The organism is Nostoc sp. FACHB-888, assembly GCF_014696655.1.
Lineage (GTDB): Bacteria > Cyanobacteriota > Cyanobacteriia > Cyanobacteriales > Nostocaceae > Nostoc.
Genome location: NZ_JACJQM010000009.1, coordinates 1 through 57,671 on the forward strand (window position 1 = coordinate 1; position 57,671 = coordinate 57,671).

Annotated in this window: 51 protein-coding genes, 1 tRNA gene and 7 pseudogenes (1 of these 59 running past the window's edge); 32 read left to right on the forward strand and 27 right to left on the reverse strand. The window is 42.2% G+C overall.

Features of this window, described 5'->3' with window-relative positions:
• Nucleotides 1-342: pseudogene (locus tag H6G26_RS07845) on the forward strand (hypothetical protein); the annotation flags it as partial.
• A 74-nt stretch (nt 343-416) separates the two neighbouring features.
• Here H6G26_RS07845 and H6G26_RS07850 read toward each other — a convergent pair.
• A complete protein-coding gene (locus tag H6G26_RS07850; RefSeq protein WP_190728716.1) occupies nt 417-1,436 on the reverse strand; it encodes a hypothetical protein in 1,020 nt (339 codons plus the stop codon).
• Nucleotides 1,437-1,560: 124 nt separating this feature from the next.
• Between H6G26_RS07850 and H6G26_RS07855 the strand changes: the two genes are divergently transcribed.
• Nucleotides 1,561-2,130 carry a YIP1 family protein gene (locus H6G26_RS07855; protein ID WP_190728717.1) on the forward strand — a complete coding sequence of 190 codons (570 nt, stop codon included), beginning with the start codon at nt 1,561-1,563 and terminating at the stop codon, nt 2,128-2,130.
• A 189-nt stretch (nt 2,131-2,319) separates the two neighbouring features.
• On the opposite strand, the gene H6G26_RS07860 is transcribed toward H6G26_RS07855, so the two are convergent.
• Nucleotides 2,320-3,663 carry a glutamate-cysteine ligase family protein gene (locus tag H6G26_RS07860; RefSeq protein WP_190728718.1) on the reverse strand — a complete coding sequence of 448 codons (1,344 nt, stop codon included), beginning with the start codon at nt 3,661-3,663 and terminating at the stop codon, nt 2,320-2,322.
• A 206-nt stretch (nt 3,664-3,869) separates the two neighbouring features.
• On the opposite strand from H6G26_RS07860, the gene H6G26_RS07865 reads away from it, so the two are divergent.
• The 3 genes and pseudogenes from H6G26_RS07865 to H6G26_RS07875 all read left to right on the forward strand — a co-directional run.
• A complete protein-coding gene (locus H6G26_RS07865) occupies nt 3,870-4,307 on the forward strand; it encodes a hypothetical protein (protein WP_190728719.1) in 438 nt (145 codons plus the stop codon).
• Nucleotides 4,304-4,456: a hypothetical protein gene (locus H6G26_RS07870; RefSeq protein WP_190728720.1), complete on the forward strand. Its 153-nt coding sequence runs from the start codon at nt 4,304-4,306 to the stop codon at nt 4,454-4,456. The genes H6G26_RS07865 and H6G26_RS07870 overlap by 4 nt, the downstream gene beginning before the upstream one ends.
• Nucleotides 4,428-5,666, forward strand: a pseudogene (locus tag H6G26_RS07875) (ATP-binding protein); the annotation flags it as partial. The gene H6G26_RS07870 and the pseudogene H6G26_RS07875, both read left to right, overlap by 29 nt.
• Before the next feature lie 159 nt (nt 5,667-5,825).
• On the opposite strand, the gene H6G26_RS07880 reads toward H6G26_RS07875, so the two are convergent.
• Both H6G26_RS07880 and H6G26_RS07885 read right to left on the reverse strand, forming a co-directional pair.
• Complete coding sequence (locus H6G26_RS07880) at nt 5,826-6,359, reverse strand: GAF domain-containing protein (RefSeq protein WP_190728721.1); 534 nt, start codon at nt 6,357-6,359, stop codon at nt 5,826-5,828.
• A 4-nt stretch (nt 6,360-6,363) separates the two neighbouring features.
• Nucleotides 6,364-7,281 carry a metallophosphoesterase gene (locus tag H6G26_RS07885; protein WP_190728722.1) on the reverse strand — a complete coding sequence of 306 codons (918 nt, stop codon included), beginning with the start codon at nt 7,279-7,281 and terminating at the stop codon, nt 6,364-6,366.
• A gap of 135 nt (nt 7,282-7,416) precedes the next feature.
• Between H6G26_RS07885 and H6G26_RS07890 the strand changes: the two genes are divergently transcribed.
• Nucleotides 7,417-8,316, forward strand: coding sequence for a hypothetical protein (locus tag H6G26_RS07890; protein ID WP_190728723.1), 900 nt, complete (start codon nt 7,417-7,419; stop codon nt 8,314-8,316).
• Nucleotides 8,317-8,365: 49 nt separating this feature from the next.
• A complete protein-coding gene (locus H6G26_RS07895) occupies nt 8,366-9,196 on the forward strand; it encodes a YheC/YheD family protein (protein WP_190728724.1) in 831 nt (276 codons plus the stop codon).
• Nucleotides 9,197-9,225: 29 nt separating this feature from the next.
• Here H6G26_RS07895 and H6G26_RS07900 read toward each other — a convergent pair whose 3' ends face one another.
• Together H6G26_RS07900 and H6G26_RS07905 are read right to left on the reverse strand one after the other, a co-directional pair.
• On the reverse strand, nt 9,226-9,921 hold the full coding sequence (locus H6G26_RS07900; RefSeq protein ID WP_190728725.1) for an N-acetylmannosamine-6-phosphate 2-epimerase: 696 nt from the start codon (nt 9,919-9,921) through the stop codon (nt 9,226-9,228).
• 35 nt (nt 9,922-9,956) lie between these two features.
• Nucleotides 9,957-11,915 carry a GAF domain-containing sensor histidine kinase gene (locus H6G26_RS07905; RefSeq protein ID WP_190728726.1) on the reverse strand — a complete coding sequence of 653 codons (1,959 nt, stop codon included), beginning with the start codon at nt 11,913-11,915 and terminating at the stop codon, nt 9,957-9,959.
• A gap of 90 nt (nt 11,916-12,005) precedes the next feature.
• On the opposite strand from H6G26_RS07905, the gene cobN reads away from it, so the two are divergent.
• Together cobN and H6G26_RS07915 are read left to right on the forward strand one after the other, a co-directional pair.
• Nucleotides 12,006-16,241 (forward strand): cobaltochelatase subunit CobN, encoded by a 4,236-nt coding sequence (gene cobN / locus H6G26_RS07910; protein WP_190728727.1) that lies wholly within the window; start codon nt 12,006-12,008, stop codon nt 16,239-16,241.
• A 9-nt stretch (nt 16,242-16,250) separates the two neighbouring features.
• Nucleotides 16,251-17,387, forward strand: coding sequence for a peptidoglycan-binding protein (locus H6G26_RS07915; protein WP_190728728.1), 1,137 nt, complete (start codon nt 16,251-16,253; stop codon nt 17,385-17,387).
• A gap of 132 nt (nt 17,388-17,519) precedes the next feature.
• Here H6G26_RS07915 and H6G26_RS07920 read toward each other — a convergent pair whose 3' ends face one another.
• The 4 genes from H6G26_RS07920 to lipA form a co-directional block, all read right to left on the reverse strand.
• A complete protein-coding gene (locus H6G26_RS07920; RefSeq protein WP_190728729.1) occupies nt 17,520-17,975 on the reverse strand; it encodes a transcriptional repressor in 456 nt (151 codons plus the stop codon).
• Nucleotides 17,976-18,393: 418 nt separating this feature from the next.
• The gene (gene sigC / locus H6G26_RS07925; protein ID WP_190728730.1) at nt 18,394-19,644 is read right to left on the reverse strand and encodes an RNA polymerase sigma factor SigC; all 1,251 of its coding nucleotides are present in this window, start codon (nt 19,642-19,644) and stop codon (nt 18,394-18,396) included.
• 561 nt (nt 19,645-20,205) lie between these two features.
• Nucleotides 20,206-21,135 (reverse strand): NAD(P)H-dependent glycerol-3-phosphate dehydrogenase, encoded by a 930-nt coding sequence (locus H6G26_RS07930; RefSeq protein ID WP_190728731.1) that lies wholly within the window; start codon nt 21,133-21,135, stop codon nt 20,206-20,208.
• A 54-nt stretch (nt 21,136-21,189) separates the two neighbouring features.
• A complete protein-coding gene (gene lipA / locus H6G26_RS07935; RefSeq protein WP_190728732.1) occupies nt 21,190-22,068 on the reverse strand; it encodes a lipoyl synthase in 879 nt (292 codons plus the stop codon).
• Between the two features lie 136 nt (nt 22,069-22,204).
• Between lipA and H6G26_RS07940 the strand changes: the two genes are divergently transcribed.
• A tRNA-Pro gene (locus H6G26_RS07940) sits at nt 22,205-22,278 on the forward strand.
• Between the two features lie 426 nt (nt 22,279-22,704).
• Here H6G26_RS07940 and H6G26_RS07945 read toward each other — a convergent pair.
• The gene (locus H6G26_RS07945) at nt 22,705-23,487 is read right to left on the reverse strand and encodes an ABC transporter permease (protein ID WP_190728733.1); all 783 of its coding nucleotides are present in this window, start codon (nt 23,485-23,487) and stop codon (nt 22,705-22,707) included.
• On the opposite strand from H6G26_RS07945, the pseudogene H6G26_RS07950 reads away from it, so the two are divergent.
• The 3 genes and pseudogenes from H6G26_RS07950 to H6G26_RS07960 form a co-directional block, all read left to right on the forward strand.
• A pseudogene (locus H6G26_RS07950) lies at nt 23,486-23,698 on the forward strand (exopolysaccharide biosynthesis protein); the annotation flags it as partial. The gene H6G26_RS07945 and the pseudogene H6G26_RS07950 overlap by 2 nt on opposite strands.
• A 179-nt stretch (nt 23,699-23,877) precedes the next feature.
• Nucleotides 23,878-24,039: pseudogene (locus H6G26_RS07955) on the forward strand (exopolysaccharide biosynthesis protein); the annotation flags it as partial.
• A 108-nt stretch (nt 24,040-24,147) separates the two neighbouring features.
• Entirely contained in the window at nt 24,148-24,681 is a 534-nt protein-coding gene (locus H6G26_RS07960; protein ID WP_190728734.1) for a hypothetical protein, read from the forward strand.
• Here H6G26_RS07960 and H6G26_RS07965 read toward each other — a convergent pair.
• On the reverse strand, nt 24,678-25,235 hold the full coding sequence (locus H6G26_RS07965) for a hypothetical protein (RefSeq protein WP_190728735.1): 558 nt from the start codon (nt 25,233-25,235) through the stop codon (nt 24,678-24,680). The two genes, H6G26_RS07960 and H6G26_RS07965, sit on opposite strands and share 4 nt — an antisense overlap.
• A 131-nt stretch (nt 25,236-25,366) precedes the next feature.
• Between H6G26_RS07965 and H6G26_RS07970 the strand changes: the two genes are divergently transcribed.
• The gene (locus H6G26_RS07970; RefSeq protein ID WP_190728736.1) at nt 25,367-25,957 is read left to right on the forward strand and encodes a thioredoxin family protein; all 591 of its coding nucleotides are present in this window, start codon (nt 25,367-25,369) and stop codon (nt 25,955-25,957) included.
• 328 nt (nt 25,958-26,285) lie between these two features.
• Here the strand turns inward: H6G26_RS07970 and H6G26_RS07975 are convergent, their stop codons facing one another.
• Entirely contained in the window at nt 26,286-27,557 is a 1,272-nt protein-coding gene (locus tag H6G26_RS07975) for a sensor domain-containing diguanylate cyclase (RefSeq protein ID WP_190728737.1), read from the reverse strand.
• 233 nt (nt 27,558-27,790) lie between these two features.
• Nucleotides 27,791-27,868 (reverse strand): annotated as a pseudogene (locus H6G26_RS07980) (hypothetical protein); the annotation flags it as partial.
• A 194-nt stretch (nt 27,869-28,062) separates the two neighbouring features.
• On the opposite strand from H6G26_RS07980, the gene H6G26_RS43715 reads away from it, so the two are divergent.
• From H6G26_RS43715 to H6G26_RS07990, 3 genes are all read left to right on the forward strand, one after another.
• Nucleotides 28,063-28,194 carry a hypothetical protein gene (locus tag H6G26_RS43715; protein WP_277883777.1) on the forward strand — a complete coding sequence of 44 codons (132 nt, stop codon included), beginning with the start codon at nt 28,063-28,065 and terminating at the stop codon, nt 28,192-28,194.
• Nucleotides 28,195-28,542: 348 nt separating this feature from the next.
• Nucleotides 28,543-28,896, forward strand: a complete 354-nt coding sequence (locus H6G26_RS07985) for a hypothetical protein (protein ID WP_190728738.1) — start codon at nt 28,543-28,545, stop codon at nt 28,894-28,896.
• A gap of 81 nt (nt 28,897-28,977) precedes the next feature.
• On the forward strand, nt 28,978-29,352 hold the full coding sequence (locus H6G26_RS07990) for a hypothetical protein (RefSeq protein WP_190728739.1): 375 nt from the start codon (nt 28,978-28,980) through the stop codon (nt 29,350-29,352).
• 144 nt (nt 29,353-29,496) lie between these two features.
• On the opposite strand, the gene H6G26_RS07995 is transcribed toward H6G26_RS07990, so the two are convergent.
• The 4 genes from H6G26_RS07995 to H6G26_RS08010 all read right to left on the reverse strand — a co-directional run bounded on the left by H6G26_RS07995 (nt 29,497) and on the right by H6G26_RS08010 (nt 33,463).
• Nucleotides 29,497-29,727, reverse strand: a complete 231-nt coding sequence (locus H6G26_RS07995) for a DUF6737 family protein (RefSeq protein ID WP_190728740.1) — start codon at nt 29,725-29,727, stop codon at nt 29,497-29,499.
• A gap of 62 nt (nt 29,728-29,789) precedes the next feature.
• Nucleotides 29,790-31,826: an NAD-dependent DNA ligase LigA gene (gene ligA / locus H6G26_RS08000; protein WP_190728741.1), complete on the reverse strand. Its 2,037-nt coding sequence runs from the start codon at nt 31,824-31,826 to the stop codon at nt 29,790-29,792.
• Between the two features lie 86 nt (nt 31,827-31,912).
• On the reverse strand, nt 31,913-32,977 hold the full coding sequence (locus tag H6G26_RS08005; RefSeq protein ID WP_190728742.1) for a vWA domain-containing protein: 1,065 nt from the start codon (nt 32,975-32,977) through the stop codon (nt 31,913-31,915).
• A 204-nt stretch (nt 32,978-33,181) separates the two neighbouring features.
• Nucleotides 33,182-33,463: a hypothetical protein gene (locus tag H6G26_RS08010; RefSeq protein ID WP_190728835.1), complete on the reverse strand. Its 282-nt coding sequence runs from the start codon at nt 33,461-33,463 to the stop codon at nt 33,182-33,184.
• A gap of 785 nt (nt 33,464-34,248) precedes the next feature.
• Between H6G26_RS08010 and H6G26_RS08015 the strand changes: the two genes are divergently transcribed.
• The 6 genes and pseudogenes from H6G26_RS08015 (at nt 34,249) to H6G26_RS08035 (ending at nt 41,836) form a co-directional block, all read left to right on the forward strand.
• On the forward strand, nt 34,249-34,611 hold the full coding sequence (locus H6G26_RS08015) for a hypothetical protein (protein ID WP_190728743.1): 363 nt from the start codon (nt 34,249-34,251) through the stop codon (nt 34,609-34,611).
• A 109-nt stretch (nt 34,612-34,720) separates the two neighbouring features.
• Complete coding sequence (locus H6G26_RS08020) at nt 34,721-35,131, forward strand: tetratricopeptide repeat protein (RefSeq protein ID WP_190728744.1); 411 nt, start codon at nt 34,721-34,723, stop codon at nt 35,129-35,131.
• Nucleotides 35,132-35,490: 359 nt separating this feature from the next.
• A complete protein-coding gene (locus tag H6G26_RS08025; RefSeq protein ID WP_190728745.1) occupies nt 35,491-35,772 on the forward strand; it encodes a helix-turn-helix transcriptional regulator in 282 nt (93 codons plus the stop codon).
• A 96-nt stretch (nt 35,773-35,868) separates the two neighbouring features.
• Nucleotides 35,869-37,275: pseudogene (locus tag H6G26_RS44215) on the forward strand (chemotaxis protein CheB); the annotation flags it as partial.
• Nucleotides 37,276-37,470: 195 nt separating this feature from the next.
• Nucleotides 37,471-39,999 carry an ATP-binding protein gene (locus H6G26_RS44220; RefSeq protein ID WP_347242445.1) on the forward strand — a complete coding sequence of 843 codons (2,529 nt, stop codon included), beginning with the start codon at nt 37,471-37,473 and terminating at the stop codon, nt 39,997-39,999.
• Between the two features lie 679 nt (nt 40,000-40,678).
• The gene (locus H6G26_RS08035; protein WP_190728747.1) at nt 40,679-41,836 is read left to right on the forward strand and encodes a DUF3466 family protein; all 1,158 of its coding nucleotides are present in this window, start codon (nt 40,679-40,681) and stop codon (nt 41,834-41,836) included.
• 294 nt (nt 41,837-42,130) lie between these two features.
• Here the strand turns inward: H6G26_RS08035 and H6G26_RS08040 are convergent, their stop codons facing one another.
• The 4 genes from H6G26_RS08040 to H6G26_RS08055 form a co-directional block, all read right to left on the reverse strand.
• The gene (locus tag H6G26_RS08040; protein WP_190728748.1) at nt 42,131-42,826 is read right to left on the reverse strand and encodes an SAM-dependent methyltransferase; all 696 of its coding nucleotides are present in this window, start codon (nt 42,824-42,826) and stop codon (nt 42,131-42,133) included.
• 216 nt (nt 42,827-43,042) lie between these two features.
• Entirely contained in the window at nt 43,043-44,161 is a 1,119-nt protein-coding gene (locus tag H6G26_RS08045; protein WP_190728749.1) for an iron-containing redox enzyme family protein, read from the reverse strand.
• A gap of 234 nt (nt 44,162-44,395) precedes the next feature.
• The gene (locus H6G26_RS08050; protein WP_190728750.1) at nt 44,396-46,234 is read right to left on the reverse strand and encodes a penicillin-binding protein 2; all 1,839 of its coding nucleotides are present in this window, start codon (nt 46,232-46,234) and stop codon (nt 44,396-44,398) included.
• A 62-nt stretch (nt 46,235-46,296) separates the two neighbouring features.
• A complete protein-coding gene (locus H6G26_RS08055) occupies nt 46,297-46,995 on the reverse strand; it encodes a hypothetical protein (RefSeq protein ID WP_190728751.1) in 699 nt (232 codons plus the stop codon).
• Between the two features lie 503 nt (nt 46,996-47,498).
• Here H6G26_RS08055 and H6G26_RS08060 point away from each other — a divergent pair.
• The 3 genes from H6G26_RS08060 to glgB all read left to right on the forward strand — a co-directional run bounded on the left by H6G26_RS08060 (nt 47,499) and on the right by glgB (nt 51,020).
• Nucleotides 47,499-47,684, forward strand: coding sequence for a hypothetical protein (locus H6G26_RS08060; protein ID WP_190728752.1), 186 nt, complete (start codon nt 47,499-47,501; stop codon nt 47,682-47,684).
• Between the two features lie 379 nt (nt 47,685-48,063).
• The gene (locus H6G26_RS08065; RefSeq protein WP_190728753.1) at nt 48,064-48,396 is read left to right on the forward strand and encodes a hypothetical protein; all 333 of its coding nucleotides are present in this window, start codon (nt 48,064-48,066) and stop codon (nt 48,394-48,396) included.
• Between the two features lie 332 nt (nt 48,397-48,728).
• On the forward strand, nt 48,729-51,020 hold the full coding sequence (glgB, locus tag H6G26_RS08070) for a 1,4-alpha-glucan branching enzyme (protein ID WP_190728754.1): 2,292 nt from the start codon (nt 48,729-48,731) through the stop codon (nt 51,018-51,020).
• A 189-nt stretch (nt 51,021-51,209) separates the two neighbouring features.
• On the opposite strand, the pseudogene H6G26_RS08075 reads toward glgB, so the two are convergent.
• From H6G26_RS08075 to H6G26_RS08095, 5 genes and pseudogenes are all read right to left on the reverse strand, one after another.
• Nucleotides 51,210-51,452, reverse strand: a pseudogene (locus H6G26_RS08075) (hypothetical protein); the annotation flags it as partial.
• Between the two features lie 246 nt (nt 51,453-51,698).
• Nucleotides 51,699-52,034: a transposase gene (locus H6G26_RS08080; RefSeq protein ID WP_190728756.1), complete on the reverse strand. Its 336-nt coding sequence runs from the start codon at nt 52,032-52,034 to the stop codon at nt 51,699-51,701.
• A complete protein-coding gene (locus tag H6G26_RS08085; RefSeq protein WP_190728757.1) occupies nt 51,997-52,305 on the reverse strand; it encodes a hypothetical protein in 309 nt (102 codons plus the stop codon). The genes H6G26_RS08080 and H6G26_RS08085 overlap by 38 nt, the downstream gene beginning before the upstream one ends.
• Nucleotides 52,286-52,570: a hypothetical protein gene (locus tag H6G26_RS08090; protein ID WP_190728758.1), complete on the reverse strand. Its 285-nt coding sequence runs from the start codon at nt 52,568-52,570 to the stop codon at nt 52,286-52,288. Before H6G26_RS08090 ends, H6G26_RS08085 begins: the two co-directional genes overlap by 20 nt.
• Nucleotides 52,571-52,679: 109 nt before the next feature.
• A complete protein-coding gene (locus tag H6G26_RS08095) occupies nt 52,680-53,321 on the reverse strand; it encodes a hypothetical protein (protein ID WP_190728759.1) in 642 nt (213 codons plus the stop codon).
• 149 nt (nt 53,322-53,470) lie between these two features.
• Between H6G26_RS08095 and H6G26_RS08100 the strand changes: the two genes are divergently transcribed.
• The 6 genes from H6G26_RS08100 to prmA form a co-directional block, all read left to right on the forward strand.
• The gene (locus H6G26_RS08100; protein WP_190728843.1) at nt 53,471-53,653 is read left to right on the forward strand and encodes a hypothetical protein; all 183 of its coding nucleotides are present in this window, start codon (nt 53,471-53,473) and stop codon (nt 53,651-53,653) included.
• 105 nt (nt 53,654-53,758) lie between these two features.
• Nucleotides 53,759-54,613: an HIT family protein gene (locus H6G26_RS08105; RefSeq protein ID WP_190728760.1), complete on the forward strand. Its 855-nt coding sequence runs from the start codon at nt 53,759-53,761 to the stop codon at nt 54,611-54,613.
• A 138-nt stretch (nt 54,614-54,751) separates the two neighbouring features.
• On the forward strand, nt 54,752-55,009 hold the full coding sequence (locus H6G26_RS44225) for a histidine kinase N-terminal 7TM domain-containing protein (RefSeq protein ID WP_347242443.1): 258 nt from the start codon (nt 54,752-54,754) through the stop codon (nt 55,007-55,009).
• A 220-nt stretch (nt 55,010-55,229) separates the two neighbouring features.
• Nucleotides 55,230-55,382, forward strand: a complete 153-nt coding sequence (locus tag H6G26_RS42425; RefSeq protein ID WP_242053642.1) for a diguanylate cyclase — start codon at nt 55,230-55,232, stop codon at nt 55,380-55,382.
• A gap of 348 nt (nt 55,383-55,730) precedes the next feature.
• Nucleotides 55,731-57,311: a phosphoglycerate dehydrogenase gene (gene serA / locus H6G26_RS08115; RefSeq protein WP_190728761.1), complete on the forward strand. Its 1,581-nt coding sequence runs from the start codon at nt 55,731-55,733 to the stop codon at nt 57,309-57,311.
• Nucleotides 57,312-57,433: 122 nt separating this feature from the next.
• Nucleotides 57,434-57,671: the start of a 50S ribosomal protein L11 methyltransferase gene (gene prmA, locus H6G26_RS08120; RefSeq protein WP_190728762.1), read on the forward strand. It continues 683 nt past the right edge of the window; 238 of the gene's 921 nt are visible here — the first part of the coding sequence; it begins with the start codon at nt 57,434-57,436; its stop codon lies beyond the right edge, outside the window.

The window sequence follows — 57,671 nt, forward strand, 5'->3', positions numbered from 1 at the left end:
CTTTTCAGAGCGGATAATCCCATAGATGTCTTGCACAACACGACCTACAAAAACTCTCAAGTTTTGACAACAGGTGAAATATTCATTAACAAAGCTAATGATGTAGATGTAGAGAACAGTATCTTTGTCGGCAAAGGTGGACAAGCCATTAACCCGATCTCAAAATCCACAGGTTTCTCTTTTGAAGATAACCTTGTTTACAACGGCAGTTTCAAAAATACTGGAAGCGGTAACATTATTGGGAAAGACCCTTTATTTGTTAACCCAGCAAGCGGTAACTTTGATTTGCAAGCCTTAAGCCCTGCAATTATAGGAGCAACAACATTAGGAATTATTGATTAGAGAGTAATTTAGATTTATTGCTCCCCTTAAAATTTATGGCAAAGTACTACATTTTTGGAATTTCTGCAAAATAATTATTGCCGTTGATTTTGATTAGACCAAATTGGCAGGTTATTGACTTTTTCAAATGTTAATTCTACATAAGTTGTTTGGCTTTGTCCAATTGCTGTTGTACCAAAATAGCCTTGAGATCCACTATGAGCATGAGGGCCTGTCTGCATAACTGTATAACGTCCTTGAAGACGAGCTTGATTAAAAGGTGAGCCTACTGTAATTGGCCAGCGTGAAGCAAATACAATTTTGCTAATATCTTCAATCCAGTCTCGACTACCTACGAGTTGGTACACATGGTCAACTTTATCAAAGCCTTTTTCGCCATCAAAATCACCACCTATTGAAACAACAATTAATTGAGCATTTAGCCACTGATCGAGATAAGAAACCGCACCAAGAGCAACTTGCACTCCACCACTGGTTCCAACTAAAATAATTTTCAGCCCTTGTTTAGGACGTTTGGATAAAGAGTATACGGCATTCATGCGATCGACGATCGCATTCGCAATTCCCAAGTTATAAATATGTCCATAACGGTCATCGGCAGAAATAGCAAACCGCCAGAGATTACGGATTTTAATTAAAACATCTGTATTAGAGAACAAACCATCTGCTTTTTCAGCTGCACTCCACAGAGGTGCTAATAACCGTTGCCCTCCTAAACTTTCGTTAGCAGCAGAGTAAGGAAAAACATCCCGCACTGTTACACAATTACGATGAATTTGCTCTAATTTATTTAAAAAAAATTCTTCGCCTGGAGTTAATTGGTTGGCCGAAAAATCTCCTACTCCTGGTAAAAAAACTATATAGCAATCAATATTTCTAGACTTGTCAACTTCGAGTAAAGGGTTATCCCTGGGTAACTTTTTCGTTAGATTTTTCTTAATCCCCAAGCTTTCAGAACTTTGACTCAACCACCATACCAATGTTCCCACAGGGGCAAAAGTTCCCCAGGCAAGAAGTATTATACCTGCTAAAACCAACAGCCTTAATGTTCCACTTTGCAACCATAGCAGTATTTGTCCGCCAATCCTACGCATTTGAGATTATTGTTTTATATAGTTGATAAATAAAATAATTTTGAGCTTAAAGCTTTGATTTTTAATTATTTATTCTATAAAATTCTACTTTTTGTAATTTGTCATCCCTCATTAGTTAGAAAAAATGAGCAGTAATAAATCAAGGCATGGTTTGTGTCATACACTTCGGTATGCTCTAGCTTTGAATGGCGACTTCTATGAAAATGCTCGCAATACACAGCGAAACCAGAGGTTAGCTCTAAGTATTGTAATTCTAGCTGCTATTTCTCATGCCATAGGTAGTGGCGTAATTTTATTAATAAATCGAGCTACAGTTTTTGTACTTTTGACAGGTCTTTTGATTGATGCGATCGCTATTGTTGCAGGATACTATTTTTGGACATTCACAATTTTGAAGATTGGGCAATGGCTCAAACCCATCGATCCTACTTACGGTGACTTACTTATTCCGATAGGCTTTGCCTATGCACCGCAAGTACTGAATTTTTTAACTCTCATTCCCTTACTAGGACGACCAATTGAGCTTATATTGGCGTTGTGGAGTTTATTGGCGGTAATCGTCGCAGTACGCCAAGGCTTAGATATTACTACTCGACGAGCAACATTTATTTGTTTAGTAGGCTGGCCCTTAATTCAAATTGCGATCGGTTTTGTACAAGTTTTGGAGCAACAATTGGTAAGATGGACAAGCTGAGAGGTATCCTACCCGCAGGGAACGTAAGAGAAGCCCATTGCGAGTTGGGTTTATTGTCTGACATTCCATGAGTCTAATGACAGGTGTGGAGTGGGAGCTTACTAAAATTGTTAGTAAATCATTTTGGAAAGATTTTTCCTGATTAGAAATTTACAGCAATTGTGGGGGTTTGTATGAATTAAGATTCGATTAATGCTGTAGCAACAATCCTTCATCAGTATCCAAAGCTGCGAGGGGATTTTCTATATCTATCGATGAAACCTGTGCTTCTAGCTTGTCACAACTTAAGCGCACTAAACGCAAACCGGCATCTAATGAAAGTTGAGTTGTTGTTGGGGTAAAGTCTTGCAAGATGCTGGCTTCTATCGTCTGATACTGATCAAGGTTTCTGTTGAGTTTTGCCAGAAAATTTGCTCCTTCGCCACCAACAGCGCTAGCAAACTGCAAAATAGAATCGACGTAAGTTCTAACTTTGGGGTTTTTAATTCCTTCTGTAGCTGAGGCATGGAGCAATTCCCCTGATAGATATTCAAAATCTGGTACATACAAGCGATTGCCAACTAGTTCAAATATCTGCATTCCTTTAGATGGTCTTACTGTTAACTTCTCATGTCTGACTCGATGAGCTAATTTTTCCAGCAATGTAATTACAATTAAAATTACAGAAGGAAAGTTGCTATCTATACACCTGATTTCTACTGTGCCAAGTTTGTTGAGTCGAACTGGATTCCAAGCTGACTTGAGTAAGCTAACTCCCGCTTCTTTGAACAGGTTCGGTTGAATTTTGGCTTTTTCCATCGCTTGCAGCCAAGCATAATAACGAGCGAACTGCTGCTCAACTAAACCCTCAACACTTTCGGCATAAGGCATGAGTCCACCGACAGGTTGTAAATTAGTATAAACTCCCTCCCAACCGAAGGTTTCGCTACCTCGATAACGAATTGTATGCACGGCTAGCCCGAACGCCTGTCCTTCATAAAAGGGACACGCCCGCGTCAGGGAAATAAGTGCAGAGTCGCAAGCTGTAGCTAAATTATAGATATTTAATAGTTCTTCTCGCTCAATTGATGTCGAGTTATAAGATACTGCAACACGAGGGTCAATTACCCCAGGCGGGACTTCCAAATGCAGGTGTGTACCTGTACATTTTCCGGCGTGCAAGAATTTTGAAATGCCGACAGTTTGCGCTTGGATATGGTAATTAGGGCGATCTCGCATAACTGGCATAGTAGGCAAAGGATAGCTAGACAGAGGGTAAAGGCGTAAACCCATCTGTTGCGCTACAGCGATCGCCAATTTGAGATTTTTGAGATAAACTCTCGCTAGTTCTTTGGCAGTGTCGGCAGGAGGTGTGTTAATTTCTACCATGCTTTTAACGAACTCTGCCACAAAGTAATTTGGGTTTAAACCTTGTGCTTGAGCTTTGAAGTGACAACTCTTTAAAAACTCATCGGCGCGATCGCTCAAGCTACCAGCTTCATCTACCAAAAAAAATTCTTGCTCCAGACCGATACGACGTTTAACTATCGCCATCTAGACCTCCACAAGGGTAATCCGCCATAGCCTCAATATATGTAGCTTAAAGGATAAAGTTACCGCAAGACAAAACCGATTTGAGCCAATTGACTTGAAAAATCATACAGTGAAACACACTCCCACCCCTGGCCATCAGTAATGATTTCCCTTTAATATGTCAAAAATTAATAATAATTTCCAGTTTAAATCACAGTAGGATTTAAATGATAGTGATTGCTATTTCAGCTAGTGTATTTGAATTTAATCAACAAGAAAGTCGCAAAGTAGGGTGTGATAGTTTTCTGCCAAAACCAATCCAAAGAGTAGAACTTTTAGAAAAGTTACAGGTTCACTTAGGGTTAGAATGGGTATATGAAGATCAAGATAAGGCAAAAAATATAAAAGGCGAAAAGAAAAGTTTTACTAATAGTTTAAACTTTACATCTCAGGCTACTATTATACCTCCTTCAGCTAGTGAACTGGCAATTTTGCTAGACTTGGCTATGCGGGGAAATTTAATAAGCATTGCTGAACGATCTGTAGAACTAGAAAAAATAGATGAGAAGTTGCAGCCTTTTGCTAGTCATTTATATCAACTGGCTAAAGGTTTTAAAGGCAAACAAATATTAGAGTTTCTTCAAAAGTATTTTGGGGCTATATGAAAAATGATTCTAATAAATCTAGTGTCATTTTAATCGTTGATGACACTCCTATCAATTTAGAAGTACTTTATGATTTTTTAGGCAAAGCTGGATTTACGGTTTTGATTGCTGAAGATGGCGAAAGTGCGATCGCTAGAGCTAAATACTGATATTACCGAAAAAAAGTATTTAGAAACTCAAGTTCTCCGGGCGCAACGTCTAGAAAGTATTGGTACCCTAGCTAGTGGCATAGCTCATGACCTGAACAATATATTGACTCCAATTTTAACGACAGCACAATTGTTACAGATGAAAATGCCCGATGCTGATGAGCGTAATCAACAGATGTTAAAAACTATAGAAAATAATTCTAAACGTGGGGCTGCTTTAGTCAAGCAAGTCTTGCAGTTTGCTCGAGGAATTGATGGTCAGCGTACCGTTGTGCAAATGAACCATTTATTTTCAGAAATTCAGCAAATTGTCCAAGAGACTTTTCCAAAATCGATTGAATTGACAGAGCATATTCAGCCTGAACTTTGGGCTGTAATTGGCGATGCAACGCACTTACATCAGCTACTGATCAACTTAGTAGTTAATGCTCGTGATGCTATGCCCGAAGGTGGCCATATCGAAATTTCTGCGGAAAATCTTTTGATTGATGAAGATTATGCACGCATGAATCTGGATGCCCATGTTAGTCCTTACATTGCTATTACTGTTGCAGATACAGGAATGGGGATGCGCTCAGAGATTATCAATAGAATCTTCGAGCCGTTTTTTACCACTAAAGAGATTGGCAAAGGTACAGGATTGGGTTTGTCTACCGCCAAAGGTATCATCCAAAGTCATGGTGGTTTTGTAACTGTGACTAGTCAAGTCGGCAAAGGTACGAAATTTAAAGTTTACTTGCCGGCAGTGGAAGTAGCAAAAACGCCCCTAGTAGAAGACCTGGAGTTATTTAAAGGTAATGGAGAATTAATTTTAGTTGTTGATGATGAAACCAGAATTTTAGAAACTACTAAAATATTATTAGAAGTTTACAACTACAAAGTACTGACAGCTAGTAATGGGATTGAAGCGATCGCGCTTTATGTTCAACACGAAGACGAAATAAGCGTAGTGTTGATGGATATGATGATGCCCTTAATGGATGGTGCAACTGCTATCACTACATTGCAAAAAATTAATTCCCAAGTCAAGGCTGTGGCTGTTAGCGGTCTGAACGTGAGTGAGAAACTGGCTAAGATACCTGGAGTTAAAAAGTTTATTGCTAAACCATATACGACCAAGGAGTTATTGCAGACTTTACACAGTATTCTTGTGCAGAAATCTACAAACCCAAACTTATGTACTGCACCTAGTAAAACACTTTTTAAGTAGTCACTAGGCAAGATCAATCAGCCATACCCAACAGCAAAAGCAAGAGCGAGAAATATCACTACAGGAAAATGGGTATGAAGTTATTTTTGAGGATTATCAACTGAGTAAATCTAAACAACCAAATTGTCTGGAGCAAAAGAATTATATCCTAGTCTACAGCTAATCAAAACTAGACTTGACATAATCAACTGCTATAGGTGTAATTTTTTCGACAAGATTATTAATCACCCCTCGTTCATATTCAGTCCAAATTCTGGGATGTCCAAAAATGCATGGTTGTAAAATTCCCCAGAGTTGACCATCCTGGCGAATATGGGCATGAATAAGGGCGCGGTGTCCAAAATTTTTCTCTTCAAATTCCCGATTTAAAACTTGAGGTTCAGCAGTTTCTACATCCTCTACAAAGATTGAAGGTTCGGCACGTAGCGCAGCCGCAAACATCGGATCTTCATCTGTTACAGTTGGGGGTTGTGCTGCCCAGTCTTCATTATAAACAGTAGGTACATCTGGAGTGCGAATCCAACAAAAAGCAACTCTACCGAGGTTTGCCTGTGGATTGTGTAGGTATAAAAAACATCTATCAGATTGTAAAAAATCGCCTACAGCTGGCAATAGCGCAGAAAATATAGCATCTGGTGTTTGAGATGATTCTACAATATTGTTAAGTGCAGGAGGAAGGTTGGGCTGAGTCATAGAACTAAGCTGATTTTAATTGAATAATGCCTTTATCAAAAACACGATTATCAGTAGCGATCGCACTTACTTCTATTCTATCTGGATACACCTCGTAGGCTGCAAAACTCAGCTTTTCAGCAGAATGCTCTGTCCACTCCGAACGCCCTACAGGACGAGTACCTGCACCTGCACCAGTAACTAGATAAGTCGTTCCATTAATAACGCGAGTGCGTTCATAACTATGGTCGTGACCATTGATGTAGAGTTGAGCGCCGTATTTTTGAAACAGAGGAGTGAGGGTTTTAATAAAAGTTTGATTGACTCCGTAGTGACCGGATGAATAAATTGGATGGTGGCCAAATACGACTTTCCAAGGAGCTTTACTAAGGCTTAATTCTTTTTCTAACCAAGGTAGCTGATTTTTCCAATCAGCATTACTGTTAGTATCCAAAGCAAAAAATTGCACAGCACCACGGCGAAATGTGTAATATCGCCTTCCCTTCATATTAAAGCCGGCATACTTGACTTGTGGATCACCATTGGCAGTACGAATATCGTGATTACCTAAACAAGCCTGAAATTTCACACCTTGCTTTAGTAAAGGTTGATAAGGACGCTCAAAAACTGCATTAATTTTTTCGATTTCGCCGTTATTGTAAATATTGTCCCCAGCTAAAACGACTAAATCATAAGGATTTTGTTTGTGATACGCATTCATCGCTCCAGCCACAGCATACTGTCCTTTAGCCCCAGTTCCTGTATCAGCCACAGATACAAAACGTAATAACAAGTCTTTTTTGGCTGAGGTGGCGGCTATGGCGGTTGTTGAATCGCTAATATTAGCACTTTGATGATTTTGACGAAATGTCCAGCCTAAAAATCCTGCACCAATGGCGCTGAGGCTACTTAAAAATAAAAATTGACGGCGTTTTAAGTTCATAAATCACCAAATTTAATAAATAGTCAGTTTAACTGAAGCAATGTGCAATGTAGTGATACATTAAGGCAAAAGAAGGCAACACCAGTAATAATGTACATTGTCTGTCTTTGATTCGCTGCTTTTGGTGAAAGTTCCATGTCACAAGACAATCAGTCAAAACCGACGGATGAGCAGGTAACTCAACCTCCCCAAAAACCTTACCAGAGAGTTCAGCCATTTTGGAAGGTTAAAATTATCCAACTTCTCCAAGGGATAATTGGGGTTTTAGAAGTAACGGTGGAAAAACTTGAGACAGCACCCCCACCTGGTACTAAGGAAACACCCAGTTTTTTCCAGCAACTTCAGTTGCGATGGGGTGGACTGTTAAGGACAATCCGCTTGTTTTTACCATCAAATTTGTCAACAAAGTTATCAGATACAGCTTTGACGGGAATTGTTACTGGAATTGCTGTAATTATCGTTTGGACGACTGCAACTACTGTCTTTAGTGGCAAACCTACTGAAGTAGCAACAGTTCCACCGATTGAAGAAGTTCCTGCACCGACACCAACGATAACTACTCCACCGGAGTCAGTTGCACCAGAACCGCAGCCGCCACAGCCACCAGAGGAAATTACATCACCGCCAGAAGTACAAACTACTCCACCAACGCCGGAACCAGAACCAATCCCCACGCCAACACCAACATTAACACCAACACCAACCATAGAATTAACGCCTGAACAAGCTTTGATAGCGGCTGTTGAAAATCAGGTAGCCGAAATTAGCGATCGCATTGCCTCTGGTCTGATAAAGTCAATTCAAGCCAACTTCCGTAGCAGTAATCTGACTGTCAAAATTAGTGACGATTGGTACACTCTCCCAGAATCTCAGCAGAACAAACTAGCTGCGGAGATATTACAACGTTCTCAAGAACTTGATTTTACTCATTTAGAAATTATCGACTCCCAAGATAAGCTGATAGCGCGTAATCCAGTTGTTGGTACCGAGATGGTGATTTTTAAACGGCAAACAACAAGTTTAAATAATTCGTAATGGCTACGTTAACGTAATTCTTAATTCGTCATTTTAACTTTAATTATTTATGCTAGACAATGTTTTGCTATTGCTAAAAGCTTGTGAAAAGTTAAACATTAACTATGAAATTATTCATCCAACTGAGAACTTAGTAAAAATAAAACTGAATAATAAACAGCATTATTTTTGTAATTATAGTACTCCGTTAATCAATCAAGCAGTAGCACAAATCATAAAAGACAAGGAATACACTTACCATATTTTAAAGCAAAAAGTTAAACTTCCTCAGACAGTAGGTTTTCTTTCACCTTTTTGTGATCTTCAGTATAAAATATACTTAAAATTTCCCAGCTTTCAAGATATTATATTAGAAGTAAAAGATAAATTTGAAATACCTGTTATTATTAAAAGGAATTCTGGCTCTGGTGGCTCTAACGTCTTTTTATGTCATAATATAGATGAGATTGAAACTGCTTTAAAAGAGATTTTTAATATAAATAATAAAAAGTATGATTATGTGGCGATCGCTCAAGAATATATTGATATAAAATCTGAATATAGAGCGGTTTTCTTAAATAAACAATTAGTTTTACTTTATGAAAAAGATATAACTAATGCAAAATTTACAGGTAATCTTAGTCCTCTACATTGGGATGGTGCAAAAGCCAAATATATCAATGATCCACAAATATTGTCAGAGATTGCTAATTTTGCTAAACCAATTTTTCAAGAATTAGACCTTGATTATGGTGGTTTAGATATAGTATTAGATCGAGATAACCAATATTGGTTGATTGAAGTGAATTCTAGTCCAAATTATACTATTTTTACTAGAGATAATGGAGAGGAGCCTGTGTTGAAAGTTTTTGAAAAAATGCTTATTAGCCTAGCTTCATAAAAAATTCAGTACTTCTGTTCGCTAATTCATTACTCTGCATTGAGCGCAGATTTATAAGCTTTAACTTGCAAATCAATTCCAGTAATAGCAGTACCAACTACAACAGCGTAAGCTCCTAAATCTAAAGCTTTACGAGCCATTTGGGGTGAAGAAATACCGCCTTCACAAATCACTGGAATATCTAGCTGTTGCACAATTTGGGTGAGAAGTTCCCATCCAGGAGGAGAAAGATGCTTCGTTGCAGCAGTGTAACCGTAAAGTGTCGTTCCTACAATATCTGCACCAGTATTTGCGGCTGCTTTTGCCGCCTCAATTGTATCAACATCTGCCATTACTGGTTTACCTAATTCCTGATGAATTCGGGCAATGATATCTGCTAATGTTTCATCACCAGGGCGGTTTCTAATAGTTGCATCTATGGCAATAATATCTGCTCCGGCTTTAGCGATCGCAGCAGCATGATGAAACTGTGGTGTAATATACACATCATACCCAGTTATTAATTGCTTCCATAACCCAATAATTGGTACTTGAACCTTTTCACGCACGGCTATAATATGATTTAGCGTATCGATACGCACACCAACTGCACCATTATTTACCGCAGCTTGTGCGATCGCAGCAATTACTCTTGGTTCATGCAACGGTGAATCAACAGGCGCTTGACAAGACACTATCAGTCCGTAACGCAGGAGTTTTATTAAATTAAGAAAATCAGTCGGCATGGAGAAAATGCAAAAACAACCAAACAAGCAGACTCCTAACTCCTAACTCCTAACTCCCCATTCACGGCTCTCGTTATTTGAGTTGGTATCCATACAGTAAAAATTGAACCAATACTTACAGTTGATTCTACTTCAATGCGACCGCGATGGAGTTCTACAAGTTGTTTCGTTAAAGCCAGTCCAAGCCCAGTACCTTCATAGCGGCGGCGATAGGGTGTATCGAGTTGCTGAAATTTATCAAAAATTAATGGTAATTGTTCTTCGGGAATACCGATCCCAGTGTCTTCCACTTGAAAAATAGCGGTATCATCTTCCACCCAAAGACGTAAAGTTACGCTGCCACTTTCAGGGGTGAATTTAATAGCATTAGTTAACAGATTCCAAAGAATTTGTTCTACTCGTTCTGCATCGGCGGTAAAGCGATCGCGATTGGGATCGATTTGCAAATCAAGGTTGAGATTAATTTGTTCACTGATTGCTTTTTTTCGCAGTGACTCTACAGCATTTTCAGCAACATTCACTAAAGAAAATTCCGAAATATTTAAAGCTGTCTTACCAGCCTCGATTTGCGATAAATCAAGGATGTCATTAATCATTTCTAATAAATGTTCTCCACTGTCGTGGATTGTTTGCAGATAACCCCGTTGTCGTTGACTCAATTCACCCAAAGGCCAACGTAATAATGTAGATGACATCCCAATCACATAAGTTAAAGGCGTGAGCAATTCGTGACTGATAGTAGCGAGAAACTCACTTCTGAGACGGTTAGCAGCTTCAGCGGCGAGGAGAGCATCACGCAGAGCCATTGTGCGTTCAATAACTCGTTGTTCGAGAGTTTGTTTTTCTTGGGTAAGCGTTTGCATTAACTCAGCTTGGTGAATTGCGATCGCTAATTGTTCTGCGATCGAACTCAGCAAGTTTTTTTCACTCTCAGTCCACTGGTGTGGATTATCGCACTGGTGAGCAATCAGCAATCCCCAAAGTTTATCCTCAAATATAATTGGTGCTGCCAACTTTGCCCTAACTTGGCTTTCCCTCAAAAAATTCAGCAAACACTCTTCTAGAGCATAAGTTTTTTCGACATCATCCACAGCTAAGGTAAAGCCTTGGCGATACTTTTTCCAACATTGAGAGGTTCTCCTAAAACAATTTCTTTCGGTGTAATTTAACACCGATGTAATAGCATCTGTAGCACGAGCTTCATAGACAATATAACCTCCATAGTTTTGGCAGTCTTCTAATAATGGCTGATTATTGACTAACACAGAAGGCGAGTGTTTACCGTTCTTCTCGTGTATAGAAGACTGATATTGTTGGGTTTTGACTTTGGAAGTTTCAAATTTATAGATTACTAATCTGTCTAATTCCAGAAACTCACGCACCTGTGTAATAGCTGTTGCCATAATTACTGACAAATCCAGGCTTCTGCGGATCTGCGTTGTTACCTGATTCAATAACCGCTCTTGGGAAATCTGTTTTTTTAAAGCATCTTCCACTGGCTGACAGATATAAACTGCCGGCGCAGTTGGGCTTGGAGGTGCTATTATTTGTTGGTTTGGCTGAGTTAAAAAATATTCTAATAACAACAGCGAAAATTGACTTTGGAGTGTGGCATCATTGGGCCGAATAATTTGGTGATAGCGTTCGAGATTTTGGTGAGTATAGGAATCGCACTCAAACAAGTCTTTTAATTCGTAGACAAATGTTGCGATCGCCTCTAAATTAAATGTCAACTTAGCATTGAGTGCCGAACCAATTCCTTGCTCCCCCTCCTCTAAATTTCCTACCAAGAGCGCACTAAACTGCTCAGAAACCACCAATGTAAACCTTTGCCTTTGCCATTCCACAGGTATGCAAACCCGCATCAACACAGCTTCTGTCAGCATCACGGCACTTCTCTCCCTTTGAGCCATCTGTTCCAACAATTTCCCAAGCTGATTAAATACAACAATAGGCAAGGTTCGAGAAAAGCTCAAATCAGCAGAACTAAGCATTTTCAATCATTTTGGTAAGATGGGGCTGAATCTAGGGAAAAAGTTTGTTTTTTTGTACTAACCAATAGTTTAAAACGGTAATACAGCATTATGCATCGTATAAGTAGCACATCGGGTGGATGGAATCAGTCAGAGGGTTTAATTTTTTTAGAACAAACTCCAGCGCCTTTCGTGTTGATTACGGCTGCTGATACCGACATTCAAACTTTGGCAGTTGCGGTGACAAAATTACCTACAAGCTTTCCTGCCTTAAGAGTCGCCAATCTCTTGCAGTTACAGCAACAGTTAAGCATAGATACTTATGGGGAGCAAGTTTTGGAACTTGCCCAAGTAATTATTTTGCGCCTGTTAGGAGGACGTTCCTACTGGAGTTATGGTTTAGAAGTAGTGCAAGAAATTGTGCAACGTAATGGTAGAACCCTCATTGTAATGCCAGGGGACGACGCTTTTGATCCCGACTTAATTTCTCAGTCTACCGTGCCTCTAAATATTGTTAATCAGGTATGGCAGTATTTCAGCGAAGGCGGCGTCGAAAATTTCGTTAATGCTCTGCAATTTATCTCTGATACTTGCCTGTTAACTGCATATAATCCGCCATTACCCCGTCCGATTCCGCGTGTCGGATTGTATGAATGGGGAGTAGGGAGTGGGGAGTGGGGAGGGGGAGCAGGGGAGGCAGGGGAGGCAGGGGAGGCAGGGGAGGCAGGGGAGGCAGGGGAGGCAGGGGAGGCAGGGGAGCAGGGGAGCAGGGGAGAGTTAGAACTCCATTCATCCAGCTTGGAACTAGATTCATCCACCTCAGAACTCCGTTCATCCAGCTTGGAACTAGATTCATCCACCTCAGAACTCCATTCATCCACTTCGGAACTCCATTCATCCACTTCGGAACTCCATTCATCCACCTCGGAACCTCAAAGTTTACAATCGCCAATCTCTCCTCAATCTCCACTCCCCAAAGTCGGCATCCTCTTCTACCGCGCTCATTATTTAGCGGGAAATACTAAGGTAATTGATGCTTTATGCGAAGCTTTGGTACAGAAAAATTTACAACCTGTGCCAGTGTTTGTTTCTTCATTGCGTGAACCCGATGTGCAAGTTGAGTTAATTGAATTTTTCAAACCCAAAGAAGCTGAATCAATAGCTGTACTGCTGAATACCACCAGTTTTTCTCTAGCACGCTTGGAAACCGAAACACCCCAAACCGAACTCTGGGAAAAATTAGATGTGCCTGTGTTGCAGGTAATCCTCAGTGGCGGATCAATTGAGCAGTGGGAGTCACAGTTTCAAGGGCTTTCTCCCCGCGATATTGGGATGAATGTGGCGCTACCAGAAGTAGATGGGCGGATTATTACTCGTGCTGTGTCTTTTAAAGCTGTACAAACTCGTAATCCCCATCTAGAGACAGATGTAGTAATTTATGAACCAGTGAGCGATCGCATCGAGTTTGTTGCCAAACTAGCAGCAAATTGGGCGCGTCTACGTTCCAAACCACCCCAAGAACGGCGAATTGCCCTAATTTTGGCAAACTACCCCAACCGCAATGGGCGGCTTGCCAATGGTGTGGGACTGGACACTCCAGCTAGTTGTGTAGAAATTCTGCAAGCTTTACATCAGGCTGGGTATGAAGTAGAAAATCCGCCTGCTCAAGGAGACGAGTTGATTCAACAGCTAACAGCTGGCGTAACTAATGATCCGGAAGGCCAAGAATGGCTTCCGGTACACCAAAGTGTTTCTTGGGAAGAGTATCATAAGTATTTCGCTTCTTTACCGCCAGCAGTGCAGCAAGGTATTAGTGAAAGGTGGGGAGTGGGGGAAGAAGCAAGGGAGCAGGGAGCAGGGAGCAGAGGAGAAAAGTTTGCACCTCCGCCCCCTGCACCCTGCCCCTCTGCCTCTTTCCCCGTTCCCGGAATCCAACTTGGCAACGTCTTCGTGGGAATTCAGCCAGCAAGGGGTTATGATAATGACCCCAGTTTGAATTATCATGCGCCGGATTTAGAACCAACTGATGCTTATTTAGCTTTCTACTATTGGGTTAGAGAAACTTTTGGTGCTGATGCCGTAGTTCATGTGGGAAAACACGGAAATCTAGAATGGCTACCGGGTAAAAGTGTGGCTTTATCGAGTAATTGTTATCCAGAAGTGGCTTTCGGCGCACTTCCCCACCTCTACCCGTTTATTGTGAATGATCCTGGTGAAGGTTCCCAAGCCAAACGTCGCGCTCAAGCGGTGATTATAGATCATCTAACGCCGCCAATGACTCGCGCGGAACTCTACGGTTCGTTGCAACAGTTAGAAAATTTAATTGATGAGTATTATGAAGCCGACAGTTTAGATCCTTCGCGTTTGCCAGTGATTCGCGATCGCATCCACGAACTGGTAATCAAAGAAAATCTCCATCTAGATTTAGGAATCCAAAATGAAACAGAAATTTTTAAATCTGAATCCTTAATTTTGAATTCTATCGGTGGCTATCTTTGTGAATTGAAGGAAGCCCAAATCCGCGACGGGTTACACATTTTCGGGCAATGTCCCCAAGGAAGGCAGCTGCGAGATTTAATAGTAGCGATCGCTCGCATCCCCAATCGCCATTCTTTAGGTATTACCCGTGCCATAGCTCAAGATTGGGGTTTAGACTTCGATCCCCTCACAGCCGATTTGTCAGCGCCTAGTGGTGAATACTCGCTAGTCAATAGCACAGAATGCCGCACCATCGGCGATATTGTTGAAGTCCTAGAAGAACACGCCGCCCTTCTAGTAGAACAACTCCTAACTCCTAACTCCTCACTCCCCATCCCCACTCCCCACTCCCCACTCACCGTTGTCCTTAACTGGATACGCGATCGCCTGCTTCCAGCTTTACAACAAACTGATCAAGAAATAACCCATTTATTGCACGGACTCGATGGCGGTTATGTCCCAAGTGCCCCATCTGGCGCACCCACACGCGGCCGCCCAGAAGTTCTACCAACAGGGAGAAACTTTTATTCTGTCGATATTCGCGCCATTCCCACAGAGACAGCTTGGGATATCGGTAGAAAAGCTGCTGAAACCCTCGTTGAATATTACACTCAAGAACATGGTGAGTATCCAAAAACATTAGGTTTATCATTGTGGGGAACAGCCACCATGAGAACAGGCGGTGATGATATTGCCGAAGCCTTGGCTTTACTCGGAGTCCAACCTGTGTGGGATGGTGCAGCACGGCGAGTAGTGGATTTTGAAATTTTGCCCCTAGCGATTTTGGGGCGTCCCCGTGTAGATGTCACCTTGCGAATCTCTGGATTTTTCCGGGATGCTTTTCCCAACTTAATTGATTTATTTGATCAAGCAGTATCAGCAGTAGCAGACTTGAATGAACCGCCAGAACAAAATCCTCTAGCGGATGCAGTTCGCCAAGATACTAATTTATGGACTCAACAAGGATTAACTTTAGAAGAAGCAGTAGTGCGATCGCGCTATCGCATCTTTGGTTCTCGTCCAGGTGCTTACGGTGCAGGACTTCAAGGTTTAATCGAATCGCAAAACTGGACAGATGACCAAGATTTAGCCCGCGCCTACATTAATTGGAGTTCTTACGCCTACTCTTCGGGAGCAGGGGAGGCAGGGGAGCAGGGAGCAGGGAGCAGGGGAGCAGGGAGCAGGGAGCAGGGAGCAGGGGAGCAGGGGAGCAGGGAGCAGGGGGGAAATAATCAATCCCCAATTCCCAATTCCCAATCCCCAATCCCCAATCCCCAATCCCCAATGCCCAATATCGAAGCTTTCAAACAACGCTTGGCGAAAATGCAAGTTGTCCTGCACAATCAAGATAACCGTGAACACGACCTACTCGATTCTGATGATTATTACCAATTTCAGGGTGGTTTAACAGCTGCGGTGCGTTCTCTACAAGGAAAAAATCCCCAAACTTATTTTGGTGATAATTCCATACCCGCTCAACCACGAGTCCGCCAACTCAAAGAAGAAATTGCACGGGTGTATCGTTCTCGTGTAGTTAATCCCAAGTGGATTGCAGGAGTCATGCGTCACGGTTATAAAGGTGCTTTTGAAATGGCGGCAACGGTAGATTTTTTATTCGCTTACGATGCAACAGCCAAATGTGTAGAAGATTATATGTATCAAGGTATAGTAGAAGCTTACTTGCTCGACCCAGTTGTGTCAGAATTTATTCAGCAAAAGAATCCTTATGCACTGCGTGATATTGCTGAAAAATTATTAGAGGCACATAAGCGCAATTTGTGGGAGGATGTAAGTATAGGAACATTAGAAGCTTTGAGGAACCTAGTACATCAAGCTGAAGCAGTTATCGAAGAAAAATCAATGGTGTAGGAAATAAATATGGAGAATCTTGCGTATTTGCACCTAGCTTTCGCCTACGAAGACAGTACACCCAGTGAATTGGTCTCCTTCAGTTCTTTGTTTAACAAAGCAGCTGCACCAGACTGGAAACGGCTTTCTGGTAGGGCTTGGAAGTATATGTTGCCCCTTGCTCTGTCCTTGTCTATTCTTGGCGCTGTTAGCAGTGTCATGGCACTGGAAAAAGGCGATCAAGGCCCTTCCGTCAGAAATCTACAACAAAAGTTGAAAACAGCAGGTTTTTATCAAGCTCCAGTTACCCAAGTATATGACGTGTCCACAGAAGAATCTGTGCGGCGCTTCCAAAAGGCTGCTGGTTTACCAGTGGATGGCATTGTTGGAGCAAGAACCCTGCAAAAATTAGAAAGCTGGCAAGCTAAAAAGCCAAGTACTACGACTACACAAGCTAAAAAAGCCACTGTTGTAAGTACACAAGCCAAAAACACTAGTTCAGCTAGTTCAGCAACTACCCAGCGCCGTAATTCCAACTACCTTTCTAAGGGGGATGAAGGTGAAAATGTTAGGGCTTTGCAAGAACGCTTAAGAGTCGCAGGCTTTTATTACGGGAATGCCACAGGAATATTTGGCCCAATTACCGAAGAAGCTGTCAAGCGGTTCCAAGATGCTTATAAATTAAGCGTTGATGGAGTTGTTGGCCCAGCAACATTAAGTAAATTGCCGGGAGTTGGCATCGGTGATGGTGAAGAGGCTCCCAAAAAAGAAAAGGTAGCCAATCGAGATAAACTCCGTATAGGCGATCGCGGTGAGCCAGTTAGAGTTATCCAAGAACAATTGATCCAGGCAGGATATTTAGAGGGAGAGCCAAATGGCTACTATGGCCCCTATACTGCTGATGCTGTAAAGAGATTTCAGGCAGCTAACTCTTTAACAGCAAGTGGCGTTGCTGGCCCAACTACCCGAGCTAAGTTATACAGCTCAGTAAATACTGCCCCTAAAAGCGAATTTAATACCCTGGAAATCCAAACGCGACTACGAGAGCGGGGTTTTTATAAAGGCAAGCTGAACGGTGTAATGGCAGCTGACACCAAAAAAGCGATTAAACAAGCCCAAGAATTCTACGGCATAAGTCTCAAGGATCTTAAGAGCGGACGCTTTTAACATCCGCTTTGGTGTTGTTAGTATCACTTCCCAATTTGTTGCTTGCCTCAAGAAACAGCAAATCACGAACTGCTCAAAATTCCTCTTATTTGGTTAATTTGAGTAGTTTCGTCTTATTTATCCATTCAAATGCTAAAGCGGCATTAGTGCCCGTTGGCACTTGGGACACACTGCATGGATGGTCATTTGACAGTCAAGCAGGTGGAAACCTTCTTTTTGAGCAGTTTTAGATCCAATTTTTAAAATTGAGTCATTTTTAAACTCAATAGTTGAGTTGCATCTAACACAAATTAAGTGATGGTGATGATGGGGATAGGGCTGGTTGATCTCATAATGCTTATGTCCCTCGCCCAGTTCTAGTTCCCGTAAAATTCCCATCCTGGCCATCAACTTCAAAGTCCGATATATAGTTGACAGACTGATCCCTTCGCCATCAGTTTCTAGCCGCTGATAAAGATCCTCCGCACTCAGATGTTCACCTTGCGGAAGCTCTTGAAAAATGTGTAAAATTGTTTCGCGCTGGGGAGTTAATCGCCAGCCTCGTTCGTTCAGTTCTGCCTTGAGTGAAGTAGTTGTGTAGACAGTCATACTAATATTTCTCAACAAAGCTCGTTAATTGAGAATATAACAAATCTTGGGAGCAATTTGCAACAATCATTGCCTATTGAGAATCATTACGAAATATTTAAAAACAACTCATCAAATCTTGATTAAAATTCAACTAATAAGCTGTATTGCATTTAATTTGCATACAGCTAATAGTTAGGATACTTGTAACGATTGCATCCCTCGACTTTAAATTCTGAATAACTGAATTTTGAATTGTTTAGTTTATCCCCACTTCAAGATATTTAAGCAAAGCTCTGGGGAAACTCTTGTAAAATTAAATGCAAATGATTTGCTACAAGCCTGTAAAAAGCTTTTGACCTGGAAATCAAATCATTACTTTGTCCGTAGTCATTTGTCAAATATATTTTTCTAATGACAAATGACTAATGACTAATGACTAACTTAGAGACTCCAAATAGTCGCGGATGAGGTTGCGACGTTTGGGCTGGCGTAGCTTTTGCAAAGCCTTGGATTCTATTTGTCGGACTCGTTCCCGTGATAAGTCGAGAGCGCGACCAATTTCTGCTAAAGAGTAAGGATGACCATCTGCCAAACCAAACCGCATCAAAATTACATCACGTTCCCGGCTAGTCAAATCTGACAGAAGATGATGCAAGTCTCTTTGTAAAGATTCTCGCATTAACATTTCTTCTGGAGTTACACTGTCAGTTTCGAGTAATTCGCCTAACTCAGTATCTTTATCCTTGCCTACTTTGGTTTCCAAAGAAACGGAGCGAGGAACCCGCAACAAAACTTCTCGTACTTGGGTCGGTGTCATCTCTAACTCAGTTGCTAAATCTTCTAGAGTAGGAGTGCGACCTTTTTCTTGAGCAATTTTGCGTTGAGCCTTTTTGATTTTGTTTAACTTTTCGGTAATATGGACAGGGAGGCGAATGGTGCGACTAGAAGTAGCGATCGCCCGTGTAATTCCCTGACGAATCCACCAGTAAGCATAGGTACTGAAGCGGTAACCCTTAGTTGGGTCAAATTTTTCTACAGCCCGCTCCAAACCTAGTGTGCCTTCTTGGACTAAATCTAACAATTCCAAACCACGATTTTGATACTTCTTAGCAACAGACACAACTAGGCGAAGATTTGCCTTAATCATGTGTTCTTTTGCTTGGAGTCCTTGGGACTGAATTTGCTCCAACTCTTCTACTGTCAACTTAGCAATTTCAGCCCAGCGACGTTTGCCTTCTGCCAGAGTCGGTCTAAGATCCGATACTACTATACCAGCAGTGGCAGCCCACCTTTCCAAAGACGGGCGATGTCCTAGTTCTGAGGTTAGACGTTCTTGAACTTCAATTAACCTTTGATAAGGCGAAATCACTTCATCCCCTTGCTTTGCAGCGTTAGCAAGCACTATCCGCATCCGCAAGTAACGCTGAACTTTTTGAGCTTCTGAAACCTCTTCATCCCGCCCTAACAAGCGAACCCGACCAATTTCCTGAAGATATAGACGTACTAGGTCGGTACTACGACGGTTAGTGTTAGCAGCAAAATTAGCTTGGTCAGCAGCAGCCATTTCTAGCTCCTGTAGGTCATCTACCGATAACTCACTTTCGTCAACCGTGAGATCCGAGTCCAAAGCCTGGCGGGACTTTTTGGTATTGTAGGGGGCATCTGCATAAAAAGATGTTGCTGGCATAAAGATCGTCTCAATGGCTCCAGGTAACAATAGATTTCGGTCAGCTTTAGATTTCGGTCAGCTATTCAACTGTTGCTATTGTTCCCGTGATTTACGATGAACTAACATGGTTGAAGGTTCCATTACAATTTTTTTTTAAATTAACTGTAAAGGTTTCATTGGATACAGCATTACTGAACTTAATCGGCTGCTAAACTTTTGATTAAACCAATAGCTATTCAAATCCACGGCTGGGCTTTCAATATTCAAACTACTTAGTTAACATTTCAACCTAGATGGTTTTTAGTAGTAACTTTTGCAACACAGTATAAACATCCTTCAGTGAATGTCATCTTTATAATTGGCATAGTCACCTTTACATGGCTACAAAAGTAATATCCTGATGATTTACTAATTTTTTCTCAGGATTATTTACGTATAAGTAGAACTAATACATATCGTCGAAGTTATTAGTATTAACTGCAAAAATTCAATCGATACGGAGAGTGAGTGACACAAATAGTGAGTGACCCGTTCTCTTACGTGTCGGTCTTAAGCTATCAATTTCAACTTGAGAGATTACTAGTAGTTGTATTCTGGCTTGATATCTCGCAGCATCAGTTCATCAAGTGCTTGTCGGGGTGTGACTTCACCTTGAAGTAACCGATAAACTTGCTCAGTAATTGGAACAGGAATGTTTTGTTGCTTGGCTCGTTGCATTAAAACTTGACAAGTGTTCACTCCTTCAGCAGTTCCTTGTAAATTTGCGAGAGTTTCTGTTAGTGACTTACCACCAGCTAGCTGGTAGCCGACTTGGTAATTGCGGCTTAAGGGACTATTGCAGGTTGCTAACAAATCTCCTAGACCCGATAAACCATAAAATGTTTCCGTCTTTGCACCCCAGTCGTTACCGATGCGAACCATTTCTGTAAGTCCACGGGTGACTAAAGCAGCTTTGGCATTAGTTCCCAGTTGTAAACCATCGCACACACCGGCTGCGATCGCAATGACATTTTTCAGTGTTCCCCCCAATTCCACGCCCAAGGGATCAGGATTGGTATATACCCGGAAACGATGAGATGAAAATACTAACTGCACTACTTCCGCAGCCGTGGGAATATTACTAGCTACCACTGTTGCTGCTGGTAACTCTAGTTGAATTTCTTTAGATAAATTAGGCCCAGAAAGGACAACCACTGCTTGGTTAGGAAATACTGTTTGCCAAATTTGTGACGGCGTGCAGGTGGTTTGGGGGTCTAAACCTTTGGTCGCCGTCACAAAAATTGTTTCTGGAGAAAGGGGGAAAGACTGGACTTGGAAAGCAACATCCCTTACACCAATCATTGAGATAGCAGATACGACTATTTGGACATCTTTTAAAACTGCTTCTAGAGATTGGGAACCTTGACGCGACCACACGCGCACCTTATGACCATTGGCTGCGGCGAGATTTGCTAGAGATGCACCCCAAGCACCCGCACCCAGAATTGCTACAGATTTTGGATTATTCATTAATCAACAGTCTCTCCATCACCCAATCACCCCATCCTCTTAGCAATCTAAAATCTAAAATTGACTGCGGGGATAACGTTCCATTAATTCCCTGACTTGTTCAGCATGATATGAGCTTCTTGTCAAAGGGGAAGAAACAACTTGTAAAAATCCGATTTCTTTACCGAATGCCTTCCAAGCAGCAAATTGTTCTGGGTTGATAAATTCATTTACTTGCAAGTGTTTTTGACTAGGTTGGAGGTATTGCCCAATTGTCAAAATGTCGCAATCTACAGTTCGTAAGTCTTGCATGACTTGGCGAATTTCTACATCAGTTTCACCGAGTCCTACCATGATACCGGATTTGGTGTATGTGCTAGGAGAAAGTTGGCGAGTTCGCTGTAATAATTCTAATGTGCGATCGTAGTTTCCTTGAGGACGCACCCGGCGATAAAGGCGTGGAACAGTTTCTGTATTGTGGTTTAATACCTCTGGCGCAGCTTGTAGAATTAATTCTAGAGCATTCCAATTACCGCACAAGTCAGGAATTAGTACCTCAATTGTGGTGTTGGATGAAACAGAGCGAACCGCATTAATACAGGCTATAAACTGAGACGCGCCACCATCTGCCAGATCATCTCGGTTTACAGAAGTAATTACCACATGATTAAGTTTCATGCGGCGAACAGCTTCCGCTAGTCGGGTAGGTTCGGTAGAGTCTAGTGGTTTGGGTTTTTTCTCAAAATCAATATCACAGTAGGGACAAGCGCGTGTACAAGCCGGGCCCATAATTAAAAACGTGGCAGTTCCAGCATTGAAGCATTCACCAATATTCGGACAGGATGCTTCCTCACAAACTGTATTAAGGGCTAAATCCCGCAAAATGTCTTTAACGTTACCGATGCGTTCACGCCCAGGTGCTTTTACCCGCAACCAGTCTGGTTTTACAGTCACAATCCGCTTTTACCACTAGAGTTATACAAATTTAATCGTAGCAAGCAAAGCCTTGGGTGAAGCGATCATATATAGATGTAATTCTGTCATTTGGCACAGGTTGTGATATTCTTAATTTACAATGCCATTTTTATGACGGGATGTGGCGCAGCTTGGTAGCGCACTTCGTTCGGGACGAAGGGGCCGCTGGTTCGAATCCAGTCATCCCGATGTTGTTGTACATTCGCAAATTATATGTCGCAATTTGCAAATTAATGTCGCGTTGGCTGTTTTTTAAAGTCAATTTCATTATGTTGCTTTCTCGCAAATTAATGTCGCGATTATAATGGGGTGGAGTTGATTCCACTTTACTTCTAGATATACTGAAAAATTTCAGAATAATCCCGAACGAAGTGCGCCTTTCAACCTTCCTATTGAAAAATATATCTGTAAAGTATCAACAACAGAAGCTGCTATTCCTCTTTAAACTATCCCTAGCCGGGATGGTTGTTGAAACGCTGTGGAAAGAATGTTGGCATTAATTAAGGATGGTCTTTCAACCCACCCTGTACATTCGCACATTATATGTCGCAATTCGCAAATTAATGTCGTGATTAACGAATTAATATCGCTGTTAAAAGGCGTTTCTGTAGCTCTCTAACTTGAAGCACTGGTATAAAATCGCAATGCAAATCGCCAAAACCAAGTGGAAGCGAAAAACAACGCTACTGCTAATATTGCCGCACCTATCAACCAGCTAATTTCACTTCGACCTAGTAGCGCTTGGGCTGGTACAGTAGTTAAAAAAGCTACTGGCATTACAAAGGTGAAGAAAAAGCGGTAAGCAGTAGGATATGCTGCAATCGGATATCGTCCAGCTTCCAACAAACCACGTAGTACTTCGGTAACGTTGTATATTTTCACGAACCAGATGCTCATCGCTCCCAGCATAAACCACAGGCTGTACAGAATCACAAAGCTAAACAATAACGGCAACACACCAAGTAGATAGTCGTCTATCCCTACACCGAGACGTTTACCTGCGTAGCCAATAATAATACTACCAAAAACTAGATCCGGCAGTCCCCAAGGTGAAATGGTATGGGTGGAAAGCCAAAACTGACTGCGGATAGGTTTTAATAATATAAAGTCTAAAGTGCCTTCTTGGACATGGCGGACAATGCGATTCAAGTTCGACGCTAGGAAAGTAGCAGAAAATCCTTGTAGTAAGGTAAAAATTCCTAGAACTACTAAAGCAGCTTCCCATGACCAGCCACTAAAAGTGTAGCCAGTCCGGTAAAACAAGAATAGTCCAAAGAGACTGCCTGCAAGATTTCCCAAGCTGCTGAGGGTAGCTATGAAAAAGTTAATCCGATACTCTAACTCTGCTGCGATCGCAGCACCCCAAAATAGTCTTAGTACTTTCAAATATCTTTGCATCTTGATTTTTCTGCTAGCGATACAGCTAATTGTCGGTGTCAAAACCCCCTGGCTACCCAAGCGTATGATGAATCATCCTATGCAACTTACAACAGTTCAGAAGTTTTTGAAGGCAGGGATTCCTTGGTTAAAAAGAATTGAAGCGATCGCTCGTCCTCGTCTGAGCTATATCTCTACTACTTTAGCAGGTAGAGTGATCACTGGTATAGCGTAGACGCGCAGCGGCTTGTCGCCAGACATCGCCTTGATGGCAATTTCCATGAACCTATCCCACTATTCTAAAAATCCCTACTCCTTTTCGTAAAATGTGCTTGAAAACCTTAATTTTTCGTTTTCAGTTCTCAATAAGCTTAAGCTTTGTAGCACAAATATTATTAGTGGGATAGGTTCATGATGATTCCGATTCCAGGAACTAATACCCTGCCGGCAATGGGAATTTTTGTAACTAGCTTTGGCTTATCGGAAGATGATGGTGCTATTAGCTTGGGTGGTTTAGTTATGTGTGTAATGGGGGCAGTTTTGACTACTTCCATACTATTGGCATTGATTTAGGGTGGTTCTAGTCTTCTTGACATTATCAAGACTTGGCTAGGTCGTTAAATAGCAAAAATACTACTTGAGGGGAATGACACACGAACATCAGAGGTTGATAATATCACGATGGCTTCCTTAAACACCAACCTCTATCTGTTCTTAGAAAATCTCCTCTTTTTCCTAATTGCCACATTTTTTATTGTGGTTGTAAATTGGGGGTGGAAACACACAAAGCCTTATACTCTACCTCTACCATTTCCCTCTTGGTATAAAATCTGGTTTGGCTCAGTGCAGCTGCTAGGAGTCTTGCTGCCATTAGTAGTTATGCTTTTGTGGGGTGTATGGTGGGGCGATCGCAGTGTGTTAACTGTGCTTGGTTGGTATTTTATCGTATTAGGGTTGCAAATCATCTCTGAGAGAGTAACACTCAGACAGTTGCAAAATGTAGTGTGGGTGATGGTTCCTTATATATACTTGCCTTACCGCTTCTGGCAGTTGTATGAGGGTTTGACACTTTTGGATTCCAAAAGCGAGTTGCAGTGGGTACGATATTTGTTGGTTTTTGAATTGGCGCTATGGATTGTTAACTACGCAATAGATGTATCTCAATTGCCACGGCTGTTTCGCTGGGAAGTAAAATCAGACTCTGACCTTAGCTAGGGATTAATCGCAGAGCTAGCCATTTTGACCAAAGAAGTGCGTTCGCCTGCTTTCAACCCCATAACATATTGCACACCCTGTTGCCGCCAAGTCAAGGTAGCATCTGAACAACCCGCACCACAAGTAAAATCTACAAAATAGCCAGTGATGCCCTTAGCTAAAGATATACGTTTCCCAGTCATGCGGGGTGTTTGGCGGGTTACTGATTCGGCAGAAACAACACCCAAACGACAGGCAGAAGCACCATTACAGTCAGGACTAAAACCCAGCAAAATCTCGTACTTCTTTTGGGTCGCAGCTTCTATAATCGCATAAATTGGATTTTCCCCATCCGACTCAGGAATAAACTTCGGCAATAAAATCTTAATTTGAGTCTTTTGCTTTAATTTAGGCAGAATAGATTTAAAAACTGGGTGTAGCTGGGTTTGACTCTGCTGTGCTATTAATTGGGACTGCTTGTTTCTAGTGGCTATGGCTGACTTGTGAAAGCTGCTAATACTGACCAATAAAAATACGGCACACACAGCGCTGGTATTTCTGAAGTTTAAAATCATCTTTTAAAACCTATTTAATCTCAAGTGTTTATTTGTAATACCCATTTTGAAGATTGAATTACCTATTTAAGAGCGCTTAGAGTCAGCTAAACTTAAGAAGAAATTGTTTAATAAGTTTTAATAATTTTGTTATGAGTACTGATTCACCTGTTAATTCTCCCGATAAGTTTGAATCCAACTTAGGGAAGCGTTTGAGAAACTTTTTAGTTGTAATGGTAGCGATCGCTCTTAGTGTTGCCCTCGTTTTAGGATTGCGAACTGAAACAACCTCGGTAACTCTAGCCAAGTTAAGTGATACGTCCATACCGCTAGATGTAGCTATTAGCAACGGCAAACCATCTCTAGTGGAGTTTTATGCTGATTGGTGTACTGTCTGTCAGAAAATGGCACCAGATATCGCTCAACTGGAAACAGAGTATGCTGACAAGATGAATTTTGTCATGCTGAATGTGGATAATACCAAGTGGCTACCAGAAATGCTGAAATATCGGGTAGATGGGATTCCCCATTTTGTATTTTTGAGTCAGCAAGGGGAAACTATAGCCCAAGCGATCGGCGATCAACCCCGCACGATTATGGCTAGCAATTTAGAAGCTTTAGTTACTGGTTCATCTCTTCCCTATGCCCAAGCTAGCGGGAAAGTTTCCAAATTTTCAGCCCCAGTAGCACCAACGGCTAATCAAGATGACCCCCGCAGTCATGGTAGCCAAGTGGTAAATTAGCAGCATCGAGGGAATTTCAGGTAACATCTGCTGTTACAGCAAATTGCAAGTAAATAAATTACAAAATACAGGACTCACGCATCAGATATAAAGAGTTTCATCTCTTGCCTCCTACCCCCTGTCTATTTCCCAGAGACAGGGTGGTTTCATACGAAAAAATAAAAATACATAAGTCTTGATTTCTCATGTATAACCATAGATTTTTACCCCTCTTCAAACCTCTCCCCGAAACGGAGAGAGGCTTTAAAACCCAGTTTTAGTTTTTCTCTCGTTGTATGAAACCACCCTGCCTGTCTATTTCCTAGAGAAGAACTGATCCCCGTCTCCTTCATGCAATAGATTGCCGCTTGAGGCGCTTATGAGCGTACATTAATTCGTCAGACTTGGCGACTAGTTGTTCTAGTGACATATTGCTTTCTGGTGAGTAACGCTCTATCCCCATACTCATCGAAAGTTCATAGCTACGTTTTTGCTGTTGATTAAAGTTGGCGATATTTGCTTGCAGACACGCTTGAATACTATCAGCGTCCTTAAAGTAACTGGAGATGAAAACAATGAATTCATCTCCGCCCAAGCGGGCGACAATATCCGAGTTCCGAAAACTTTGCTTGAGTAATCGAGCAGCATCAACAATCAAAGCATCTCCTATGTCATGACCAAGGGTGTCGTTAATTTGTTTTAACCCATCTAAATCAATGAAGATAACCCAGCACAACGCTTTTATACGATGAGCAATTTTTAATTGTTGTTCAGCCATCAGGAAGAAGCCGCGTCGGTTATGCAAACCTGTTAGTTCATCGGTCAGCGATAACTGCCTTCCTTCAATCTCTGCTTGTTTACGGTTGCGAACTTCCTGCATAAGTTCGATCTGAGCGATCGCCTGCCGGGTTAGGCGGCGCAATGCATCCAACTGCTGGTAACTTAAACAACGAGGAATGGTATCGATTACACACAACGTTCCGATAGGAAAACCATTGGGCGTAACTAGCGGGACACCAGCATAAAAACGAATTTTAGGATTACCTTTGACTAGGGGATTGTTAGTAAAGCGATCGTCTTTGATGGCGTTGGGAACCACTAATATATCTTCTGGTTGAAGAATAGCATGGGCACAAAAAGCCCACTCTCTGGGTGTTTCCTTAGCTTTTAGTCCAATCTTAGATTTAAACCATTGGCGATCGGCATCAACTAAGCTAATTAAAGCAATTGGAGTCTTACAAATGTAGGCAGCAAGAGCAGTTATATCATCAAATGCTTGTTCAGGTAGTGTATCTAGAATATTATAGTCCGCTAATATTTTGAGCCTTTCTGTTTCATTTTCAGGTAGAGGAATCTGACTTTTGACCGGATCTGGAAAACCTCTCTCCAAACCTTTCCTCTTTTCGTGGAAAAGCTTTGAATTCTCCCCATTCCCTACAAAGGTTAGGCGTTGGGGGGTTAGGTTTCGCTTTAACTTTTCCAGATGACGTGAAAAGTCACAAGGAACAGCTGGCGTTTTTACAAATAAATGTCTGAGCTTTAGCCAGGAAAGTCTGGTATGAAAATTTTGCAACAACCGCAGGGTTACCTCTCCAGCATCAGGGCTGCGTGATATAAACATCTCTGCAACAAAAATCAACATTCGGTTGAATATACAGAAATATTGTAGTATATTGTATTCCTCATGCCTTTGGTTTGCTCTATTGTTCATGTCAGCCTAGCTTTCACTGTGCAAATTCCCTGAGTATGCAGATGCTTACAAGGTCTTTTGCCCAAACCCAGGTTGAAAATTATTAATATACTCTAAAATTTATCAAAACTTATTATACTGTCAGAGTTCCTGGTCAAAAGTTGACTTTTTTGGGAGGTGGTAGATTTACCAATACCGCCTTTACCGTAGAAAGCAATCTGTCTAATTTTGTCGTCGGACATGATGATTTATCCTACAATTGGTTGTTGAGTCTGTTGGTTCATGAGCGATCGCGTGTAGTGGAAGCGATCACTTAACTTTGCAGTCCAGTCCCGTTCATCTCTGCGATTATACGCAGAGATGAACCGATATAGAGAAACTCAAAGCCTGGAAAACTTTGACCTAAGCATTATCAGTTGTTGTCACAGAATTTGAAATGGTTGCTCAAGCCTTAAGAATAGTTACAGCAAGAATTCAAATTTATGCAGAGTTTTCCCCTATCAAAGACTTTTTGTGCGATGGCATACCCGCCCTTTCCGGTGGCGATCGCACTTTTGATTCCCTCTAAAACTAAAATATCATAAATATCGCAAATCTTCTTGCGATGTGCAAAAGTTTTTGCTCTGATTCATCTGCCACTTGCACAAGAGGTATTCTGGCTCCTTAATTCTGTTTTCAGTAACTTGGCTGTATACCAATTAATTTGGTACAAAGCAGCGATTGATACAGTTTTATTAATCGGTTTCAGCTTTGATGCTTGATAGGAAAGTAACATAAGCCGTAGAAAACTTACCAAAAAATTCTGCTGCATGGGCAAATTTTACCCAAACTAAAAATTGTTAATTTTACTCATAGTAATACTGTGCAGAGATGAGAAAAAACTACAGTTTTTAGCACAATAATAATGGAGAGAGTAATGATTACCGAAGAAGACTTAGCCCAACAATTTACCCTTATTATTGAGCAAGCTCACCCAAGAGCGTGGACAACACTACGCCACTGTTATGTAAAAGTGCTAAATTCTCGCTCAAAAGGAGCGTATATTGCTCATGCCAAATATATAAGGATTTACTGTCCTGACAGACTGATTGCTGCTGTAGTAGCAGAAAAAGATTTACTGATAGAAGTGGCAGAATATCTTGGTCTAGTTGAAGTTGTTTGCTTGAATGCTACAAATCTATTGCACGACCCCAAATTGCAGCTTAAGAAGGCTTATCCTCAATTGTGGTTAGATTTGATGTGGATTGTGACGCAAAAGCAAGAATCATGAGAACTGGAATGTTCTGTAATATTAAATATTAATCCTGCAAACCCCTCAGCTTGTTAACGTCTTAAAGCAAAGGAAAATCTTATGAGTCAGCCCTACCTATCTCCAGATGATTTGCCTTCAAATCTGACAATTCAAGTGAGTGAAATACTGTTTAGACAACTCGAAGAGGCAACGAAAAAAAACTTTTTCTTAGCAAGTGACCGCATCACGCGCATTTTGTTGTCAAGTTGCCATTGGTATTTCAAAATTAATAGTGGGATTCTGATATTAATCATGATTTGTCCTGATATAGAAAGTTATCAGAACATTATGAGAACTGTTCCCAAATTCACCGATATGTTAAAAAGATTTACTAACAGAGGTAGAATTACTGTTAGCCCTCCATCTGACAAAGGTATACCGTGGGTACTCAGCATAGATGAAATCTTGCCGGAAGAAGACTTACCTGCTACCTGATAAATACATTGGAAATTATTCCAGGGAAAGCGTTACATCAGTAGGATGAATTGTTAAATGAAGTTCTCTCTTCTGCTGCACGTAACTTTGCGTGGAATAATTTTCTCTCCCTGGACAAATTTCTAGTAACACATCAAGCTCAAATTATTCCTTATACGACTCCAAAATGCCACTGCGAATCATTAGTTGTGGCCAAAACAATACAAAAAATCCCATCCATGTTATTACAGGAATGGAGATGAGAACTGTTAGCCAGATAGTTTTAAATAGTAACCAGCTACCACTAATCAGGGTTACACCTGTGAGAACTATAGACCAGGGCTGACACCACCAAGGTTTGTAGTTCCAGGGGCTTACGGGTTTTTGTTCAGTCATTGGTTTTATTTAGTAAACGACATCAACATTAATATAAGTCTGACTTGTTTAACAGATACATATCAATTCTCAAGCATTTCCAACAACTGCGCCTCGCTTAATTGTGTAATTCCTAAAGAAAGCGCTTTTTCTAATTTAGAACCCGCATCTTCTCCTACTACCAAATAATCCGTTTTTTTACTCACAGAATCAGTCACTTTGCCACCAGCTTTTTGAATGAAAGCCTTCGCTTCATCTCGCTTTAAGGTTGGCAATGTACCTGTAACTACAAAAGTTTTACCTGCAAACTTTTGATTACCATCACCAACTGTTTTTGTTTCCTCTGTGGCAGCTAATTGCAATCCTTCTGCTTGTAAGCGTTCTATTAACTTTTGATTGGCATCAATCCGAAACCACTGATACACAGATTGGGCAATTTCAGCACCAATACCATAAATTCCTTCAATATCTGATTGCTTTGCTGTCGCTAACTGTTCTACAGTGAAATATTTTTGAGTTAACAATTGGGCATTCACACTGCCAACGTGACGAATGCCTAAACCATACAATACTCTCGACCAAGGTTGGTTTTTCGATTGAGCGATCGCATCTATCAATTTCTCTGCCGACTTTTTCCCCATCCTTTCTAAGGCACACAATTTCTCTGCTGTCAACTCATACAAATCGGCAACGGAATGCACCAAACCTTTATCAACGAGTTGATGTACCAGCTTTTCACCCAAGCCTTTAATATCTAAGGCATCACGACTTACCCAATGTTCAATGGAACCTTTGAGAATCGCTGCACAGGAAGCATTGACGCACCGAGTTACCGCTTCACCTGATTCTCGCACCACTAGTTGACCACAGACTGGGCAATGGGTGGGCATAATGAAAGGTTCAGTATCAGAGGGACGAAGTTCTTTTAGTACCCTCAGCACTTCTGGGATAATTTCTCCAGCTTTGCGGACGATGACAGTATCACCAATGCGAATATCTAATTGAGTAATGCGATCGCTATTATGTAAAGTCGCGCGAGAAACTGTTGTCCCCGCCAGTTGCACAGGGCGCATTTCTGCTAACGGCGTTAATGCTCCCGTTCGTCCGACATTTACAGCAATATTTTCTACACGAGTGGGTGCTTCTTCGGCTGGGTACTTTAGAGCGATCGCCCAGCGAGGGAATTTCTGGGTAAATCCTAGCTGTTCTTGAAGTTTAAAAGAATTCAGCTTTACTACTACCCCATCAGTCATGTAGGGTAAATTCAGCCGTTCCGTATCCCAGTATTCATAATATTTTGCCACTTCTGCGATCGAGGCACACAGTTTATGATTGGGGTTGACTCGAAAACCCATCTTTTCCAATAACTCCAATGCTTCCCATTGGGTATTGGCAATACTGGCGTCATCTCTACCAGGAATGTGCAAGGTGTAGCCAAAGAAATCTAACCGTCGTTTAGCGACAATGCGCGAGTCTAGTTGTCTGAGTGTACCAGCTGCGGCATTACGAGGATTGGCAAATAATTGCTCACCTGCTTTTTGTCTTTCCTCGTTAATTTGTTTAAATACTTCCAACGGTAAAAACGCCTCGCCGCGTACTTCTACCCTTTCTAAAATTTCTGACCCTTCAAAATTCAAACGCAAAGGAATTGAGCGAATTGTGCGTACATTTTGGGTGATATCTTCACCCGTCACCCCATCACCCCTAGTTGCACCCCTTACTAGAATGCCATTTTGATAGGTAAGAGCCAAAGCAGAACCATCAATTTTGAGTTCACAGACATATTCTACCGAGTCTATTTTCGGTACTTGTCGCCGCCAACGCTGATCCCACCCTTGCAACTCATCGATATTAAATGCATTCTCTAGACTGTACAGGGGGATATTATGCCGCACCGAGGTAAACTGCGTTGCTGGCCTCTCACCCACACGCTGAGTCGGACTATCGGGAGTTGCCAATTCTGGATATTGAATTTCCAGTTGTTGCAATTCTCGATATAGCTGATCATAAACTGCATCCTCCATAATTGGAGCATCTAAAACGTAATAAGCGAAGCTTGCTTGTTGCAATAACTGGCGCAGTTCTTCTGTACGTTTTACTTCCGGCTTAATCTGGGTCATTAGACTTATTACAAAATACGTAGCGAATAGAATAGCCTGCATAAGCAGGCTTTGTTTGGGTAGCCGTGACTTATAGTCGTTTGGATTTAGCGATCCCAGTCTTCGACTTCATATAAAAATCGAGTTTTGCCAATCAGTTTACGATTAGCAGAGGTACTTTGGACAAACACAACATACTTTTCTAGGTTACTCGGTTTAATCCGAATCGTTGCATCCATCGGTAGACCTAACATTTCTCGTGCTGCACCTCCTTCAAATAAATCACCCGTTGCCCGATCCATTAAGATAATTTCTTTTTGAGCCTGGATAGTTTCTGTTTTTGTAAATTCGTAGAAACCCCGCCCAACTTTAAAACTCAAACCATTTTCTAATACAAAGGCTTTAATTGAAATATCTTGTTCAACCTCTAAAATCTGGAAACGCCCCGGAGAAACTGCCCGTAAATCAGCCGATTCGTAATAGGATGTTGCTTCCCGGTTCATCATGGTGTTAAATATTTTATTTAACCCACGGCTCATACGTCCTTGATCAATTACTTCTTGTTCATAAGCTTGTAGCTGATCGTTAGAAGATTGTTGGTAGCAAACTGCTAAAAATAAATCACTAATATACGAAAACTGATCTAAGTTGATATGAAAACCGCCCGACTTTTCTGCAAGTTCTTGATAAAAAGGAGTGGCATGAGGGCGATTGAGTGCTTGAACTCCGTAAACTGTAATTTCTGCCTCAGCTAATTTATCTAACTCTTTGCGCCAATTCAGTTTTTTAGGATTGTGTGCTGGAGGATGGGGAATATCATCGCCAATCAAAACCAGTGATTTTGTTGCTGACTTTGACCAAGATAAAGATTGGGATTCATGTAATACCAATTCGTAACATTCTGGTGCATCTCCGCCACCAGTAGGTTCGACATTTTGCACAAAATCACAGATAGCATCAACATCACCGGATATATTAAATATTTTGGTGACATAAGTTGAGCCTTCGTCGCAGTAGTCACCATGAGCAATAATCCCAATTTTAATTAAGGGAATTTCGTCTATCAGTCTGGTAACGGTATTTTTGATTTTTCGCCGTACTTGAGTAAGGCAAGGGTACATACTCCCAGTTGTATCAAAACTGAAAACAATCTCAATGTTATTACTTGTCATATACCCACCTAAATTAATATTTAATTTTTAACTTACAAAATTACAAATGGCACGCAATCATGGTTAAAAATTTAATACGTAATTCTTCAATTATCATTGCTCACCGTCGAATTACCCCCCTTAATCCCCCCTTATAAAGGTGGGAAAAAGAAATCTAGTTCCCTCCCCTTATAAAGGGGAGGGTTAGGGTGGGGTAAAACCTTGTTATTGCACCAAAATCTGACGGCTTAAAATACTCATGACTTCATCTGGATTACCTATTGGTAGTAGGGTACTCCAATCACCAACGTTGGCATAACCAAGAATTTGCAACAAGTGAATTGTGCTGGTAACGGCTTTTGGTGAACCAATTAATAAATGTTTAATCGGTTCTCTTTTTGGTAATGGCTTTTGGTCAGATATATTCAATAGGGGCGCATTGTTGCCTTGGGTAGGTAAATACTGCTTTTGTTGTGATTTGGCGAACTTTTTTTCTTGTGTCATCATCATAGTTGACTCCAATTGTAGGGGTTAAATGAAAGGCGATCGCCCTCGGCCAAGAGTCTGCGATCGCCTTTCTTATTTGAATATATAGTATTATTTTATACCTATTAATAGTAATTTAAGTATTTTTACATAGAATTAGGCGTGAAGATGTCATTAGTCATTTGTCTTTTGTAATCACAACTGACCAAGGACGACCATAACAAAAATTTTCACAACTCAAATAAGATTGCTATAAGTTCCCAATACGGTTCGGATAAGGTTTTTTGATGACACACCCTAGATCCAAAGACGCGATAAATCGCCGTCTTTACAAGAATCAGCCCTTTGTAGAGACGGCGATTTATCGCGTCTCTTGCCTTAACCGAACCGTATTGTTGTATAAGTTCCTATATTGAATTCGGGTAGCCGTTTATTGAATTCGGGTAGTCGTTTATTGAATTTGGGTAGCCGTTTATTGAATTCGGGTAGTCGTTTATTGAATTTGGGTAGCCGTTTATTGAATTCGGGTAGTCGTTTATTGAATTCGGGTAGTCGTTTATTGAATTCGGGTAGTCGTTTATTGAATTCGGGTAGTCGTTTATTGAATTCGGGCAGCCGTTTATTGAATTCGGGCAACCTACAAGAATTTACGCAAAAGCATTTTAAATATTTGTAGTAAATAAGTCAATTTGTACTGAATTATGCGGGTGTCAAATAACCCTAATTCTGTTTATCCTAGTGCTGTACAGTCTAGGGTAGAAGTCAGTTTTTATCCTGGCGCATTATTAATAACAGAAAGGTGATTTATGTCACGTCTAAAACGCGGGTCTAAAGTAATTGATAGAGCGCAGCGTCGGATTGCGGCTTTGAAATCGATCAGTCCCAGCTTAGACTTAGGGAATGGGGTAACAATTGACGCCTTTGCAACCCTTATCAAAACAACACAAGACAAGTTGGAAGCTTATAACTCAAGCCTTTCCACCGTGGATATGACTCAGGAAGCCTTAGAAGTTACCGAAAAGTCGCTGATGGAACTAACAGAACACATGTTACTCAGTGTAGCTGCAAAGTATGGCAAAAATAGCGATGAGTACAAAATGGCGGGGGGCGTTCGTCGAAGCGATCGCAAGCGTCCGGTGCGTCAACCTAAACAAGGGTCTGTTGTTTGATAAACAGGACTTATGCGGTGATACTGCGTAAGTCCTGCTATAAACAGCCTCTTACTCAGCCAAGAAGTTATAATATCAGTCAAACTTACTTAATGGACTTTGGGTAATAATGCCAAATCCTAACGTAGCAAGTTTACTAGAACAAGGACACAACCAACTGGATCGGGGAGAGTACCAAGCAGCTTTACAGATTTTTCAGCAAGCTGCTGTACTAGAACCGCAAAACCCCAAAGTAAGTTATGGGTTGGGTCTAACTTGTTATCGTCTGGAACAATACCACGAGTCTATTGAATACCTGAACAAAGCTTTGAGAATTAAGCCAAACTACATTTTGGCGCTAGTATGGCGAGGATTGGCTTGCCAAAAAATTGACCAAGCGCAGCAAGCACAAGCAGATTTTGATCGAGCGATCGCACTTACCCCCCAAGATTCAGAAGACTGGCAAGGTAGAGGAATTGCATTAAATGAACTACAACGCTATGAGAAAAGGAAGTTGTTGCATCTTACGACCAAGCACTGAAAATTAAACCTGGCAATGATAAAGCTTGAAACAACCGGAGGTAGGCAGCGTGAACAGGCTCGCTATGTTGCAATACGGTTCAGTTAAGGTCCAAAGTTGTGTAGATTAAGGGTTGTAATCAACACTGAAAGTCAACTGTAGTGCATCTCAAAAATTTCTCGTTGTTGTCGCAAAAGATACAAAGCCAGGATTTGCTGAAAGCGATAGAGACAGCGATACCTGCAACGGCCCAAAAGACGTATGCAAGTCCTGCAAGTGGGGACGAGTGAATTCCTAAAGGTGGATGTACCTTAGCTTTTTGACGTGTTAAATAATAACTAGATGACGCATCATTCGCTAATGTTTGACGAAGGTAATTTATGTCGTTGACAATGCCTAAAGCTAACCCCCCGGCTGCTGATATAAGTGAACTTGTCCGTGAATTGAGAGCCTCGTGTGGGCTGACTCAAGAGCAATTTGCTGCCAAACTCGGTGTGACATTAGTAACCGTAAACCGTTGGGAGAACGATCGCGCCAAGCCAATGCCCTTAGCCTTGCGACAACTGAACGCTTTGGCGCTCGAAATGAGTCAGTTTGGCAGCGAAGCAGACCGCGAAATAGCTCACCGTTTGCTGACACAGTATTTTCCGAAAAATCTTTAGTTCCGCAATTTTTAATTCTCGAATAAACAGTAGTGTGTGTATTATTCATGACTTCCCCCCCCCGAAAATTCACCTGAAGCTAACACTTCTGAACCCATGAACCTGGAGCATCTCGCTAAAACCGATGCTCCTTTTCCGGTGGTAGGGATCGCTGCTTCTGCCGGGGGACTGGAGGCATTCACAGACCTGATTCGTCACTTGCCGACGGATACAGGCATGGCATTTGTGCTGATTCAACATTTGTCTCCCGACTACGAAAGTCTGCTGTCCGAAATCTTAAGCAGATTTACCGAAATGCCCGTGTGTCAAGTGCAAGACCAGATGGTGGTTGAGCCAAATCAGATTTATGTGATTCCGCCCAACGCTCAGATGACGCTGGTAGACGGCATCTTCAATCTCGCTCCACGCCAGAAAATTCAGGGTCACTATGCACCTGGAGATGTATTTTTTGGCTCCTTAGCAGTGGATCGGGGGAACAAAGCGATCGCAGTCGTTCTATCAGGCATGGATGGAGACGGGTCGCAGGGGGTAAAAGCGGTTAAGGAGGCGGGCGGTGTGACGTTTGCTCAATGTGAAGCAACCGCCAGATTTGATAGGATGCCGAATACCGCTGTTGCGACTGGCAGTGTGGATTTTGTGCTGCCGCCGCCAGCTATTGCCACAGAATTGACAAAACTCAGTCGTAGTCCCTATTTACACCGCTCAGAGGCGATTCAGATCCAGATCGTACAGGAGTCGCCCCAACCCGGCGATGCCCTGGAAACCATTCTTGCGCTGTTGCGAACCACGACTGGCATTGACTTTACGCTTTACAAACCCACGACGATCGCTCGCCGAATGCAGCGTCGGATGCTGTTGTATAAGTTCGAAAGCTTAGAGGATTATGCTCAGTATCTGCAAAAACACCCGGCTGAAGTTCAAGCATTGTATGAAGAGATTCTGATCCATGTCACTAGTTTTTTCCGCGATCCAGAAACCTTTGAGCAGTTAAAAACGCAGGTTCTTCCCACCCTTAGCCAAAACAAAATGGCTAGCACTTCGATACGGATTTGGGTCGCAGGGTGTTCCACGGGGGAAGAAGTTTACTCGATCGCCATTTGCTTATTAGAGTTTTTCAGCGATCGGGCCACGATGCCGCCGATCCAAATTTTTGCCACCGATATCAGCGAAGCGGCGCTCAACAAAGCCAGGGCAGGCTTATACTTAAAAAACCAGCTTGGAGGAGTTTCACCCGATCGGCTCAACCGCTTCTTTGTTCCTATATCCGGGGGGTATCAGATTAGCAGCAACCTCCGGGAACTGTGTGTCTTTGCCCGACACAATTTAGGGGGCGATCCGCCGTTCTCCAACCTTGACCTGATTAGCTGCCGCAACGTGCTGATTTATTTATCAGATGCATTGCAGGAGCGCATCTTGTCCCTCTTTCATTACAGTCTTAAATTAACCGGCTTTTTGATGCTGGGCACTTCCGAAAGCGTCAAGGCTGCCTCAAACTTGTTTACCTCAGTCCACGAATCCGCCAAAATTTACACTCGCAAATTGACCTTGACTCGGACGCTATTTTCATTCACGACCAGTTCTTATCCCGTGGTCATCGGCGAGAGTCAGCAGCGAGTCGTTGAGACCATTACCAATAATTTTGATTTAGCGCGAGAAGTCGATCAACTCATCTTAAATCGCTACGCGCCAGTGTCCGTCGTGGTGAACGACCAAATGCACATTCTCCACCTGCGCGGAGACACCGATCCCTACCTGAAACTGCCTGTCGGAACCACTGACTTAAACCTGCTGATGATGGCACGGGAAGGCTTGGTGATGCCGCTTCGCACTGCCTTTTATCAAGCTCAAACCCAAAACACCTCGGTTCGACAAGAACAAATTCAGCTTGAATTGGGTGAGCGATCAACTTGCCTCAATCTGGAAGTGATTCCCTTCCAACCGACGATCGCCAACGAGCTGTATTTTTTGGTCGTTTTTGAAGCGGTTTCACTTTCAGCCACTCCCTTTACTTCCACTTCAGTTGAACGCCAGGGAGCCGAAGATTTGGAGCGTGAAATCATTCAGTTGCGTCAAGCCCTGTCAGCCTCAACTCAACGAGAGCTTTCAGCACAAGCGCATTTGCAGGCAGTGATTCAGCAACACAACTATCTCAACCAAAGCCTGCGAGTGGCAAACGAAGAAATCTTGTCGAGCAACGAGGAGTTACAAAGCACCAATGAAGAACTCCAAACAGCTAAAGAGGAGATTCAAGCAACGAACGAGGAACTCACCACCACCAACGAAGAACTCCGGAACCGCAATCTGCAACAAAACCGAGACAATAGCGACCTGAACAACTTTATTGACAGCCTCAGCGTACCGATCTTGATGCTGACGAATGATTTGAGAATTCGCCGCTTCACCCCCACTGCCCAGCGCCTGTTTAACTTCATTTCCACCGATGTCGGACGTCCGTTTAACGACTTCCGCACCGATTTTGACGTTTCTCACCTAGAATTGATGACGTTAGAGGTGCTGGAGACACTCAACACCAGAGAACAAGAAATTCAAACACAATCTGGCTATTGGTATTCCCTGCGAATTCGTCCCTATCGCACAACCGAAAACCAAATTGACGGGGTGACGATGGTGTTTCTCGATATCGACGCGCTTAAACGCCATGCAGCGATCTTAGAGGCGGAGCGGAACTACGCAGAAGCGATCGTCGAGACGGTGCAAACCCCTTTAGTGGTGCTGGATGCCGAGCTACGAGTGAAGACGGTCAATCGAGCGTTCTACGATATGTTTCAGGTTTCTGAATCTGAAATCAAGCAATCTTTGTGGTTTGAGCTAGGCAATGGACAGTGGAATATTCCCCAACTGCGATCGCTTCTGGAAGAGGTTTCGATCGACGATCGGCAGGTTCAGAACTTTGAGGTAGATCATTATTTTGAGCAGATTGGGCACAAAACGATGCTGCTCAATGCCTGCAAGCTGCGACGAGAGGACAACGCTGACATGATTTTGCTGGCGATCGCAGACATCACCGAGCGGAAGCAATTTGAAGTGGAGCAGGCAGCCCGTCAGATAGCGGAAGATGCCAACCGAATCAAAGATGAATTTCTCTCAAACCTCTCGCATGAACTCCGCAATCCCCTCAACGCCATGCTGGGTTGGGCACAGATGCTCCGCGCCCGTACCCTGAATGAAGCAACTGCCGCTCGCGCTTTAGAAGTGATTGAGCGGAGTGCCAGAGCGCAATCCCAGCTCGTTGAAGATATTTTAGATACCTCTCGGATTGTCAGCGGCAAGCTCAATCTCCGCACCCACTTGCTCGATCTGCGCCTTGTGGTGGAAGCTGCGATCCAGACCGCTCAGTTATCCGCCGAAGCCAAAACCATTCAAATCGTGACTCAGTTGAGTTCTCAAACCATCGTCGGGGATGCCGATCGCTTGCAACAAGTTTTCTGGAATTTGTTGTCAAACGCCATTAAGTTCACTCCACCGAATGGACGCATTGAGATTACGCTGGAGGCTGTCCAAGGGCAGGCTCAAATTCAAGTGACCGACACTGGAGAGGGCATTTCAGCCGATTTGTTGCCCTATATTTTTGATCGCTTCCGTCAAGGCGATTCCAGCACCACGAAAGCGAAGGCAGGTCTAGGTCTGGGACTCTCGATTGTGCGCTATATTGTTGAACTGCATGGCGGCACAGTGCAAGCAGCCAGCCCAGGTGAAGGACAAGGAACAACGCTTACCGTCAGGTTGCCCCTGCGCGAGCCACCCCCAGAGCCTACACCGTCCGGGGATCTAGAGCCGACGGCATTCGATCGTTCAAACGATCTGGGTCTTTCTTTAGCAGGCTTGCAGATTTTGGCGGTTGATGATGAAGTCGATACCCGTGAGCTACTTGAGTTTGTGTTGGAACAGTACGGGGCTGAGGTGCGGGTCGTGGCATCGGCCAGAGAAGCCCTATCCGCGCTCAAAGAAGATCCCCATCGGTTCAACGTGCTGATTTTCGATATTGGAATGCCAGAAGCAGACGGCTACTGGTTGATTCGGCACGTGCGTTCGTTGAGTGGAAGGGAAGTTCCAGCCATCGCGCTGACCGCTTATGTGAGTGAGGAAGAACGACAACGGGCGATCGCTGCCGGATTCCAACGCCATATTGCCAAACCTGTAGAGCCAGAGGAATTAGTCAGAGCAATCCTATCACTCCCCACGTCTTCCACCGAAGAAACTGGCTAAGATCGGTGTTGTTTCGCTTTTATTTTCAACCGTTTAGCTCCTCTTAATTTCTGATCCCACCCTAGCCTGGCCCATCCCCTGAACGAGTTTTACGTAATAACCCCAGAGTTGTGAAAAAACCTGTATCAAAGTTTCGTTCTAAAAACCCAACACACAGAGGTACTGGACAACCAGTTGAAGCTCTTAAATTTTATATCACTAATCAGTCTTTCAGCCTTAACTGAACCGTATTGCGCTATGTTGGTTGTCGCAAGAACTTGTTTGACCTTCGTCGTACCGCCGTTGTTCATAACCTTGCATTCATGTCCAAAATTTTTACTAACCCTACTCAGGTTACTTCTGTTTCTGTCTGATTAATGAATCGGTGTTCTATAGGACTCATATCTCATTTTTGAACAATATTTCAGATAAAACCCTGATAAAACGGGCTTTTCAGTCTCAGTATGTTTTCAAAAATCAAATCGGAGTTTTATAGTACCGCAACTAAAATAAGTTATCTGAATGCAAAAACCGGACGCACCTTTAGAGGATGTTTTAAAAGTCGCGGAAGGTATAATTTTGCTGTTCTTTTTAGCTTAGGTGTTGATGGCGGATTTAGCGACTACCCAGATACGGCAGCTTACCACCCTACTGTTCGGTGATAACTTATTAGGGGAATAGAAAATTACGGAAAAGTAAGATGCTTTTACTTAAGTGGAAATCCTGTATAACAGCAATAACCTTAACCGCAATCAGTCTTACTGCATCTAAGTCTGCATTGGCGGTATCTCTATACTCAGTTACTGACTTAGGAAGTCTTACAAAAGAAGCCTTCAGTTACGCTACAGACATCAATGACTCAGGTGAGGTAGCCATTAATTCTTTGGGGGGTTCTTTTTTTTACAGCAATGGTTCACTTCAAGAAATTAGTCCCCTGCCTGGGGATAGTGGACTTGGAGTAAGTGGTATCAATAACTTGGGGGAAGTAGTTGGTAATTCGGTTGGTAATAATAACTTTACTGGAAATAACCCTTTCGTATATAGCAATGGCATCACCCAACCCCTCCCTATCCAAGACGCTATTCCTTATGCCATTAACGATCGCACCCAAGTAGTAGGGGGAGCAGTTGAACTTGGCCCCTTTTTATACAGTGATGGTATAGCAACCAGTATAGGAACTCCTGGTACTGTTGCCTACGGTTTAAATAACTTGGGACAAGTAGTAGGCATTCTCAATTCAAACACAGCTTTTCTCTACGAAAACGGCCAAACTACTAACTTGGGAACTTTGCCAGGTGACAGGTACAGCCAAGCAAATGATATTAATGACTTAGGACAAGTAGTTGGTACTTCAGGACTCACTGGAGTAGATGATGGTCGTGCTTTTATTTACAGTTCCAGTACGGAACTCCAAGGCCTCGGTAGGTTAAGTCCTCCAGATTCGTTCAGTCTTGCTACGGGGATCAATAATTTAGGTCAAGTAGTCGGATTTTCTGGCACTAACAATAACTTTTTTGCACCAGATGGCAATGGTTTGCGGGCTTTTCTTTATAGTGATAACACTCTGTACGACTTAAATGACTTGATTGCTCCTGGTTCAAACGCTGGCTTTACCTTGACGGCAGCATCTGCCATTGATAATAATGGACAAATTGTCGGTCGTGGTGCAGTTAATGGTGAATTACGCGCCTTCCTCTTGACGCCAACCTCATCTATCTCTGTACCTGAACCAACTTCAGGCGTTCCTATTTTGTCGTTCGGTGCTGTTGTAACTTTATTTGCAGCACTCAAGCGCAAACGTAACTCTAGGAGTGCAGCTATACAACAAAAGCTTCAAGTAAATAAAGCTATTACTTGAAAATACGGACTTATTTAATCTGTATTTACTAATTTAGGGTACGTTAGTACACAATCACTAACGCACCCTACGAGATTAAAGTTCCGTTATTTAGTGTTTTTTGAACGCTTGCTTATTCAGACCTACAGAAACCTCCAGGTACTCTGGAGTTTCTTTTTGGAGAAGCAAGCGCACCTATGCAGATTTAATGACTTTATCATGTTTAAGGATATTGCTAAATATATACATAGGCAGTTGACATTTATAAAAATTTGCTGGTTCCTAGAGATAGCACCGATAAGTTGTTCTCAATTTTCACAAGCTAGTCATAACCTGAGCCAATTGATTAGATAAATCAACTACAGAATCCTGGCATTTGTTAAATAAAACCCCAGCTAGAAAATAATAATCGCCAGAATAAAATGCCATGTTGTTTTTTCGGAGTTCTTCTATGTGGTTTTTTACCTTAGGATCAGAGCTATAGTAGCCGAACTGTAAAGGTAATACCATGAAATTTTGAACACAATATCCATTTTCTTTTGCTAGGTTCAGCGTACTTGTTGGATTAGAAAAACTAGATATTAAAACCAACACATTTTCGTAACCTAACGACAAAAGATCGTTGGTAACTGTGGCTCCATCCACGCCCCCAAATAAGAGTGGCATATAAATATCATTATCTGGAGCAGGGAGATACGGCGGATTGGCTACAAGATACTCGGCATCTGGTTGAGAAGAATTAAACAAAGATGAATTATGAATTATATATTTATTAGTGAGATTATATTCATCGATAGTTGAATTTGCAACTTTCCATGCAGAGGTATTTAATTCAAATCCCTGGATTACGCCATCAAAGTTGTTTCTTAATAATGAATTAATTACAGGACTGCCATCTCCTGAGCCAAACTCCACAATAGATTCATAATTTTTACAATTTCTGAGAACAAAATTTTCTAAACAGTTTGAGTAAAAATTAGATTCTTCAGGACAAAAAAAGATATCTTTCATTTGACTGCACTTCAATGTGTAAGGTATAATCAATGTAATAAGAGGTTATTTAATATCTTAAATATCAAGTAAATAAATAACCCTTCCTTTAGTAAAGAAGCCCTTACTAAATAAATTGGATTGTAGATAGATTAGCAATACAATGATTTAGAAATGTGAAATTATAAACGTCAGAAAGAATCTGGCATTTTTTAATTTCTAATTGTTTTAGATTTCTTAGATCAGCCAGCCAGCTTGTTCTGCTTTACGTATTGATCGCACAACAGCACCACCTGCGCGATCACTCATGAATTTCTGCTGGTCGTACCCAAGGACTAATTCCCATGCATCATTGAGATATCGCTCTGCTAATGGCAAAGCTACATCATCTAACATCCAACGTCCGTGGCGTTCATCTTCCCTGATGTGTAGTTCCCAGTAACCCACCGCTACTTCTGAGAGTCCCAGTCGTTGCGCCGCCATCATATAATTTTTGTAAACCGCAGGGCCAGCCACTTCAAAATAGGTCAAACCGCCGCTATAACGCAAGAAATAGCGTTTGCGTTCAGTTACCAAAAAATTATGATTAGTAGAAGCCAAAACTTCCCAAGGTACTAAATCGAAATATGCCTCCGGTTCAGTGTTCATTCCAAACTCAGCAAGCATTTGAGCAAAAAATGTAGAGTGCTTGCGAGATAAACGACCATTACCGTATTCTTCTATTAACACTCGCATCAGCGTACACTGGACTTCATTAGCAACACCGCCTAGAATGCGGGAAAGATGACTAGCTTCAACCAAGCCATCAAAGGAGCCGATCGCTAGCAGATGACGGTAACCAGCTTCAGTCATTTCCTCACGAATGTAGCGGCTACTCTCCGACAAAAGCGGATCTAAATCGGCAGATGTGCGCTCAATTAGCGCTTGTTTTACATCCAATTGTTGTAGTGCAGCCACATCTTCTAGTTGTGCCAGTTCCCACTTTTGCCAAGCAGCTTCAATTTGGTCACGACATGAGCACAAGTAAAGCGATCGCTCATTCGTATAGTGCCGCAAATCGTCGTACCAAAACAGCTTTAGCCGATTAATCCGATAAAGTATCCGTTGGAGAAAACGGTGAGCCTGTTCATCAAAGCGATCGTTTTTATAGGCGGCGCGAATTGCCCTTGAGAGCGCCTGTTCAAACTCACTAGCTATTGCAGGTTTTACATCTAGTTGATGATCCAAATCCTCCATTGCTAGCAGTTCTATAAATTGCTCCTCAGCACGGTCGTACTTGGTAATCGTTCCCTCTTCTGTTTGCATGCTGTTTTTCGCAGCCCCAGCGTTAGGAAATATAACTAAATTACTTTGCATGGAATCTTCGGTAGCTTTGGAAAAGTGAGAAATTAGTTTCTCTCTAGTACTTAACTTCCCACACGAGTAGCTTTCTGTACCTCTTTCTTTGGTTATAAAGAAAAATTAAGTCTAGAGGAACAAAGGAAAGAGGCAGAGGGGCAGGGTGCGGGGTGCAGAGGGGAAAACTCTTCTCCCCTGCTCCCTGCTCCCTGCTCCCTTGCTTCTTCTCCTGCTCCCCCTGCCCCCCACTCCCTACGGCGCTTTCTTCTGTTCCTCGATTGCCTTGCTTGGCGGAATCTCCTCAAGAGGAATCAGTGCTTCGATCACCGACTTTACAATTGGGGCGGCAACAGTAGAACCATAGGCACTTTCTCCTTTTGGCTCATCCACCAGTGCAAACACTACATACCGAGGAGATTCCACTGGCAAAATGGCCACGAAGCTGGTCATTCTAGCACCCTTGATATAGCCACCATTAGGACTAGCTTTTTGGGCTGTACCAGTTTTACCAGCAATACGATATCCGGGAATTTGTGACGGCTTCCCACTGCCTTCATCAACAACAGTTTCCATCATTTCCACAACCTTTTGGGCTGTTGCGGCTGAAAAAATTTGGCGTGGGATGGTGCGAGTGGGTGAATCATGCATTTGCCCTTTAGTATCAATCAACCCCTGCACCACATGAGGTGTGACCAACTTACCGCCATTAGCTAAAGCACCGTGCATTTGCACTAGCTGTAACGGTGTCATAGAAAAGCCTTGTCCAAAGGAAGTAGTAGCTGGTTCAATTGGTGAAGCGATAAATTCTTCTTGACTTTTGAGCCGTCCACCAACTTCAAAAGGTAAATCTGTATCAACTTTTTGTCCTAACCCTAAGCGTTCTAGCCAGTTGTAGTAGATTGAAGGCTTTAAGCGTTGGATAATTTGCACCATGCCAATGTTGCTGGAATATTGCAAAATCTGAGCGATGCTGATTCGCCCATAACCATTATTCATCGCATTTTTGATGGTGTAATTAGCTACTCGAACAGAACCGGAGTCATTAAACATATCATCTGGTTTAATGACGCCATTTTCTAGAGCGATCGCCACATTCAAAGGCTTAAAAGTTGATCCTGGTTCATAAAGATCCGCCACCGTCCAGTTTTTAAATAGCGAGATATTAGCTTTAGCATATTCATTAGGGTTATAGGTAGGCTGAGAAACGAGGGCGAGTAAAGAACCATCCAACGCATCCATGACAATTACCGCCCCACGTTTAGCGTCAAACTTTTCCATCTGTTGTTTGAGCGCAACGCGGGCAATTCGTTGCAGACGGCTATCAATAGTGAGTTTTAATCGCAAATCATCAAAATGCAAAAAACCTTCGGGCGCATGATTCGGCATCAGCGCCCCAGTACCATCGCGACTGAGCCGCACTGTTTGCACAGGACGTTCTAGTAACTTCTCTTGAGAGTATTCCACCCCTGCTTGACCACGACGGTCAAGATTCACATAGCCCACCACATCAGAAACCAAATCGTCTGGCGGATAAAATCGGGAGTATTTTTGAATTAACTCCAAGCCATTTAAGCGCAAAGCAGTCACGCGATCAATAATTTCTTCGGGCAGAGCTGGGTCAAGTATAATTCCGCTTTTTTTGCTTTGAAAAGTTTTCACCAAGTCAGCAGTATCTTTTGCCAATATTGGGGCAAGTCGCTCTGCTATCTCTTCATTAGATTTCTCAAACAGCTTGGGATGAGCATACAAAATATATACTGGACGGTCAATTGCCAACAGATTACTATTGCGATCTACCACCGGGCGACGGGGCATAAAAGGTCGCAAATTCACCATTTGCTGGTTTCGTGCCTGCTGCGTTAACTTTGGCCCCTTGACAATTTGTAGGTTATACAAATTGACACCCAACCCTAACCCTGCTGCCATTAATAGACCCCATACTACAAAGAGTCGGGATTTGGTGTTGGATGTTTGGTCTTGGATACTAGAGGCAAGTCTCCCCAAAAACCCTCGTTTAGAACCCTTTTGTCGCCTGGTGAATGCTGAATTCCGAAACTTTCTGAATTTTGTTCTGCTTGGTGATTTTTGCATTGCCTTACTCAGTAGCAAATTGCTTTTCGGAATCAAAAATTAGTTACTCTCAACTCCTAACCTTAATATCCCAATGGCGAGAGTGTTTGCTCTTGCGTTTGAGAATTTGGCGTTGTGTTAGACGATGCTGGCTTAGGATTATGAGATGCAGGAGGCAAGAAAATCATCCCTTGAGGAGTCGGCGATACCAGCCCTGTTGTTGATTGTTCTGCTTCCTCAGCCATTTTATTTGTCAGTGTTGCGTTGGTTGTCGTTAACAGCCGCTCATGACGTTGGAGTTTTTGCAGTCTGCTATATGACTTACTCCAAAGCTCTTGAGAATATACCGTCCAGCCGTAAACAGCAAGTGTCGATGCTACTAACAAGAACGCCAAAACTGTCGAATAACGATGAAAGGTGTACAAGCGTAGCAACCATAAAGGTGCCGCTCCAGAATTAGGCATTATGGGAAGGCGAAGAAAACCTACCCTTGGAGTTTTCTGGTTTCTACTCGACTGCTCATTGAGATTTAGCAGTTGTTGTCTACCCAACTCTTTCACCTGTTTGGGTATAACTGCCTCATTTGTGGGAGAAACCGCTAGATTTTTCGAGGAACGCTGTCGTCTTTGAGAGGATACTGGTGCAGCTTGGGCAGTTGGTGTAGGAGAGCTTTGTGCTGTTGATTCGGTACGCGCAGAGGGTCGCCTCCCTAAAGAAAGGATAGAATCTCGCCGGAACCAAGTACCCTTTTTAGAAACAGGAGATTTACGAGCAATTACCATAATTTTTTTTAGATTGGAAATACTGTACTTTAGATTGATTGTCTTAATTGCCTGTTTTTGCTTAGGTTAAAATTCCCTTTTGTGCAACAAGTACACATCAACAGACTACACCCTTTTAAATGTGCTAATAGGTAGCTATAGCAATGTTTGCATCCTCTAGATATTGCAATCTTGCAATTAGCGATTAGCAACTGGACGGATTGCCTTTTAGATATTGCACCTAAAGTATGGCAATGCAGGGTAGCAAGGTGCAATACTTCAGAAAAAAATAAAATTTTTTGCTATGATAGCTTGGTTTGCTAGAAAATTCGGTAATTTCCGTTTTCCTCTCAAGTTAAGAGAAACTAATCAGATGGCTGTATGATGCCTAATCCGAAAAAGAATACCCCAAAAGATTGTTTTTTTTAGTATGTAATCTCCCAATATTAAAAAAAAGCAATAAATACGGTATCGTATTCAACAGGTGAAAAATTGTTCTAGCCACAATTGGTGAAAGAGGAGTTATGAAAACAAAAATCTTTGGTTTGGCTGTAATGTTAAGTCTGGCTACAGTTCTCGGAGCCTGTGAAGGCGGTGGTGGCGGTACTGGTACTACTACTCCAGGTGGTACTACAGGTGAACCAACTGATGCACCTGCTGCAACTCCGGCAGTTACTCCGGCAGTTACTCCCGCAGCTACTCCTAAATAAGGCATCAATCAGTGTATCAGGAACTGGAGTTGGCTCAAATATCAGCTAAGTAGGGCAGCAAGTAAAGGACACTGGTTATGAGGGTTACCTCTTCAACCATGTGTCCACCTGAAATTCTCGGCTGACCGAACCTTGTTTCACATCAAAAGGATTTGAGTTCTGTAAATCTAAGCCATCTTGTGGGCAAAGTACTTCTCTGATTTAGTATTTGAAATGGCTTAGACTCCTTAGTTTTGATAGGGCAAAACAATTCATCGCGATCGCTGGCAATTGCTCAAGAGCATTCCCTGTAGTCTATTCTGTATTAGGAGAGACTTGGTGATGTCTGTTGATGTTGCCAGATTTTTATTGGAAAAATTTATAAGTTTGGCAATTGGGCATGGGGAGAGTTAAAGCCAGAAAAACAGCAAAATTACTGTGCTTAATTGTAATTATTGCAACTTTTGTTGTATTAAATGCTTATTGGGAATCAGCAGTAATAGCATTACCACCACCAGAGGATACACCAGAAGAAATATTACGCACTAAGATTATCATAGAAGCGCGATCGCCTGTTGATGGAAGTTTCCTAACAGCTGCCGAATATATTGAGTTACAAGCGCAGCTCCAACTTGCCCCGCCCCCAAAACTAGACCCCAAAATTCGGGATCAGGTTTTCTTGCTTCGTATACGTAAAACCTTACTTCAGTTTTTCCCATTTTTAAATTTTTAATAAATTACTTAAAGGTCAAAACTTAAAAGCTTTCCCCATGCTCAATACTTCTCTACCAAAGGCTGCGCCCAAGCGTACTCTTAGGTCGAAGCAAGCTACGCGTAGCCTCTCTAAGAGTTGCTATGCCGCAGGCTTTACGACTTACCTGGACTTCTCTACGAGACGCTACGCGAACGCTCGGCACAACTCGCTCAGTACACGTGTCCAATGCCCAATGTCCCATTCTGATGTAGGATAACGGTGGCGACAAAATTGCAAATAAATGTAAAGAATATATATAGATATTAAAAAAGTAGATTTAGTCAATCACGTTATTACACTTAGGTAGCTTCATGTCCATAACCACGATCGCCCCTGAGCAGGTTAACAGCATCGTTTGGAATCAGCATAACGATCCCTTTGAAATATTAGGTTCTCATCCCATAGAACAAGACGGCAAAACTGTCTGGGTTGTGCGAGCCTACTTACCAAATGCAAGTGCAGTATGGGTGGTTCTTGCTGAACAACGGAAGGAATATCCGATGAAAACAGTGCATAATCCTCACTTTTTTGAATGCACGATTGACATTCCAGAACTGGCAAACTACCAGTTACGAATTAAAGAAGGGGAACATGAGCGTGTCACATACGACCCTTATGCTTTCCGTTCTCCCAACTTGACAGACTTTGACTTGCATTTGTTTAGTGAAGGCAACCATCACCGGATATATGAAAAACTGGGAGCGCACCCCACGGAAATAAACGGCGTTAAGGGCGTTTATTTTGCTGTTTGGGCACCCAACGCCCGCAATGTTTCATTGCTGGGAGATTTTAACCTTTGGGATGGACGCAAACACCAGATGCGTAAAGGCCCCACCGGAGTTTGGGAATTGTTTATTCCTGAAATCGGGGTGGGAGAGCATTATAAATATGAAATCAAAAATTTTGAGGGACACATTTACGAAAAATCTGATCCCTACGGTTTCCAGCAGGAACCCCGCCCGAAAACGGCATCTATTGTCACTGATTTAGATGCTTATAATTGGCATGACGAAGGCTGGATGGAAAAGCGGCGTCATACTGACCCGCTCACCCAACCAGTCTCAGTTTATGAAGTGCATTTAGGATCTTGGTTACACGCTTCGAGTGCAGAACCCGCTAAACTCCCCAATGGTGAAACTCAATCGGTAGTTGTCGTTTCTGAACTTAAGCCGGGCGCACGCTTCCTTACTTACCGGGAACTAGCAGACCGACTCATTCCCTATGTCAAAGAATTAGGATACACCCATTTAGAATTACTGCCCATTGCGGAGCATCCCTTTGATGGTTCTTGGGGTTATCAAGTAACCGGGTACTATGCCCCCACCTCCCGTTTTGGCAGCCCCGAAGATTTCATGTATTTTGTTGACAAATGTCACCAAAATGATATAGGGGTAATTGTAGATTGGGTTCCCGGTCACTTTCCCAAAGATGGACATGGTTTAGCTTTCTTTGATGGTAGCCACCTATACGAACACGCTGACCCTCGCAAGGGCGAACACAAAGAATGGGGTACTTTGGTGTTCAACTATGGCCGTCATGAAGTTAGTAATTTCCTAGCAGCAAATGCCCTCTTCTGGTTTGACAAGTATCACATTGACGGGATTCGTGTCGATGCTGTTGCCTCGATGCTGTATAACGATTATTGCCGCGAACCAGGAGAGTGGCTGCCCAACCAGTACGGTGGTAGAGAAAACCTAGAAGCAGCAGATTTTCTGCGTCAGGTAAATCACGTTATCTTTAGCTATTTCCCCGGTATTCTCTCAATTGCTGAAGAATCCACTTCTTGGCCGATGGTATCTTGGCCCACCTACACAGGCGGACTAGGCTTTAACTTGAAGTGGGATATGGGCTGGATGCACGATATGCTGGATTACTTCAGCATGGACCCTTGGTTCCGCCAGTTCCACCAAAATAATATCACCTTTAGTATGTGGTATAACCACAGCGAGAACTTCATGTTGGCTTTGTCCCACGATGAAGTGGTGCATGGTAAGAGCAATATCATCGGTAAAATGCCAGGGGATACATGGCAGAAGTTAGCTAATATCCGTTGTTTATTTAGCTATATGTTTGCTCACCCAGGTAAGAAAACCATGTTTATGAGCATGGAATTTGGGCAATGGAGTGAGTGGAATGCTTGGGCTGATTTGGAGTGGCATTTATTACAGCATGAAGCCCACCAACAGTTAAAAACGTTTTTCCGGGAATTGAACCATCTCTACCGTTCTGAGCCAGTTTTGTACACTCAGGATTTTGCTGAACCGGGGTTTGAGTGGATTGACTGTAGCGACAACCGCCATAGTGTAGTTTCCTTCATTCGTCGCGATCGCGATTCTGATGATTTTGCGATCGTCGTTTGTAATTTTACACCACAACCTCATTCTCACTACCGCATCGGTGTACCCCAAAAGGGATTTTATACCGAGTTGTTTAACAGTGATGCGCGTCAGTATGGCGGCAGCAATATGGGCAATTTAGGCGGTAAGTGGACGGATGATTGGTCTTTGCACAGTCGTCCCTATTCACTAGATTTGTGTTTACCACCTTTGGGTGTGTTAATTCTCAAGTTGGATAAGAAGAAGACGGCTGAGGCATTGCAATAAAAATTAAGGGTGGGCGTCTAGCCCGCCCATAGCCAAGGGCAGACAAGATTTACACTGCACCCCACAAGATTAGATAATTTATCTGTTGGTAATTTCCAAAGGCTCATTAATGAGTATTAAAGGTAGATGAACCTAGCTCAAAGACTTGTTTACGAGTATTAATTTACGCTGAGTGTGGTTGCTAGTATGATAATTCTGGATAAATTCCTCAATGTCAAAGCTGGGTGGGAGAATTTCACGGTTAGACTGAGCAGCGTTGACGCTATTAGCAACAAAAGCTAGGCTTTTATCGCCCATTTTGAATAACTTGCGGCGTTCATGTGCAGTTAAAGCAATGCGTAAGTCCTGTTTTTGTTCAATGATTTGTAGCGCTGCTTTAATTTCTTGGATATCTTTTGGCGAAAGAGTGCCTGTAATATTTTGATAAGCCATCGTATAATTACCTGGGGATGCTAGGGATTAAGTAGCAATATTTGCCAAGTATAAGATTCCCAAAGTAAATGCGATGTCAACGACGGGTGTAGCTGCGGCACATCTTCTGAGAAGATTATCGAACAGATTATGCTGTTGGTTAAACCAACAAACTATAACTTAGGATTATTTGGGTAGATGTTGCGCCAATACAGTTCGGCTAAGATCCCCCCGCCTGTGGCGACCCCCTTAAAAAGCAGGGCTGTTTCATTCCACAAGGGCAAGAAGTTTGTCAATATCATGAGAGAGAAATCTTTGAGCAATTGTGATAGAAGTATGACCATTTCGACGCAGTATGTTGAGAGCGTTAGCGAAGCTTACCGAAGGTATCGCTCTCAAGATGGAAAGATTTGCAGGAGCATTGGCCATACGGATCGTTGAATTATCTTCTTTGAACACAACATCCTTCACCCAATGGAGGCAATTTTCAATACCCCAATGACCGCGAATACCGAGAGCAAATTCCTTCGCCGGGCAAATCAAACTGCTAATATAACAGACAATTTCATAAATCTTGCAATATAAAGTGGTGAAACTCAGCATCTCGCAATCGTTGCGGTTTGTAGCCAATCACGCGAGAAGTGACAATAACCTGCACATCACGATATTCATTAGTGAAGCGATGAATATCAGTAATTATATCTTCTCGTTGAGCAGGATCAAATACCTCATCCAAACCATCGAACATCACCAAAGCCCTACCACTCTTTAGCTGTTCGTGCAGTTGATGTTGGTTGAGGTGAGAAATCGCACCACTACATTTATGAAAAAATTCGAGAAAATTATGACACTCTTTATCCTCGCGCCGCCGCATATAAGTGCGTGCGTAACTCAATCAGCACAGGAACCGATAGAGATAAAGAATTATTCAGAGGACTTCTAGCCCAATTTAATGCCAAGTATTTTAATAAGGTAGATTTCCTTGAACCAGGATCGCCCAGAATCACGATATATTTATTAGTCTGCTGCTCATTTACAATATCCACTACACAACGTTTCGGTTGTTCTAAATAAACTCGTTTGTAGCGTTCTAATTCTTCTAACTCAACTTCTGCTTCCAGTTCGTTGGTTTCTCGCAATCTTCGGAGATGTTCTTTCGGCAGTTCGTGAATTCGGGGAATAACTTGGTGAATTTCCCGGACATTTTGTGCTATGAATATATCCCAGACTTTGAGTTTATCTCGATAATCATAGGCTTGTATCTAAACTGTCTAAATTAAGATTGCTATAGGTTTCTTTAATAGCTTCTTGGTATCTTTCCAAATCATAATCAGGAATAATGCCGGCTATCTCTGTTGTATTGTTCTGGATTTTGTCTAAATTTCGGGAATCCAGAATCTCTCGCAGTTCAGGAGCTCCTATAATAATCTCTTTAACCTTTTGCAGATATTTCTTGGCAATCCGTTTCCAGTTAAAATCATCCGGTAACGGGTATGAAGCATTAAGTTCATACCAAATTGTTTCTAATTTCTTGGTATCTATAGCTTGAGAGTCATCTTTAAAAGCAGTTCCCAAAATTCCTTTGACTTCTGGATGCTTCAGAAACTTTTTTAGCGGCTGCTCATACTTTTTAATTTCATCTTCAGCAAGTTCACTATCATTTAAATCCAGCTGCATGAGTTGCAAAAATTCTGTTACAGCCATGACAACAGCTTTCTCCAGGGGTTCTCGCTTAAAAGGCGCAGTTACAGCATTATTAAAGATATATTTGAAAAAATCTTTAGCGTAGTCCTTGATTAAATCCTTGACAAATTCTTCACTGATAATAGTTTTGACAAGGAATCCAACCGCTTTTTGACCTATCCAAAGAGTGAACCACTCAACTATCATACTCACGCCTGCTAAGTGCTTGACTACGAGTATATACACCAGTCTGAGAAATCTTTCCAGATTTCTGGGTTTTTAGCTTAAAAGCGATGCTAACTGAAGATTTGTTAAAAATAACTAATATACTGTGCATTGATATTAGGAATAATTTTATGGTTCTACAAGTTAACCCCATCCAAAAAGAACCAATTGTTACTTGGGAAGCACTTCCAGCCGACTTCATTTTACCAGACGATCCAGTGGAAAATATTCAACAACCTGCGATCGCTACTGCGCTTACCGCACTTCTCTACGTTCGTGCAGCGTGTCACAGGCAGACGTTCCGCGTAGCTTGAGCTTGCTTCCCCGGAGGGGATTTGGCTCAGTGACCATCGTAGACATCGCATAACCTAAACAAATGCTGGGAATAATAATTTTGGGACATCAGCACCAAAAATTCCATGAAACAGCAAAAAAATCAGTTCAGCCATCTTACTGCGATCGAAAGAAATTATCTATCATTTCCTGCACAGCTTTTATTAAATCAAAACCTTCTTCAAGGCAAAATACTAGACTTTGGTTGTGGCTTTGGTAATGATGTTAAAATATTGCGCCAAAAAGGTTTGGATATTACAGCCTATGACCCTTATTATTTTCCAGAATATCCTGATAATAAATTTGATACAATAATTTGCTTTTATGTTTTAAATGTTTTATTTCCCGAACAACAAGCTAATGTTCTTATGGAAATATCCCACTTATTAAAATCAGGAGGTAAAGCTTATTACGCTGTGAGAAGGGATATCAAAAAAGAAGGTTTTAGAGAGCATTATGTCCATAAAAAACCGACATATCAATGTATCGTCAAACTTCCCTTTTCTTCAGTTTGCTTAGATGAACATCGGGAAGTATATGAGTATGCCCACTATAATCATCAACGAAATTCATCTAATTATTGTATATTCTGTAATCCTCCTAAAAATCTAAAACTATTAACTGAATCAGCAACTGCTTATGCTATTTTTGATGGCTATCCAATAAGTAAAGGACACGTTTTGGTTATTCCCAAACGTCATGTTAGCAATTATTTTGAATTACCATTTAAAGAGCAATCTGCTTGCTGGTTTATGGTAAACAAAGTACAAGAAATTCTCAAAGCAGAATTTGAGCCTGATGGTTTTAATATAGGAATGAATATCAATCGAGCCGCGGGTCAAAATATTATGCACGCCAGTATTCATATCATCCCTCGTTATAAAGGTGATACTGTCTCTGCTAAAAGTGGAATCAGGAATGTTATTCCTAAAAAGCAATAGTTTTTTAGGAATAATTCAGGATTTAGACTTTTGCTGTAACTTTACTTTTTTGAAGTGATTATGAAAATTACTCCAACATCATGACTTGCTCAAACTTATCTCATAAGGTTGAGATCATCTTTTAAATGCTTCGTCACCATGCTTTTTCAATACAATCTCTACTTTGTTATTCTAAGCGTTACTGTAATCATTTCAGCTACTGTTGCGTTTGCAGCTTGGCAGCGTCGCTCAATTTCTTTGGCTAGCAAGCCTTTCATTTTGATGATGTTAACGATCGCAGGATACGCTACAGTTGCAGCAATGGAAGCAGCAGCAATTATCCTGCGAGAAAAAATGTTTTGGTCGAAGCCAGGCTGTAGCATACTCATCAAAGCGTCAAAACATAGATACTCATAGATTCGATAACTCCTTGTTATGTAGAGCTACAATTACTTCATTACATAATGAGCGCAAGCAGTTAATAGGCCGTTTGCTTGTTTTGCGTGATATTACCCAACGTTATCAGGCTCAATCTTAACTCCGAAAGGCAAATGAATATTTGCAAAAACAGGTACTCGAAATTAAAATATTACACGTTCAGTTACGAGAACAGGCTATATGGGACGGACTGACGGGCTTGTTTAATCGGCGTTATTTTGACGAGGTATTCCCAAAAGAACTAATACGAGCAACGCGGGATTCTACCCGAGTTGCCTTGATAATCATGGACATCGATTATTTTAAAAATGTTATAGTTACTAACTCGTTTCCTGGTTGTGCAGAGCATTAACTCAGCTAAAGTTGTAGCCCAGTCAAGAATGCAGGCGTTTCTACCTCAACAAAGAAGTTACTGAAGCTGATAAAATTTTGGTAACTCTTAACTATTAATAAATATATAGGTGCTTAGTGCTATTCATGCTTTATATTTAGCGACAGGGTGGTGTAAACAGCCACCCATCTTCAAACACTTAGGAGGCAGTACCCACCGGGAGCAACTTACGCTTCAATACCATCAGCACATAGCGGAAGTAAAGGTTAAGTTGATATTAAAACAAATAATTTTTGCTGAATTGTGACAGATAAAGACTAAACTAAAAAGTCTTGTGCAGCAAAACCTGTAGCTTTAAATGAAGTAATCATGTCTAAGGTTCTTGTCTCTGATTCTATTGACCAAGCTGGAATTGACATTCTTTCGCAAGTTGCTACCGTTGATGTCAAATTAGGTCTAAAACCAGCAGAACTCATCCAAATTATTGGTGAGTATGACGCACTGATGATTCGCTCTAGTACACGTGTCACTCAAGAAATTATTGAAGCCGGCACTCAGCTAAAAATCATCGGTCGTGCTGGTGTGGGTGTGGATAATGTAGATGTTCCGGCTGCCACCCGCCGGGGAATTGTAGTAGTCAATTCTCCAGAGGGAAACACAATTGCCGCCGCCGAACATGCGCTAGCGATGATTTTGGCTTTGTCTCGCCACATCCCCGATGCTAACGCTTCGGTGAAACGCGGTGCGTGGGATCGCAATAGCTTTGTCGGCGCGGAAGTCTACAAAAAAACTCTCGGCGTTGTCGGTTTGGGTAAAATTGGCTCCCATGTTGCGGCTGTCGCTAAGACAATGGGGATGAAACTCCTAGCTTATGACCCTTTTATTTCTACAGACCGAGCCGAACAACTTGGCTGTCAATTAGTTGAGCTAGATTTACTCTTCCAGCAAGCAGACTATATCACCCTACACATCCCGAAAACCCCAGAAACCACTCACTTAATCAATGCTACAACTTTGGCAAAGATGAAACCTACAGCCCGGATTGTCAACTGCGCTCGTGGTGGGATCATTGATGAAGTAGCTTTAGCAGCAGCTCTGAAAGCTGGTAAAATAGGCGGTGCAGCCTTGGATGTGTTTGAGTCAGAACCACTGGGTGAATCTGAATTGCGATCGCTAGGCAAAGAAGTGATTCTCACCCCCCACTTAGGAGCCTCTACCGCAGAAGCTCAAGTGAATGTGGCCATTGATGTTGCCGAACAAATTCGGGATGTACTTTTAGGACTACCAGCGCGTTCAGCCGTCAACATTCCTGGACTTGGCCCCGACGTATTGGAAGAACTCAAACCCTACATGCAACTAGCAGAAACTCTAGGTAATCTAGTAGGACAGCTAGCTGGCGGACGGGTGGAAGTACTCAATATTCGACTGCAAGGGGAACTTGCGACCAACAAAAGTCAGCCTTTGGTAGTAGCTGCCCTGAAAGGTTTACTTTACCAAGCTTTGCGAGAACGAGTAAATTACGTAAATGCCAGCATAGAAGCCAAAGAACGCGGAATTCGGGTGATTGAAACCCGCGATGCTTCCATTCGAGACTATGCCGGAACACTTCATCTAGAAGCCACGGGTACTCTAGGTACTCACTCTGTCACAGGTGCTTTGTTGGGTGAGCGGGAAATTCACCTCACTGATGTTGACGGTTTCCCGATTAACGTCCCACCCAGCAAATATATGCTGTTTACCCTGCACCGCGATATGCCGGGGATTATCGGCAAACTCGGTTCTCTACTCGGCAGTTTTAATGTGAATATTGCCAGTATGCAAGTAGGTCGTAAAATCGTCCGCGGTGATGCGGTAATGGCTCTGAGTATAGATGACCCTTTACCTGAGGGCATTTTGGATGAGATTATAAAAGTCCCTGGGATTCGGGACGCGTATACGGTAACTCTTTAATTTTGGATTGCGGATTTTGGATTTTGGATTGGTAATGGCTAATTGCTCATTGTTTTTCGCATTGGTCACTAACCGTTACCAAGTCCCCAATCTAAAATCTAAAATTTAAAATCTAAAATTATATGGCAAACACTTGGTGGGAACTACAGATTTCATGTGAGCCAGACCTAGAAGATTCAATCTTTTGGCGACTGGAAGATTTTGGCTGTCGTGGCACAGCTAGTGAAAACAAAGGAAATTCATCTTTCGTCAGGGCTTACTTATCAACAATTCAAACGCAGCTATTAGATTTGGCAGCGCTATCGCTGTTGCTCCGTCAAGATGCCCTCTGTGTAGGGCTTTCATCTCCCTCGCTGCAAT

What these genes read in the sequence shown, in the direction of transcription:
- H6G26_RS07850 (WP_190728716.1), bottom strand. Translation starts at nt 1,436, where the DNA reads ATGCGTAGGATTGGCGGACAAATACTGCTATGGTTGCAAAGTGGAACA.
- H6G26_RS07855 (WP_190728717.1), top strand. Translation starts at nt 1,561, where the DNA reads ATGAGCAGTAATAAATCAAGGCATGGTTTGTGTCATACACTTCGGTAT.
- H6G26_RS07860 (WP_190728718.1), bottom strand. Translation starts at nt 3,663, where the DNA reads ATGGCGATAGTTAAACGTCGTATCGGTCTGGAGCAAGAATTTTTTTTG.
- H6G26_RS07865 (WP_190728719.1), top strand. Translation starts at nt 3,870, where the DNA reads ATGATAGTGATTGCTATTTCAGCTAGTGTATTTGAATTTAATCAACAA.
- H6G26_RS07870 (WP_190728720.1), top strand. Translation starts at nt 4,304, where the DNA reads ATGAAAAATGATTCTAATAAATCTAGTGTCATTTTAATCGTTGATGAC.
- H6G26_RS07880 (WP_190728721.1), bottom strand. Translation starts at nt 6,359, where the DNA reads ATGACTCAGCCCAACCTTCCTCCTGCACTTAACAATATTGTAGAATCA.
- H6G26_RS07885 (WP_190728722.1), bottom strand. Translation starts at nt 7,281, where the DNA reads ATGAACTTAAAACGCCGTCAATTTTTATTTTTAAGTAGCCTCAGCGCC.
- H6G26_RS07890 (WP_190728723.1), top strand. Translation starts at nt 7,417, where the DNA reads ATGTCACAAGACAATCAGTCAAAACCGACGGATGAGCAGGTAACTCAA.
- H6G26_RS07895 (WP_190728724.1), top strand. Translation starts at nt 8,366, where the DNA reads ATGCTAGACAATGTTTTGCTATTGCTAAAAGCTTGTGAAAAGTTAAAC.
- H6G26_RS07900 (WP_190728725.1), bottom strand. Translation starts at nt 9,921, where the DNA reads ATGCCGACTGATTTTCTTAATTTAATAAAACTCCTGCGTTACGGACTG.
- H6G26_RS07905 (WP_190728726.1), bottom strand. Translation starts at nt 11,915, where the DNA reads ATGCTTAGTTCTGCTGATTTGAGCTTTTCTCGAACCTTGCCTATTGTT.
- cobN (WP_190728727.1), top strand. Translation starts at nt 12,006, where the DNA reads ATGCATCGTATAAGTAGCACATCGGGTGGATGGAATCAGTCAGAGGGT.
- H6G26_RS07915 (WP_190728728.1), top strand. Translation starts at nt 16,251, where the DNA reads ATGGAGAATCTTGCGTATTTGCACCTAGCTTTCGCCTACGAAGACAGT.
- H6G26_RS07920 (WP_190728729.1), bottom strand. Translation starts at nt 17,975, where the DNA reads ATGACTGTCTACACAACTACTTCACTCAAGGCAGAACTGAACGAACGA.
- sigC (WP_190728730.1), bottom strand. Translation starts at nt 19,644, where the DNA reads ATGCCAGCAACATCTTTTTATGCAGATGCCCCCTACAATACCAAAAAG.
- H6G26_RS07930 (WP_190728731.1), bottom strand. Translation starts at nt 21,135, where the DNA reads ATGAATAATCCAAAATCTGTAGCAATTCTGGGTGCGGGTGCTTGGGGT.
- H6G26_RS07945 (WP_190728733.1), bottom strand. Translation starts at nt 23,487, where the DNA reads ATGCAAAGATATTTGAAAGTACTAAGACTATTTTGGGGTGCTGCGATC.
- H6G26_RS07960 (WP_190728734.1), top strand. Translation starts at nt 24,148, where the DNA reads ATGGCTTCCTTAAACACCAACCTCTATCTGTTCTTAGAAAATCTCCTC.
- H6G26_RS07965 (WP_190728735.1), bottom strand. Translation starts at nt 25,235, where the DNA reads ATGATTTTAAACTTCAGAAATACCAGCGCTGTGTGTGCCGTATTTTTA.
- H6G26_RS07970 (WP_190728736.1), top strand. Translation starts at nt 25,367, where the DNA reads ATGAGTACTGATTCACCTGTTAATTCTCCCGATAAGTTTGAATCCAAC.
- H6G26_RS07975 (WP_190728737.1), bottom strand. Translation starts at nt 27,557, where the DNA reads ATGTTTATATCACGCAGCCCTGATGCTGGAGAGGTAACCCTGCGGTTG.
- H6G26_RS43715 (WP_277883777.1), top strand. Translation starts at nt 28,063, where the DNA reads ATGGTTGCTCAAGCCTTAAGAATAGTTACAGCAAGAATTCAAATTTAT.
- H6G26_RS07985 (WP_190728738.1), top strand. Translation starts at nt 28,543, where the DNA reads ATGATTACCGAAGAAGACTTAGCCCAACAATTTACCCTTATTATTGAG.
- H6G26_RS07990 (WP_190728739.1), top strand. Translation starts at nt 28,978, where the DNA reads ATGAGTCAGCCCTACCTATCTCCAGATGATTTGCCTTCAAATCTGACA.
- H6G26_RS07995 (WP_190728740.1), bottom strand. Translation starts at nt 29,727, where the DNA reads ATGACTGAACAAAAACCCGTAAGCCCCTGGAACTACAAACCTTGGTGG.
- ligA (WP_190728741.1), bottom strand. Translation starts at nt 31,826, where the DNA reads ATGACCCAGATTAAGCCGGAAGTAAAACGTACAGAAGAACTGCGCCAG.
- H6G26_RS08005 (WP_190728742.1), bottom strand. Translation starts at nt 32,977, where the DNA reads ATGACAAGTAATAACATTGAGATTGTTTTCAGTTTTGATACAACTGGG.
- H6G26_RS08010 (WP_190728835.1), bottom strand. Translation starts at nt 33,463, where the DNA reads ATGATGACACAAGAAAAAAAGTTCGCCAAATCACAACAAAAGCAGTAT.
- H6G26_RS08015 (WP_190728743.1), top strand. Translation starts at nt 34,249, where the DNA reads ATGTCACGTCTAAAACGCGGGTCTAAAGTAATTGATAGAGCGCAGCGT.
- H6G26_RS08020 (WP_190728744.1), top strand. Translation starts at nt 34,721, where the DNA reads ATGCCAAATCCTAACGTAGCAAGTTTACTAGAACAAGGACACAACCAA.
- H6G26_RS08025 (WP_190728745.1), top strand. Translation starts at nt 35,491, where the DNA reads ATGTCGTTGACAATGCCTAAAGCTAACCCCCCGGCTGCTGATATAAGT.
- H6G26_RS08035 (WP_190728747.1), top strand. Translation starts at nt 40,679, where the DNA reads ATGCTTTTACTTAAGTGGAAATCCTGTATAACAGCAATAACCTTAACC.
- H6G26_RS08040 (WP_190728748.1), bottom strand. Translation starts at nt 42,826, where the DNA reads ATGAAAGATATCTTTTTTTGTCCTGAAGAATCTAATTTTTACTCAAAC.
- H6G26_RS08045 (WP_190728749.1), bottom strand. Translation starts at nt 44,161, where the DNA reads ATGCAAAGTAATTTAGTTATATTTCCTAACGCTGGGGCTGCGAAAAAC.
- H6G26_RS08050 (WP_190728750.1), bottom strand. Translation starts at nt 46,234, where the DNA reads ATGCAAAAATCACCAAGCAGAACAAAATTCAGAAAGTTTCGGAATTCA.
- H6G26_RS08055 (WP_190728751.1), bottom strand. Translation starts at nt 46,995, where the DNA reads ATGGTAATTGCTCGTAAATCTCCTGTTTCTAAAAAGGGTACTTGGTTC.
- H6G26_RS08060 (WP_190728752.1), top strand. Translation starts at nt 47,499, where the DNA reads ATGAAAACAAAAATCTTTGGTTTGGCTGTAATGTTAAGTCTGGCTACA.
- H6G26_RS08065 (WP_190728753.1), top strand. Translation starts at nt 48,064, where the DNA reads ATGGGGAGAGTTAAAGCCAGAAAAACAGCAAAATTACTGTGCTTAATT.
- glgB (WP_190728754.1), top strand. Translation starts at nt 48,729, where the DNA reads ATGTCCATAACCACGATCGCCCCTGAGCAGGTTAACAGCATCGTTTGG.
- H6G26_RS08080 (WP_190728756.1), bottom strand. Translation starts at nt 52,034, where the DNA reads ATGCTGAGTTTCACCACTTTATATTGCAAGATTTATGAAATTGTCTGT.
- H6G26_RS08085 (WP_190728757.1), bottom strand. Translation starts at nt 52,305, where the DNA reads ATGCGGCGGCGCGAGGATAAAGAGTGTCATAATTTTCTCGAATTTTTT.
- H6G26_RS08095 (WP_190728759.1), bottom strand. Translation starts at nt 53,321, where the DNA reads ATGATAGTTGAGTGGTTCACTCTTTGGATAGGTCAAAAAGCGGTTGGA.
- H6G26_RS08100 (WP_190728843.1), top strand. Translation starts at nt 53,471, where the DNA reads ATGGTTCTACAAGTTAACCCCATCCAAAAAGAACCAATTGTTACTTGG.
- H6G26_RS08105 (WP_190728760.1), top strand. Translation starts at nt 53,759, where the DNA reads ATGAAACAGCAAAAAAATCAGTTCAGCCATCTTACTGCGATCGAAAGA.
- H6G26_RS44225 (WP_347242443.1), top strand. Translation starts at nt 54,752, where the DNA reads ATGCTTTTTCAATACAATCTCTACTTTGTTATTCTAAGCGTTACTGTA.
- serA (WP_190728761.1), top strand. Translation starts at nt 55,731, where the DNA reads ATGTCTAAGGTTCTTGTCTCTGATTCTATTGACCAAGCTGGAATTGAC.